Source organism: Mucilaginibacter dorajii (genome assembly GCF_024808255.1).
Lineage (GTDB): Bacteria > Bacteroidota > Bacteroidia > Sphingobacteriales > Sphingobacteriaceae > Mucilaginibacter > Mucilaginibacter dorajii.
In genome coordinates this window covers 1-57671 of sequence record NZ_JANTYS010000012.1, presented here as the reverse complement: position 1 = coordinate 57671, position 57671 = coordinate 1, and the positions used below count along the sequence as shown (strand labels likewise).

The following is a 57671-nucleotide window of genomic DNA, read 5'->3' as shown; positions in this document are numbered from 1 at the left end:
TTGCGTAACGATGGCGGCGGTAAGTTTACGGTAATACCGCTACCTATTGATGCGCAAATGTCTGAACTATGCGGCATTACTGTGGATGACTTTGATGGCGATGGCAACCTGGATGTTGCACTTAATGGCAATGATTATGGTACCGAAGTGACTACCGGTCGTTATGACGCTTTTAATGGTTTAATACTTCAAGGCGACGGCAAAGGTGGGTTTAAACCGTTAAGTATTTTACAGAGCGGTTTGTTTATCCCCGGCGATGGTAAGGCGTTAGTAAAGCTGAGGGGAGCCAAAGGTAACTACCTGTTGGCTGCTACCCAAAATCGTGATGCCATGAAGTTATTTGAGCTAAGACGCGCTGTGAAAACGGTTAGTTTACAACCTTTAGATGCTTTTGCCACCATAAAATATAAAGACGGAAGATCAACAAAGCAGGAGTTTTATAATGGAAGTTCTTTCTTGTCGCAATCAGGTAGATTTTTTAATATTGAAAATAATATGGCTTCGGTAACTATTACTGATAGCTTTGGCCACCAACGAACCGTGCAGCTTAACTAATTATTTGTATATGAGATATTTCAGGATATTTATAGCCCTTCCGTGTTTATTGCTTTTGCATAGCTGTACACCTAAAAATAAAATCGCTTTACCTAAAGATACTGACGTACTGCATGAAAATGTTGATCAGCTAACCCAGGTAATTATATATGACGTGTTTACACCGCCGGTGGCCAGTCGTATTTATGGTTATACCGCGCTGGCGCAATACGAAGCCATCCGTTATAACAATCCTGATTATAATTCTATTGCGGTGCAATTAAAAGGTTTTGGCAAACCGCCCGAGCCTAAAAAAGGAATCAAATACAACTTTACCCTGGCTGCTACTAAAGCGTTTTTCACGGTGGCACACAAGGTTACTTTTTCTGTAGATACTTTACAGAAGTATGAAGATAAAGTATATGCTGCATATAAGGATAACCTGGACGATTCTACCTATGCACGTTCCATAGCTTTTGGTACACAGATAGGTAAGTTTATACTGAAACGTGCCATGGTTGATAATTATCCGCAAACGCGTGGTAAGCCTCGTTTTTTGGGTAATGACGAACCCGGTCAATGGCGCCCAACGGCTCCGGATTACCTGGATGGGGTTGAGTTTTGCTGGGGCACCATGCACACCTTCGCGGTTGATACATCAACCCAGTTTAAATTGCCGCCGCCTATACCTTACAGTGAAGACAAAAACAGCGAGTTTTTTAAACAAAACCAGGCTGTATATGATCTGAGCAAGCATATTACGCCGGAGCAGGTAACCATTGCCCGCTTTTGGGACGATAACCCCTTTGTTATTCAACATAGCGGTCACCTGATGTTTGCCAACAAAAAAATAACCCCCGGTGGCCACTGGATTGGTATTGCCGCTATTGCCTGTAAACAAACCCATGCCGATGTGATAAAAACCGCTCAGGCTTATGCTTTAACATCCATTGCGCTGTTTGATGCCTTTATTTGCGGCTGGCAGGTTAAGTACGAAACCAATTATATCAGGCCTGTTACGGTGATCAACGATAAAATTGATCACGATTGGTTGCCTATGCTGCAAACACCACCGTTCCCCGAGTATCCAAGCGGGCACAGTGATATCAGCGCGGCATCAGCAGTAATACTAACCCATTTATTTGGTGATAATTTTGCTTACCAGGATACCAGCGATTTAAAATATATAGGCATGCAACGTCATTTCGATTCATTTTTGAAGGCATCTGATGAAACCTCTATAAGCAGGTTTTACGGCGGTATTCACTATTTAAACAGCGTAAACCAAGGGGCTGTTCAGGGCCGGGAGGTTGGCGAATACATCTGGAAGAAACTAAAACTTAAAAAATAACGGCTGTCGGTTGTATGAATTTTAAAAAGAGTTATCTTGTTGCTACCTACCTGCTTTTATTTACCGGCTCAATATCAGTTGTTACCTTAATGAATGGCTGCAAGCCTAAACCCAAGCCCTATGTATTAACAGGGGATGTCAAGGTAGATGGCGAAAACCTGGTAAAGCTAAAGTGTACACGTTGCCATGAGTTAGCACCGCTTAACACGTTAACTAAGGATGTTTGGGAAAAACATGCATTGGTTGATATGGCACCTATGGTGCATATTTCTACCTATGGTGGGTCTTATTTCAAGAATAACCCGGCTGATACCACGGGCGCAACAATTGCTGAGTGGGCTGCCATTGTTGATTATTACAAAAAGCTGGCGCCCGATACCCTGCTGCCTGCCAAAAAGCCAAGCCCATTGATTGAAGATTGGGCCGGTTTTACGCTTAAAAAACCTGCACCGGTTAACTATACCAGTTTTACAACATTGCTGGCTTTTAACCCTGTTAATCATAAATTATACAGCGCCGATGCCGAGAATGAGAAACTTGTAGGCTGGGATGCTAATTTAAAAGCCGATTCGTTGGGAACATTCCCTTCTGCTGCTTTTAGTGTGAATTTTGATAAGGACGAGCAAGGCCATAACCTGGGCTTTTTTGCCAACATCGGGCGTATAGATAGGGTTGATTTTCCGAATGGAAAAATAGTTAAAGTTGACCTGGATGCTAAAGATATCAACGCTTCGCAAACCTACATCGCATCTGATTTGCAGCGGCCGGTGCAAACTGTACTTGCCGATTTTAATAAGGATAAACTGAATGATGTAGTAGTTTGCAGCGATGGTATTAAAAAAGGTGGTGTTTACCTGCTCAAACAAAACAAAGATCACACTTATGAGCAGTCGACCATTTTAAATAAGCACGGTGCTGTACAAGTTGTTACCGGCGATTTTAATAAAGATGGCTGGCCCGATGTAATGGTTTTAACCGGCAGCGGCGATGAGGGGCTGTGGCTGTTGACTAACGACCAAAAAGGTGGTTTTGCTACCCGTAAATTACTAAGCTTTCCGCCAACTAACAGTTCCACCAGTTTTCAACTGGCAGATATGGACCATGACGGCAACCTCGATTTGGTGTACACTTGTGGTTATAATTACCACGATTCGCGTATTTTAAAACCATATCACGGGCTTTATATTTATACCAACACCAGCGACTGGAACTTTAAACAAAAATGGTTTTACCCTATAAACGGCGCTACCAAAGCAATCGCTGCCGATTTTGATGGTGATGGCGACCTTGATATTGCTACCATAGCCTTTTTTGCCGATATGCAGCACACTCCGCAGGAGGAGTTTATTTATTTTGAACACACTAAAGGTCTTGATTTTAAAGCGCACGCTGTGCCGGTAAGTCAATATGGTAGGTGGATGTGTATGGAAGTCGCGGATATTAACAACGACGGGCAGTTGGATATTGTATTAGGTAATTATGCAAATGGGTTTAAATTTATTCACAACTTTAAACCGCAGTGGGATTTGCATTTGCCTTTGATCGTGCTGGAGAATCATATGAAGAAATAGTGTAAGAACTATCCTCTACCCTGTCATTCTGAGGCACGAAGAATCTATTAGCAAACTTTACAGGGCGAATAGGGATGGCGTAGAATAGATCCTTCAAGCGTTCAGGATGTAAAAGACGTCATGGGTAGGAACGAAGCAATCGCATACTTTACAGGGCGGACTTGCACCGTTCGCGATTGCTTCGTTCCTCGCAATGACATGATGGAGTTTTGCATCAGAACAAATCGAAAAGCCTTAAAAACGGACAGGTGTACATGATAAAAAAACAAAGGCTTTCATCAAATAAGGTTTGCTTATTAATTGTACTGGTGTTTACCGTAGCGGTAGCGTTCAATAGCTGCGGTGGCAGCGGCCTATCATCAGACGATGAAAAATACCTTGCCGATGGCCAGACCTTAGCAAAAAAGCATTGTTCAAGCTGCCACGAAGCCCCGGATCCTTCTTTACTTGATAAAACTACCTGGGATAAAAACATCCTGCCAGCCATGGCACCTAAGTTTAACATCAGGCCATTTATGGGCGATTATATCGCACGTCGGGGATCGGTCATGACTTTGGATGAATGGTACAAAATTGTGGTGTATTACAAATACTACGCACCCGATAAATTAACCATTCCCAAACCTGAAGCGGTTAAAGACTGGGCAATTTTTAGCGTAAAACGCCCGCAGCATGTTGACCGTAGCGGAATGCCCTCTATGACCACCATGGTGGCCTACAATCCCAATGATAAACACATTTATAGTGGCAGTGGTAAAAGCGGGCTGTACCGGTGGGACAATGAGCTTAATTCAACCCTGGTTAAAAAATTCCCTTCGGCCATTGTTGATGCCAACTTTTTTAAAACGGGGGGCAATCCAAACGGCGCTACAATTACATGCATTGGTGTATTGCCTCCTAATGATTTGCTGAAGGGAAAGCTGATTAATATTAACCTGAATAGTAAATCAAAAAGTAAAGATTCGGTGTTGGTTACCGATAGTTTGCCCCGCCCGGTTAAAAGCGCCTTCGCCGATTTCAATAAGGATGGGTTGATGGATTATGTGAGTTGTGGTTTTGGTAATAACCGGGGTGGTTTGTTCCTGGTGCAGCAGCAGGCCAATCATAAATTCATCAAAAAAAATATCAGGGCTATTCCTGGTCCAACACAAGTGTATATTGATGATTATAACCACGACGGGTGGCCCGATATCATGTGCTTATTTGCCCAGGCCGATGAAGGCGTTTGGCTTTTTTTGAACGATAAAAAGGGCGGCTTTAATGCCCAAAATATCCTGCATTTTCCGCCGGTGTATGGTACCAGCAGTTTCCAGGTGGTTGATTTTAACCACGATGGAAAGCCCGATATTTTATATACCTGCGGAGATAATGACGATTACTCACCCATATTTAAACCCTACCATGGCGTTTACATTTTTACCAACCAGGGTAACTGGAAATTTAAGCAGACTTATTTTTACCATATCAACGGCTGCTCAAAAGCCATAGCTGCCGATTTTGATCACGATGGCGACCTTGACCTGGCGGTGATCGCTTTCTTCCCCGATTTTAAAAACCACCCTACAGAAGGTTTTACCTACCATGAGCAAACAAGCCCTGGCAAATTCAAAGTACATGAAATTCCGGTAAACCAATACGGGCGCTGGATCTCGATGGATGTAGCCGATGTTGACCAGGATGGCAATCTTGATATTATCTTAGGCAACTTTTCTGTAGGTGGTAAAGGGCTCATCAACCAAAAAGATTATAAACCCGATTGGGATTTCTTTGAGCCCATCATCGTGTTAAAAAATACAAGCTCAAAACGCCCTTAAATGCATGTTTTGTAACATTTGTATAACGAAATGATAAATTAGTACAGTATCATTTGCCCCTTTGTTAAGTAGTTTTACTCCTGTTATTTATTGCCGGATGATGCGTATGTCCCCGCCGACGAGGCATGCCCGCAATTATCCGGCTAAACAATCCTTTTGATGAAAAAAACTATTTACAGTGTATTAAGCGCTTGTGCCATTTATCTCCTGCCTGCCTCTTTAATGGCGCAACCGGGTACGGTAAAACAGGTTAAGCTTACTAATTTTGATTTGCAATCCTCATCGCTGGTAACTGCTACCGGAGCCGAATTGTCTTCTAATAAATACCATTCGCCGGTTTACTGGTTTCCTGTTAAAGTACCGTCAACGGTATTAACAGGTTTGGTAGCCAATAAGATCTACCCCGATCCGTACCAGGGTTTGAACAATATGCTTATTCCCGATGCATCAGACCAGTTTAATAAGGAGTACAACCTGGAGCAATACAGTCATTTACCTAATGACCCAAATCCATGGAAAAAGCCTTACTGGTACCGCACTACTTTTAAAGTAGCGGCAGCAGATAAAGGCAAACAATTTCAATTGATATTTAAGGGGATTAACTACCGCGCAGCCGTCTATCTAAATGGTAAACAAATTGCCGATAGCACCCAAATGGCAGGCATGTTTGCCGAGCATAACCTTGATGTAAGCAATGCCATTAATGCCGGTGGTGAAAATGCGTTAGCTGTTAAGATCTATCCTTTGGATTACCCCGGTTACCCGGCAAAAGAACAATTGAAGGCTTTAGGTCCGTTTTACGAAAATGGTGGCCCTACCGGTGATATTGGTAAAAACGTGACCATGCTTTGTTCTGCAGGTTGGGATTGGATCCCCCCGGTGAGGGACAGGAATATGGGGATCTGGCAGCCTGTATTTTTACGTACTACAGGAGCGGTAACTATAGGCAGGCCAAAACTGGTAACCAATTTACCAAACCTGCCCGATACAAGCATGGCCAAACTATCTTTAAAACTTACTTTATCAAACAATACTTCGGTTGCCAACACGGGTAAGCTAACCATTAGCATAAAGCCTGAGAACTTTGCAGGTTTGCCCGTGCAGTTTACGCAAGCTGTTTCGGTTGCAGCAAACTCCGGTAAAGCAGTTGATTTAAATGCCGATCAGGTTAGTCAATTAGTTATTCATCAGCCTAAATTATGGTGGCCAAACAGTTACGGTAAGGCCAATTTATACCGCATCCGTTTGCAATATGCCGATGCCAGGGGTATCAGCGATGATACTACTTTTGTTTTTGGTGTTCGCACGGTATCATCAAAAGCCGAAAAGGTGAATGGATTTGTACGCCGCCAGTTTTATGTGAATGGCAAGCTGGTGCATTTAGTAGGCGGTGCCTGGGTGCCGGATATGATGGTAAATCGTGATTCGGCCCGGTATGATTACGAGATGCATTTGTGCCGCAATGCCAACGTAAACCTGGTGCGTATTTGGGGTGGGGGCGTAACTGAGCCAGACGCGTTTTGGAATGCTGCTGATAAATACGGGCAGATGGTATGGTCGGACTTTTGGATCACCGGCGATACCCAGGGTGAGTTCAAAGGCTCGCCGGATTGGCCTTTAGAAGGCAACGTGTTTGTAAAAAACGTAGAGAGCACCATTTACCGCATCCGTAACCACCCAAGTTTATTGGTTTGGACTGGTGGTAACGAAGGTCATGCACGTAAGGAATTATACGATAAAATGCGCAATGATATTATTGAGTTAGATGGTACACGCCCGTTTATTCCAAGTTCATCGGGCTTTGCTAAACTGCCTGAAGGATGGAAAGGCTCATGGCCGGATGATATGCCATCGGGCGTATACAGCGGTGGTCCATATGCCTGGAAAGATCCGAAGGAATACTACAAACTGGCCGATTTGGCGCAGGACTGGGTATTTAAAGACGAAACCGGTTTGCCATCGCAGCCGCCATATACCACGCTGCCTAAGATTATCCCTAACCTTACCTGGGACAAAAGGTTGCCTTTCCCGCTTAATAATAGCTGGGGATATCATGATGCCGCGACAGGTGCCGGTCAGTATGATAAATACTATGACGAAATGGTAAAACGCTATGGTGCGCCAACCAGCATTGTCAATTTTTCGGATAAGATGCAATTCCTCAATTATATTGGCTACCAGGGAATATTTGAGGCCGATGGGCACAAATTAAACGAAACTGGTGGGGTAATGCTTTGGAAATTGAATGCCGCGCTGCCAAGTGTGATCTGGCAAATCTACGATTGGTACCTGGAACCAAATGCGGGTTACTACAGTATGCAAAATGCCTGCGAGCCGGTGCATATTCAATATAACTACGATAACTCAAGTGTGGCTATTATTAACCGTACGCACCATGCCACAGGAAGTTTAACGGCTACTGCCGATGTTTTCGATATCGATAGCAAGCTCATCAAATCAATCAGGTTAGATCATGTTGGTTTGGCTACTAATGGTGTTCAGGAGATCATACAGTTAAAGGATGTGTTGGCTGCTACCCAAGGCGTAAGCTTTGTAATACTTAATCTTAAAACGTCAACTGGTAAAACGGTATCGCACAATGCTTACTGGCTATCTGCAAATGACGAATTTAAAACGCTGAACGACATGAAGCATGCCCAGGTAAGCGCCAAAATTATCAAAACAGAAAAAGGCGCGGTAGAAAGCAAATGGACTGTTCAGTTCACCAACACATCAAACAAGGTGGCATTTTTTGTACGCCCGCAACTGATGAAAAACGGCGAAGAGATTATGCCAAGCTACTGGACAGGCAATTATTTTACCCTGGCCCCGCACGAAAGCACAACCGTATCTGTAACCGCCCCGGCAGCCAAATTAGGTAACGTAACCCCAACCATATTATTGGAAGGCTGGAACCTGGATAAACAAGTGATTGCGTTAGCTGCAAAGTAAATATTGGATCCCTTCTATAACAGAAAAGCCCTTGAAAAAGGGCTTTTCTGTTATAGAAGTAGTGCCTCAGAAGCTGTTTAAGAACAATTTCGTAAAAATATCATAGTACAAATAGAACCGTCATTGCGAGTAGTAAAATCCGCGGACTGTGAAGGTGGAATGACAACATAAAGCTATGTCATTGCGAGGAACGAAGCAATCGCGAACTATGCAGATCCGCCCTGTATAGCATGCGATTGCTTCGTTCCTCGCAATGACATGGTGGACTTGTCATGGGTAGGTACGAAGCAATCCCCAATTATGCAGATCCGCTCTGTAAGTAGGGATTCGTCGTTCCTGCTACCCATGACAAGTTATAAAAACGGAAGTCATCCTGAACTTGTTTCAGGATCCCACAGGATAGGTTTCCCGCATGATGGTTACTTAGCGCGTGGGGTGCTGAAACAAGTTCAGCATGACATTGTGGTTCAAGTTGCTTTGTCATTTCCCTTTCACAGTCCATAGATTTTAACACCCGCAATGACGATTGTTTTTGTTTTTAAGCAGCTTCTCTGTTTGAAATTTGAATAATGAACCCAAAAGCGGAAAGTACTTACACAGGAAATAAAAGAAATGAATTATATTGTATTACTAAAATAGTTCGAGACTTGAAAAGCCGATTGCGCAACCCATAATTCAATATTTCATATGAACGTACAGGAACAAATTGAAACGTATATTACCAGCCAACCTGAGCCCAAACGTAGCGACATGCAAACTTTACATATGCTTATACTTCAAGCCTTGCCAGGATGTAAATTATGGTTTGATGATGGTAAAAACAGCGAAAATAAAACGGTTAGTAACCCTACTGTAGGATATGGATTTCAAATAATGAAATATGCTGATGGAAAAACCAGGGAGTTTTTTCAAATTGGTTTGAGTGCAAACAAAACCGGGATCTCTGTCTATATCCTTGGCATCAAGGATAAAACTTACTTAGCCCAAACCTACGCAACAGAAATAGGCAAGGCGAGCGTGACCGGGTATTGTGTCAGGTTCAATAAGCTAAAAGATATAAATACTGATATACTTGAAGCGGCAATACGATATGGGGTTGAAGTTTCAAGTAAAAATTGAATTTTAAACCGCGGCACTGCCACCACAAGTTATACTTGTTGCGGTTTTGTTGCGCTTTGTAAAATATGATAATTCTTAATGTATTGATTAAGAGTGATATGTGTTTTTATGGTATTTCACTTGTTGCGCAACACAACAGTTTTTAATTTGCATATCAAAAACTCCCCCTTTAGGGGGCCGGGGGGCCAGGTTCCTGCTGGCTTAAGCAATGGAAGCTTCCCAATCCCCAGATAATATCTGTCGAATCGATCCCCACCACCTCACGATCAGGAAAGCACTGTTGAATGATCTGTAAGGCTTTATCATCATTTATTGAACGATACGTAGGAACCACAACCGCCGAATTGGCAATATAAAAGTTGGCGTAAGATGCTGGTAAGCGTGTATCCTCGTAAATCACCGCTTCGGGCATGGGCAGTTCAACAACGTTGAGTTGTTTGCCGTTAAGCAGGCGCATGGTTTTAAGGGTTTCAAGGTTCTCTTGCAGCAGGTGGTAGTTATCGTCGTTTTTGTTTTTTTCAACCACGGTAACCACGGTATCCTCGTTTACAAAACGGGTAATATCATCAATATGGCCGTCGGTATCATCACCTACAATGCCATCGCCCAACCATAAAATTTGCTCGGCACCGTAAAAATTACGCAGATAGCCTTCAATCTGGTCCTGGTTAAGGTGCGGGTTGCGGTTTTTGTTGAGCAGGCAGGCGGTAGTAGTTAAAATAGTTCCCTTACCATTAAAATCGACAGAACCACCCTCCATCACAATTCCCGGGTTAAAAACAGGTAAACCAAAATGGTTACCAATTTTGGTTGGGATCACATCATCCAGGTCGAACGGTGGATATTTACCTCCCCAGGCATTATAGCCCCAATCAACAATAGCCTTTTGTTTGGTATCTGGGTTAATCAAAAACGCCGGCCCATGATCACGACACCAGGCATCATTGGTAGCAAATTCAAAGATCTCTATCTTATTCAGATCAACCCCTGCATTTTGCAGTTGGAAAGCGACCGAGGCTTTCATGCTTTCATCAACCACGTTAATACGCACTAATTCGCCTTTGGTTAATATTTTGATGAACTCGATGTAAGCAGGATAGATCAGATCTATCTTACCCGGCCATGAAGCTTCCTTGTGCGGCCAGCTTAACCAGGTTGCAGTATGTGGTGCCCACTCGGCAGGGAAAAAAAATCCTTGCGAAGCAGGGGTTTGTATAGTAGAAATGTTTTGGCTCATAATTGGTAATGGCAAATATATTGGTTTCCCATTTGTCATTGCGAGGAGGTACGAAGAAGCAATCCCGTAGCTATGCGTAACCGCCCTGTATACTACGGGATTGCCGCGCTACGCTCGCAATGACATAGGGGACTAAATTAGTCTTCGTCTAAAAGGCGTTTCGTTATCGGCTGATAGCTGTCAATCCTCCTGTCCCTCAAAAACGGCCAGTGACTTCTGTAATAATCAGACTTATCTAAATCCAACTCCTGTACAACAACTTCTTCCTCATCATGTGAAGTCTGCTGAATAATAGCACCAAACGGGTTGGCAAAGAATGATCCGCCCCAGAATTTAACACCGGCTTCTTCGCCCACGCGGTTAACGCTCACTACGTGTACACCATTGGCAACCGCGTGCGAACGCTGAATGGTTTGCCAGGCGTTGTATTGTTCAATATTGGTAGCTTCATCCTGGGTAGTAGCCCAGCCAATTGCAGTTGGATAAAACAGGATATCGGCACCCATTAACGCGGTAATGCGGGCTGCTTCAGGGTACCATTGATCCCAACAGATCAACACGCCTAAACGGCCGTATTTGGTATTGAAAACCTTGTAGCCCAGGTCGCCGGGGGTGAAGTAGAATTTTTCGTAAAAACCCGGGTCATCGGGGATATGCATTTTGCGGTACTTACCAAGGTAGCTGCCATCGGCATCTAAAACCGCGGTAGTATTGTGGTAAAGGCCCTGCGCGCGTTTCTCAAATAACGAAGCGATGATCACCACGTTTAATTCGGCAGCAACCTTCGATAGTTCATCTGTTGATGGGCCAGGGATGGCTTCGGCAAGTTTAAAATTGTCGTAGTCTTCCACATCGCAAAAATAAAGCGAGGTAAATAGTTCCTGTAAACAAACTACCTGCGCGCCTTTGGCTGCCGCTTCCCTTACTTTAACAATAGCCTTTTGCAGGTTCTGCTGCTTATTTGCAGTACAGGTCATTTGCACAATGCCAACTTTTACTTTACTCATACCATTTAAATTTGCGCAAAAATAATAATTAAGATTTTATGATTGCACCGATAATTATATGATTACACTGATTTGATTTATGGGTTACACCAACTTCATTTTGGTAGCTTATCTTGCAGCTTATGGTAGGTGTTTTCACCGCACCGTGCCACGTGTTAAACCTATGTGGGGCTAAATTGTCGCTATTTAAACAATGTTACACGGCTGTTGTTGTGGTTTTTAAAAATCAATTGATGTGTGCCATCAAATAATTAGCTTTGCGGCCAAATGACAGAAGACGAAATAATTGACGAAGGCACCGAACATAAAACCTGGAAAGGCAAACTTTGGAGCGTAGTTAAAATCATCCTGATAATTGTAGTTACCGGCGGTTTATTATATTGGGTTTTTAGTAAAGTACCTTTTGTAAAGTTTAAAGACCGCCTGGTACACGCCAATAAAGCCTGGGTTGCAGCAGCTGTGCTATGTTATTTTGGGTCGATGTTGTTTTCGGCCTGGCGGTTGTTGAGCTTCTTTAAATCTATAGGGTTAAAGCTGGATTATCGCTTTAACCTGCGCCTTTACTTTTTAGGCTTGTGCTATAACGTGCTGCTACCCGGCGGTATCGGTGGCGATGGGTATAAGATTTACCTGTTGCATAAAAACTATAAATTGCCAACCAAAAAAGTATTCTGGGCTATTTTGTTCGATAGGTTAAGTGGCTTTTGGGCCATTGGTATGATCACCGTGATCCTTATTATCCTCATCCCGCATATCTCGGATTTGGTTGGTTTGCGCGTTCCGGTGAGTTTACTTGTAGTAGGTTCTATCGTTTATTATGTGGTTGCCCGTAAGTTTTTCAGGGAGTACACCCATAATTTTTTTGCGGCTCATTTAAAAGCTATCGGTGTACAATCTATGCAGTTGCTTTGTATTGTGTGTTTACTGCTGGCGCAGGATTTTACAGGCAAATTTGCCCCATACCTGTTATCATTCCTGATATCGGCCTTAGCCTCCATTATACCATTTAGTTTAGGTGGTGGTGGGGTGAGGGACGCCATTTTTGTAAACCTGGCAAAACCATTTCACCTCACGGCAGATATGGCCGTGTACCTTAGTTTTACCTTTTACCTGATCTCTATAGTAGTGGCCTTATTGGGTGTTTACTATGTTTTTAGGACTGATAGGCTACAGGCCGGCTTACCTGCTATAGAGGAAACTTCCGAAAATTAAAATTTGCCGGTAAACCGAATTGGCTAATTTTACGTTGTGTTTTAAACCAATTAAACGTAAATGAGCTTTAATGATTTTAATAATCCGCAGGTTGCGGCCTTGCCCGGTCATTTAAAACAATTTATAGTCGACCAGCATTACGAGCATTATACACCCATAGACCATGCGGTTTGGCGCTACGTAATGCGCCAGAATTATAGTTACCTTAAGGATGTAGCCTACTACCCATACATTCCCGGTTTAACCAAAGCGGGACTGACTATTGAGCGAATCCCCAATTTACAGGAAATGAACGATGCCCTGGCTAAAATTGGCTGGGGTGCGGTTACTGTTGATGGTTTTATACCACCAGCCGCTTTTATGGAATATCAGGCTTACAGGGTGCTGGTTATTGCTGCCGATATCAGGCAGTCGCGCCATATTGAATACACGCCTGCGCCGGATATTATCCATGAGTCGGCAGGACACGCGCCCATCATTGCCGATAAAGATTACCACGAGTATTTGAGTTATTTTGGCTCGATAGGCGCTAAGGCCATGTTTTCGGCACAGGATTTTGAATTGTATGAGGCCATCAGGGCATTATCAATATTAAAAGAAATGCCCGATGCCGATGTTGAAGAGATTAAAAAAGCTGATGAATTGGTAACCTATCGCCAGGAAAATATGGGGCAGCCTTCGGAAATGGCCCTGTTAAGCCGCCTGCACTGGTGGACGGTGGAATATGGCTTAATCGGTACTTTAGATAATCCTAAAATTTACGGCGCAGGTTTGCTTTCATCTATTGGCGAAAGCGCCAGTTGTATGATGGCCGAGGTTAAAAAGCTTTTGTACACCATTGATGCCGTAAATTACAGCTACGATATCACCAAAACCCAACCCCAGCTTTTTGTAACGCCAACCTTTCAAAACCTGATAGATGTACTGGAAGAGTTTGCCAATACCATGTCGTTCCGCAGGGGCGGGGCTTATGGTTTGGGTAAAGCTTTGGAGAGTAAAAATACCTGTACGGTGGTTTATAGTTCAGGCATACAGGTTTCGGGTACTGTTGCTGATTTTGAGCTTGATGGAGCCGGGAGTCCGTACTTTATTAAAACTGCGGGCTGCACTGCTTTGGCCGTAAACAACAAGCAACTAAAAGGGCACGGTAAAAACTATCATAAGGATGGCTTTAGCTCGCCGGTAGGCCGGTTGAAAGGTAATGTCGTTTTGGAAGAACTCAGTACCGATGAGCTTGCCGTTATCGGGATCACTATTGGCAACAATGCCGAATTGGATTTTGAAAGCGGCATCGCCGTCAAAGGAAAAGTGAAGAGCATCCTTACCTCCGAAGGAAAAACGCAGCTGATTACTTTTGTTGATTGTACTGTTACCGATAAAGGCGGCAGCATGTTATTTGACCCCACCTGGGGCGTTTACGATATGGCGGTGGGCGAGAGCATCGCCTCGGTATTTTGTGGCGCGGCAGATAAAGAGGCCTTTGAAGAAGTTGTTTATAAATCAAAAACAGCCACCCATCATGTAGAGTATAGTGCTAAAAACAGAGAACTACACAAACTATACCGCCAGGTGCGCGATTGCCGCCAAAAACAAGGCGACTACGGCTTTTTAGGTAATGTTTGGCTCCGCCTGCAAAGAGACCACCAGGACGACTGGCTTTGTGCCCTCGAAATATTGGAACTGCTGGAGCACGAAGAAATTGAGCCCGCGCTATCTGCCGAGATCCGGAACTTTCTCCAACAAAAAGCAAAAGGCCAACCCGAGCTCAAAAAACTCATTGCCGATGGTTTTTACCTGATAGCACACCCGGTTGAGCAAAAATTGGTATTTTAGTCACCGTGAAGAAACGTACGTCATTGTATGTGGTGAGATACACAAGCTCTGAAAGCGGGAATGACAAAGCGATGAGAGACTTACGAAGTTTTTAAAACTTCGTAAGTCTGGATCTGCAATTTGTGATGGGTGGGAACGCACTAAGCTCATCGCCGGTCTGTTCTCTCTATAAGGCTACGAGATTGCCACGCTACGCTCGCAATGACATAGTCTATAAAATATTTATCCCTTTTAAGGGGGCTCTCAACTTATGAACATCATTATAACAGGCGCCAGCAGCGGCGTAGGATTTGAAGCTGTAATTGAACTGATATTGTCGGGTGCCCACAAGGTTATCGCATTGGCACGCTCACAGGATAAACTGGAGCGCTTGCTTGAAATTGCCAACGGCTTAAATCCCGATTGCCAACTATACGCACTTACTTTTGATATTGTACACGATGATTATGAAGGCCTGCTTCAGTTTATAGATGCAAACTTTGATAACCAGGTTGATATTTTGATCAATAACGCCGGCGTATTGATCAACAAACCTTTCGTGGAACTGTTAGAAGCAGATTTTGTGGAGATGCTACAAAGCAACTTCATTGGGCATGTGCGCATCATTCAGGCCTTGTTGCCTTTAATCCCTGCCGGTGGGCATATTTTAAATATTGGCAGCATGGGGGGGGTCCAGGGCAGCGCCAAATTTCCGGGATTGGCGGCTTATTCGGCAAGTAAAGCGGCATTGCATACCTTAACTGAATGTTTGGCGCAGGAGCTTGTAGAACAAAACATCAAGGTAAACTGCCTTGCTTTAGGATCGGCGCAAACAGAAATGCTGGAGAAGGCTTTCCCGGGGTATGAGTCGCCGGTATTGGCTTTTGAAATGGGAAAATATGTGGCCGATTTCGCGCTTACAGGGTATAAATTCTTTAATGGTAAGGTGTTACCTGTAGCGGTGAGTACGCCGTAAAATAATATTAGGTTATTGTAAATATTTTATAACTTAGATAAGGTAAAATATGCCATAATAACCTGATATGGATACCAGATTCACTTCGCTTTTTACACATTCAAAGGACATATTTTTTGTGATGGATATGAACGGGGTGATTTTACACACCAACTCCTCGTTCCAAAATCTGTTTAACTATGCCGAAGCAGAACTGGCCGGCATTAATATTGCCGATATCTGCCACCCGGCCGATAAGGAACGCCGCGAAGAATCCATTGGTAGCCTTATGGCAAACAAAAAGCTGGTTGGCTATCAAAGCAGGGTAAAAGCAAAGGACGGCTGCTATTACAGCGTAACCTGGTCAATCATTTTAAATGGCGATAACCTCATTTATTCTACCGGTAACCCGCGCATGGATATGCCAGCACAAGCATCATCGGCAAGTGACGAAATTGTGCAGCATACCATTCAAAGCCTCAACGAGGGGTTTATAGTGTTGGATGAAAACTGGCAGATCAAGGCTTTTAATCCGGCTTTCCAGGCGCTCACAAATTTAAACGCTGATGCTATTGCCAGTATCGGGTTTGATAACATTGAAAGCCTTGGTTTGATACCCGAAGTTACGAGCGAGTTTCAGAGATCGCTCAAAGCAAAAAAATCTACCCAGGTACAATATTTAAATACCCGGTCAAATTCGTGGTTACGTATCAATGTATATCCGTACCATAACCAATTAGCAGTTTTTATAAGGGATATCACCGAAATTAAGATCCAGGAGTGGGTTTTAGGACTGGAGAAAAAGGTATTGGAACTAAATGCCACCACCCAATATTCTTTAGCCCAAACTACAAGCGAACTGCTGAAGGGGATAGAGGAGATTTTCCCCGATATGATCTGCTCGGTTTTGGAGGTTGATGATGCCCAGGAAGAATTACGTAATCTTGCAGCTCCCCGTTTGCCCAAAGCATATTGCGACCAATTGGAAGGTTTAAAAGTTGGCCCCAATCATGGTTCATGTGGTAATGCTGTTTATCACCGTGAGCAGGTTATAGCAAGTGATATTGAGCACGATCCGGCTTGGGCTATGTATGCAGATATGGTAAAGCCATTTGGATTAAAAGCTTGCTGGTCGACACCCGTTATCAGTTCGAAAGGGAATAAGGTTTTGGCGGTTTTCGGCATTTATTATACCACTAAACGCGAACCCACCAACGATGAATTGCATATGATAAATCGTACCGTAAATATTTTACGGGTTTTAATTGAAAGTAAGCGTTACGAAGAAAATATACTCGAACAAAATAACCGCCTGCACTCCATCGCCAATATCAGTTCGCATGAACTCAGGCGACCGGTAGCCACCATCCTTGGCCTGGTAAATTTGTTTGACAGGGACGATATGCTGAACCCCCTTAATCACGAGATTATTACCCACCTGGATACCTCGGCACTGGAATTAGACGTTGTGATCCACAACATTGTGGAGAAAACGGTTTATATGAAAGCCAATACGGTGACGGAGGAAGAGTTGAAAGATTGAAACAGATGTGCAAATATGCAGATTATCTCTTAGCACGTGAATGCCTAAAATAAGTTCGGGATGACTTCGCTTTTTATGATTAAATCAGGGATTTACCGGTATTGTAAACCAAAAACTACTCCCTTTTCCTAATTCACTATTAACTCCTATTTGCCCTTCATGTTGTTTGATGATCTCCGCGCTGATATATAAACCCAAACCAAGCCCCGATGCCTGGAAATCCGATGCTTCTACACGGTAGTAGCGTTCAAACAAATGATCCAACTGGTTTGCCGGAATGCCGGGGCCTTTGTCTGTAACGGTTACTTTAGCCATATTGCCGGTTTTTTCTACAGAAACCAATATCTCTTTCGAAAGCGGAGCGTATTTAACAGCATTGTTTACAAAGTTGACCAAAACCTGGTTAATCTGATGTTCATCGGCAAATACCTGTATGTTTTCGTCGCCTTGTATAATTACTTTAAATTGATCGGCCAATCGCATTTCATTACTATATGCAACTAAAGCGCTTTTAAGGTTAAAAGCAGACTTGTTTAGTTTTAGTCGATTTTGACTGATTCGGCTAAGGTTGAGCAGATCTTCAACAAGGGCACTAATTTTATACATGCTCCTGCTTGACTGTTTGATAAGCTTAGGTATCAGCGGTGATGCAGGCTCATTGATTAGCCGTTCAAGCAATTGTAATGAGCCCTTTAAACTGGTTATCGGTGTTTTTAACTCATGGCTGGCAATGCTGATAAAATCATCTTTTTGCTGTTGCAGTTCTTTTAACTGGTTAATCTCGGTGGCGGTACCAATCCACATTTCTATTTCGCCTGCATCGTTTTTTACAGGTACAATCCTGGTTAAATGCCAGCGGTACTCACCGTCGATGCTTTTAAACCTGTTTTCAATACCGCCGCCCTCTTTCAGTCCGGTTTGCACATCCCTGAATTTATTGGTTGTGGCGTCAAGGTCGTCGGGGTGTAATGCCTCTTTCCATCCGTGGCCTTTACTTTGGTCAAAGCTAAAGCCGGTATAGTCGTGCCATCTTTTATTAAAAAACGTAGCTTCTGCATTATTATTAACCGTCCAGGCCATGTGCGATATGGTTTCAAACATGGTGCGGAAACGGGTTTCGCTATCTGCCAAAGCTTTGGTGCGGGTTAGAATTCTATCTTCCAGTTCGGCATTCAGGTCCTGCAGGCTTTCCCGCGATTGTTCAAGCAGGCTGTTGCTTAAGGAAAGGTGCTCATTGGTAACAGCCAGTTCTTCGTTTGTACATGCCAGTTCTTCGTTCACCGTTTGCAGTTCATCGTTTGAGGTTTTTAACTCCTCGTTCATGCTCTCCAGCTCCTCATTCATAGCTGCCAGTTCTTCACTCATGGCCAATTCCTTTTCCCTCGATTCTGCTAAAGCCAGCCGGTTTAATTCGCGTTCGGTTACATCACGGGCCATACTCAACAGGTACTCTACCTTGCCTGCTTTATCAAAAATAGGAGTGATCTCGGTTTGTGCCCAGCCGCGTATAGGCGGCGCGTCTTTAACCGGGAACTCAAAGTACAGCAGCGGCAATTTAACCTGCCTTTTCTCTTTTATAACTGCCATGAGCCCTTTTCTTAAAAGCTCCAGCTGCTCCTCGCTGTTTTTATCCCATGATTTGAAAGCATCAAATGTGTCTTTTCCTATCAATTGATCTGCCGGTGTTGGCGACGCTTTTTTGCGTTGCTCATTCATGGCTATAATAGTAAAACGGGGAGCATTCGGTTTAATAATTGTGATTGGAAAAGCCACCTGGTTAAAGACAGCTTCAAACATGTGCATCTGTTCGGGTTCCATAGGTAGGTATTGGTAGATTTTGCTTTCAAATATACCATTTGTATTGGCAAGTGAAACCCGTCGGGGCATTGTTGAAGGGAAGAAGCGTAGTAGCTTATTAAATGCCATCGCCCATCGACTCCGCAATGTTATGATGCTTTAATTTCAATGTCACAAATCACTGATGATTAAAAGTTAACTTGACATCTCCACTTAGATTTTCTTAATTTTAAGGATAAACTTATGAACGCTATAAATTATGGAAAACCACACAGATCACAGCAAACTAAGTGATGTTAACAGCCCCAGTGCCGCAAAATGTCCTTTTTTAAATGGTTCATTAAAGCAAAGTGCGGGCGAAGGCACCCGTAATCGCGATTGGTGGCCAAACCAGTTAAAATTGAACATTCTTCGCCAAAACTCTTCGCTCTCAAACCCCATGGATGAAGGCTTCAATTATGCCGAAGAGTTCAAAAGCCTTGACCTTGCTGCCGTAAAAAAAGATCTTTTTGAGCTAATGACCGACTCGCAGGAATGGTGGCCGGCCGATTATGGTCATTACGGTCCTTTCTTTATCCGCATGGCCTGGCATAGCGCCGGTACTTACCGGGTATCTGATGGCCGTGGCGGCGCGGGGTTTGGTACCCAGCGTTTTGCACCGTTAAACAGCTGGCCCGATAATGCTAATCTGGATAAGGCTCGTTTACTGCTATGGCCGATTAAACAAAAATATGGTAAAAAAATATCCTGGGCCGATCTGATGATCCTTACCGGCAACTGCGCCCTCGAATCAATGGGTTTACAGCCTTTTGGCTTTGGTGGTGGCCGTGCTGATGTTTGGGAGCCAGCCGAAGACGTATACTGGGGTTCTGAAAAAGAGTGGCTGGCCGATAGCCGCTATACGCCCGAACGTGAACTGGAAAACCCCCTTGCCGCAGTACAAATGGGTTTAATTTATGTAAACCCCGAAGGCCCTAACGGCAATCCCGATCCGCTGGCATCTGCCCGCGATATCAGGGAGACTTTTGGCCGTATGGCGATGAACGACGAAGAAACCGTTGCGCTTATTGCAGGCGGCCACACGTTTGGCAAAACACATGGCGCTGCCGATCCTGGTCAATATGTGGGTAAAGAACCTGCCGGTGCGGCTATTGAAGAGCAAAGCCTTGGCTGGAAAAATTCATATGGAACCGGCAATGCAGGCTACACCATTACCAGTGGTTTGGAAGGTGCATGGACATCTACCCCCGCGCAATGGAGCAATAGCTTTTTTAATAACCTGTTTGGTTACGAATGGGAATTGACCAAAGGATCGGGCGGTGCACATCAATGGAAACCTAAGGGTGGTGCCGGTGCCGGTACTATTCCAGATGCTCATGATCCTGAAAAATCACACGCGCCGTTTATGCTCACCTCAGATATTGCTTTGCGCGTTGATCCAGCTTACGAAAAGGTGTCAAGGCATTTCCATGAAAACCCTGCCGAATTTGCGGATGCCTTTTCACGTGCATGGTTTAAGCTTACGCATCGTGATATGGGCCCGCGTGCCCGTTACCTTGGCCAGGATGTGCCGGCCGAAGTATTGATTTGGCAGGATCCTATTCCGGCTGTTACCTATCAATTGATTGATGATAGTGATATTGCAGCATTGAAAGGCAAAATATTGGATTCGGGACTTACCGTATCTCAATTGGTGTCTGCAGCATGGGCATCGGCATCAACCTTCCGTGGTTCTGATAAACGTGGCGGTGCCAACGGTGCACGTGTTCGTTTAGCGCCTCAAAAAGATTGGGAGGTGAATAACCCAACGCAGCTTGCCAAAGTATTATCAACGTTAGAAGGTATTCAGCAGGAATTTAACAGCGCCCAAACCGGCGGCAAAAGCGTTTCTATTGCCGACCTGATTGTTTTAGGAGGATCTGCAGCCATTGAAAAAGCCGCGAAAAATGCCGGTTATGATGTTACAGTGCCGTTTACCCCCGGCCGTGGCGATGCTACCCAGGAGCAAACCGATGTAGAATCATTTGAATATATGGAGCCTGCCGCTGATGGTTTCCGTAACTATGTTAACGCTGCCCACGTTTCACCTGCCGAAGCTTTGCTGATTGATAAAGCACAACTGTTAACACTTACCGCACCCGAAATGACAGTTTTAGTAGGTGGCCTGCGTGTGCTGAACACCAATTTCGATGGTTCGCAACATGGGGTGTTCACCAAACGCCCGGAAGCCTTAACCAATGACTTTTTCGTAAATCAACTTGACCTATCAACCACCTGGAAGGCTACGTCAGACGCCGCGAAAGTGTTCACCGGATCGGATAGATCAACCGGCGAGATCAAATGGACAGGCACCCGTGTCGATCTCATCTTCGGCTCCAACTCCGAGCTTCGTGCGATAGGCGAAGTTTACGCCAGCGCCGATGCCAAAGACAAATTTGTACACGATTTTGTTGCCGTATGGACCAAAGTAATGAACCTTGATAGGTTTGACCTGGTTTAAGCGATTTGTTTTATTTGAATAGGAAGAGGTGGTCGGGAAAGGCTGCCTCTTTTTGTTATATGATAACTATCCCCAAAGTCATGCTGAACTTGTTTCAGCACCCCACAGGATAAGTAGCCCAGCTGTTGCACACGGCGGTTAATTCGCTGGCTAACGAATATCACAACTTTAGCTTCTTCCACCCAAAGTCATGCTGAACTCGTTTCAGCATGACTTCTGCTTTTATATATTTATAGCTCCAATTCCCCTTTCAAATCCCTCATGTCTTCATTTACTGACTTTATTAAGTTCACTTTCCAGTCATGATGCCATCTTTTTAACTGCTTTTCTCTGTCGATAGCATCGATAATCCGCTCAAAGTATTCGTAATATACAAGATCATATAGTTTATACTTTTTTACAAAAACAGATCCCTCGCGATTCAAATGCTGCCATACCCTTGTTCTCAGATCACTGGTTACACCGATGTGAAATGTTGTGCGATAAGTATTGGACATTATATAAATATGACCTTGTTTGTAGAGCATAGTGGAACTGTTTTAATCAAATTATAAAGTAAAAAGTCATCCCGAACTTGTTTTGGGACCCCAGGATATTCAGCATGGTGTACACTTAGCATGTGGGGTGCTGAAACAAGTTCAGCATGACTTCGGTTTTGGGTCGACATAGATGTATGGCCCATCTATTTCTCATCCTCCTTATTCACCGGCGCTACAAACCACCTACCCGAAACCTTTTTTACTTCTTTAGCCTTGTCTTCATCAATGCTTGCATCAATAACCTCAGGTGCATCTGCCGCAGCCGCTTTTGCTCTTCAGCCTTTGGTGCCTACTTTTAAAAAGTCGTTCACTACAATTTCGGATACGTAGCGTTTGATGCCTTCTTTATCGGTATAGCTGCGGTTGGTGAGCTTGCCTTCTACGGCTACTTCGTCGCCTTTTTTGAGCAGGTCTTCGGCAAGTTTGGCGGTGGTGTTCCACATGATGAGGTTGTGCCAGGTGGTATCGGTTATTTTTTCGCCCTTGTCGTTCTTGTAGCTTTCGTTAGTGGCTATGGAAAGGCGCACCATTTTTTTGTTGGTGTCAAATACTTTTACTTCCGGGTCCATACCTAAGTTGCCTACCAGGCGCACACTGTTTCTTAATGAGTTCATGTTTTTATTTTTTAATGTTTGTTATTTGTTTGAGTTAACAATACAAAGGTGTGGCTAAGCCGGAAAATTAATCGGGTAATAACCGTTTACAGTCGATAGTATCCATTTGTAAGCGTTTGCAAGCGGATAAATAATTGCCTAACTTTAGCACATGAACCCGGAAAGAAACTGTTTGGACTGTGGCGAACCGTTACACGGTAGGGCCGATAAAAAATTCTGTAATGACCTGTGCCGCAATAATTACAACAACCAGCTTAACAGCAATAGCTATAACCTGGTGCGGAATATAAATAACATCCTGCGCCGTAACCGCCGCGTATTGGAAGAGCTAAACCCAACCGGTAAAACCAAAACCACCCGCAAAAAGTTGGCAGCAAAAGGGTTCGACTTTGACCATATCACCAGCATCTATCAAACCAAAACCGGGTCGACATATATGTTTTGCTATGAATATGGGTATTTGTTGCTGGATGGGGATGAGGTTTTGTTGGTAAAAAGGGAAGAGAATAAGGGAGTAACAAGTAGTTAGTATCAGGTATCAAGATTTTTTAGTTTGTCTGAACCGGGATTAAGCAGATTTATCAGATTTTTGGATTTTGATTTGCATGAGGCAGTCGGGAATCGTGTTAATCCTTTAATCCTATAAATCAAGGTTCAGACAAATGCGTTAGGGATTGGCGCGGATACCGGCCGGGTGAGGGGAAGAGGGTGGGCCGCGGTTAAGGCCTGTGCAGTATGAGCAAAAAGCCCGGGCCGCAGGCAACGCCCTAATAATTCAAAATTCAAAAGTAAAAATTCAAAAAGCCTGGTTAACGCAGGGAACAATATTATAACCACGTCCCATATACCCCTTTTCCACTACCTTTATTCAATTTTAAAAACCATCAAAATGAAGAAGCAATACTTTATTTTAATATTTCTGCTAATTTCGGGCATGGCATCGGCACAAAATTTAACTCCTGAGCTTTTATTGAAAATTGGTCGCGTGAGCGGTAAGGGTATTTCTAAAGATGGTAAGTATGTGATATTTTCGGTAGGCATGCCCAACGTGGCCGAAAATAAGATTGATACCAAAACCTACCGCATTGCCATTACCGGTGGGCGGGCCACGGCCATCACCAATGCCGATGAGCTGCTGGCCGATACCAAAATATCGCCGGACGGAAAATATAAGATCAGCAGTAAGGAAGTTAAGGTTAAAAAGGTAGCCGGGAGCGATTTTTACCCGCTCCTTAAAAAAAGTGAGGCCGTGATATATGATAGCCTGAACTACCGCCACTGGGATACCTGGGAGGATGGCAAGTTTGGTCACGTGATGTTATCGCACATGCTTAAAGGCAAGCCCGGTAAACCTAAAGATTTGATGCCCGATGAGCCATATGATTGTCCGCTAAAGCCGGATGGCGGCGATGAGGGTTATGTTTGGAGCAGCGATAGTAAAAGGGTGATTTATACCTGTAAAAAGAAATTTGGCACGGCCTACGCCATTAGTACCAATACCAATATTTACGCTTATGATATTGCTACCGGTGTAACTACCAATTTAACTGCCGATAATGAGGGTTACGATTTGCAGCCCACTTTTAACCAGCACAACCAAATGGCCTGGCTGCAAATGAAGCGCGATGGCTACGAAAGCGATAAACAGGATTTGGTAGTTGCCAACGGCGATGTTAAAATGAACCTTACCGCGCAGCGCGATGATATCCACGTTGCTGGTTATAAATGGGCAGCGGACGGTAAAGGTTTGTTTTTTACCGCGCCCATAAATGGTACCGAGCAATTGTTTCACGTTACCTATCCTGGCCTTGCCAAAATGATGCCATTGATAACGCAGGTTACCAATGGCGATTTTGACATCAACGATATTATTGGCCAAAAGGGCAACACGCTGATTGTAACCCGTGGCGACTTTAACCACGCTAATGAACTATACACCGTTGACATTACCAACGGTAACATGAAGCAACTTAGTCATGTAAATGATGCCCTATATGCCAAAACCGGGATGTGCACCAGCGAACGCCGCATGGTAAAAACGGTTGATGGTAAGGATATGCTGGTATGGGTGGTATACCCGCCCGGTTTTGATAAAACCAAAAAGTATCCGGCGCTATTGTTTTGCGAGGGAGGCCCGCAAAGTGCTTTAACCCAGTTTTATTCCTTTAGATGGAATTTGCACCTGATGGCATCAAACGGATACATTGTTGTAGCGCCAAATCGTCGCGGCATGCCCGGCCATGGCACACAGTGGAACGAGGAGATCAGCAAAGATCATGGCGGCCTGGCCATGCAGGATTATTTGAGTGCGATTGATAACATTAGCCAGGAATCTTTTGTTGATAAAGCCCGCCTGGGTTGTGTAGGTGCAAGTTATGGCGGCTACTCAGTATACATGTTGGCGGGCATGCACCAAAAGCGTTTCAAAACCTTTATAGCGCACGATGGTATTTTTGATTTCAGGAGTATGTATGGCACTACCGAAGAGGTGTGGTTCCCTAACTGGGATTACGGCGGCCCGTACTGGGATAAAAACAATGCCGCGGCCCAAAAATCATACAAAGAGTTTTCGCCAGGTAATTTTGTAGCCAATTGGGATACCCCGATTTTGATATACCATGGCGAAAAAGATTTCAGGGTGCCATTAGAGCAAGGCTTGCAAGCTTTCCAGGCTGCCCAGCTGCGAGGCATCAAAAGCCGCCTCATAGTAATGCACGACGAAAATCACTGGGTACTACACCCTCAAAACGCGCTGGTTTGGCAGCATGAGTTTTTTAAATGGCTAAAGGAAACGATGTGATTAGTAGTAAGTATCAAGTAGTAAGTAGTAAGATTTTTTGATGTGCAGATGTGGGATAATTTGAGGATTTGATAATTTGAAGATTTGAAAATGATTTTTATCTGAACCGGGATTAAGTTGATTCGTTAGATTTTATTGGATTTTGCTTTGCATGTGGGATGCCACGCAAGTCAAAATTCTGTCAATCCAGATAATCTGCTTAATCCCGGTTCATACAACAAAAAAAATCCGAAATCCCAATTCCCAAACCCGAAATCAAAAATCTCACATCTCATATCTCACATCTCATATCTAAATCCTATCTTTGCCCATGCAAGAAAAAATCCTCATTCTTGACTTTGGCTCGCAATTCACCCAACTTATAGCGCGCCGCGTCAGGGAGCTCAATATTTACTGTGAGATCCACCCCTTCAATCATTATCCCGAAATTGACAGCACTGTAAAAGGTATCATCCTTTCCGGCAGTCCTTATTCTGTGAGGCAGGAAGATGCGCCGCGGTTTGATTTCGAAAAGTTTCATACCACCCGCCCTATTTTAGGGGTTTGTTATGGTGCGCAGTATGTAGCCCATTTTCACGGTGGCGAGGTTTTGGCATCAAGCACCCGCGAATACGGTCGTGCCAATTTAGATTTTATTAACCGCGCAAACCCGCTGTTTAAAAATATCCCCGAAAACTCGCAGGTGTGGATGTCGCACGGTGATACCATTGCCAGTATAGGCGATAACTTCGAGATCATAGCCAGTACAGATAGCGTTAAAGTTGCGGCTTACCAGGTAACGGGTACCCAAACTTATGGCATTCAGTTTCACCCCGAAGTAACCCACAGTATTGATGGCAAGCAATTGTTGGAAAACTTTTTGGTTGACATTTGTGGCTGCAGCCAGGACTGGACGCCAGATTCGTTCATCGAAACTACTATTGCCGCTTTAAAAGAAAAATTGGGCGATGATAAAGTAGTGTTAGGCTTGTCGGGCGGTGTTGATTCGTCGGTAGCTGCCGTATTGTTGCACCATGCTATTGGCGCCAACCTGCATTGTATTTTTGTTGATAACGGTCTTTTGCGTAAAGACGAATATGAGCAGGTGCTCGATTCGTATAAACACATGGGCTTAAATATAAAAGGTATCGACGCTAAAGCACGTTTTTATGATGCATTAGCTGGCTTAAGCGATCCTGAAAAGAAACGTAAGGCTATCGGCCGTGTATTTATTGAAGTATTTGATGATGCCGCGCACGAGGTGCAGGATGTAAAATGGCTTGGCCAGGGTACTATTTACCCGGATATTATCGAGTCGGTTTCTGTTAAAGGACCATCGGCTACCATCAAATCGCACCATAACGTTGGCGGTTTGCCCGATTTTATGAAACTTAAAGTTGTTGAACCGCTAAACACTTTGTTTAAAGACGAAGTTAGGCGTGTGGGCAAAGCTTTAGGCATCGATCCTAATATTTTAGGTCGTCATCCTTTTCCGGGTCCTGGTCTGGCTATCAGGATATTAGGTGATGTAACTCCGCAAAAAGTTGCGATATTGCAGGAAGCCGATGCGATTTATATCAACAATTTACGGTCATATGGTGTTTACGATAAGGTTTGGCAGGCCGGCGCTATATTTTTACCGGTACAATCGGTAGGGGTAATGGGCGATGAGCGTACTTACGAGAACGTGATTTGCTTACGTGCGGTAGAATCATTAGACGGAATGACCGCCGATTGGTGCCATTTACCGTATGATTTGCTTGCTAAGATCAGTAATGAGATCATCAACAACGTAAAAGGAATTAACCGGGTAGTATATGATATCAGCTCAAAACCGCCTGCTACCATTGAGTGGGAATAAATGGTTATGGTTTTTTATAACGGCATTGGTACTGGCTGCATGTTCTCCAAAACTGCGGCCGGTAGCACCCGTAAAAAAGCCCGCTGAAAACGTACCCGAAAAACCAAAGGTTGCCGATAGGCCGGTAAAACCTGTTGAAGTAAAACCCTTAACTATTGCCATGATCTTGCCTTTGGGGCTTGATCACCTCAGGCCGGGTTCAAAATATACTTCGCCGGGCTTAAACAAGGCTAACATGAGCGTGGAGTATTACCAGGGCTTTAAACTGGCGCTCGACTCATTGACGGCCGAAGGGGCAAACTTTAAACTTCGTTTGTACGATTCAAAGGATGATGCCTCGCAAGCACATAGTCTTGCCCTTAATCCTAATGTTAAAAGCAGCGAACTGATTATTGGTCCTGTTTTTCCCGACGGGATGAAGGTATTTACTACCGGACTGAATACCAAATCTCCTGTATTATCGCCCCTTTCGCCGGCATCGCCTACAACTATTAACAGTGGCAACCTGATTACGGTGATGCCTCCGTTAGAGTATCATGGCTGGGGCGCGGCTCAGTACATCAACGATAAATTAAAACCTAAAAAGATTTTTATACTGAGATCGGGCTTTAGCCAGGAGCAGGATTATGTGCGCGGGTTTAAAAACGCTACAGATAGCTTAAGCAAAAAGAAAACAAAGCTAATTATTGCTACCATTACCAAAGGACAACTCGCTGGCTTGTTACCTCAGTTATCCAAAACAGACCGGAATGTGTTTGTGGTAGCCGCTACCGACCAGGCTTTTTTGAATGTGATTTTAAAATCATTAGATACCCTGAACCGGCATTACCCGGTTGTATTGTTTGGACACCCAAGCTGGGAAAAATTCAGTTTTTTAAAGATCGATATTTTACAGCGCCTGAAAACCCACATCACATCTGCCGACCAGATTGATTACAAGTCTGACGCCAGTATGGAGTTTGTGCGGGTATATCACCGCGTTTACCACATTGAGCCAACAGATTTTGCTTTTAAGGGGTTTGATGAAGGAATGTATTTTGGCAAACAATTAATGGATGCTAATTTTGCGTCGTTAGATAAGGCAGATTTTACCGGTTTACACAACAACTTCCATTTTATTAAAAAAGCGGGCTTAGGTTGGGTAAATACGCATGTAAATGTGCTTATGTATAGTAACTTTGAGTTAAAACCCGTAGAATGAAGGCTATAAACCAGCTTAAAACGTTTCAGCGAATAATAGGAGAATACCCGGTTGATACGCCCTTAAGCAAATTTTTACCTGGCTTTTACAGGCAAAATAAACAAATGGGATCAACCGACAGGCGGGTTGCCAACCGGTTAATATACAGTTACTTTCGCCTTGGGCAGGCACTGCCAAACCTGGCTACTGATGAACGCCTGAATGTTGCCGAATTTTTATGCAATACCAATACCAACTCGTTTTTACAACACTTTAAACCCGAATGGGCCGCCTGTATTCATTTTAATATTGATGATAAACTGGCGCTGGTAAAAACGGCTTACCCCACGTTTAAGTTAGAGGATGTTTTTCCATGGACGGGCCAGATATCGGAAGGTATCGATAAAGGCGCGTTCTTAAAATCGTTTTTTTGCCAGCCCGATCTGTTTATCCGCGTACGCAATGGCTACGATCATTTAGTGAAAGCCGAACTGAATAAAGCCGAAGTTATATTTAAGGACGAGGGTAACGGCTGTTACTCGTTACCTAACGGCACCCGGTTAGAAACCATTTTTCCTAAACAAAACTGGTTCGAGATACAGGATTTGTCATCGCAGCAAACCGGCGATTTTTTCCGGCCGCAGCGCTGGGATAGTTGGTGGGATGCCTGTGCGGCATCGGGCGGTAAATCGTTGCTGCTGCATGAGGATGAGCCTAATATCAAGCTGGTGGTGTCTGATATCCGTGAATCGGTATTGGTTAATTTAGACGAACGCTTTCAATTAGCCGGTCTCACCAAATACCAGAAAAAAGTACTCGACCTGACTACCAACGTAGATCAAACCCTGCACGATTACCAGTTCGATGGCATTATCCTTGACGCTCCCTGCAGCGGATCTGGCACCTGGGGCCGCACCCCGGAAATGATAGCCCAGTTTATGCCCGCCAAAATTGAGTTTTTTCAGCGCCTGCAAAAAAACATAGCACAAAACGTGGTCAAATATCTAAAACCCGGCAAGCCACTTATCTATATCACCTGCTCGGCCTTTAAAGGCGAGAATGAAGATGTGGTTGATTACCTGGTAAAAGAACTGGGTTTAAAGCTTGAAGAAAGCAAAGTGCTTAAAGGGTATGAGCATAAGGCGGATACGATGTTTGTGGCGAGGTTGAGCCCCCGGCCTCCTAAATAACTATGTCATTGCGAGGAACGAAGCAATCTCGTAGCAGTACAGAGAAACCATACAAATCCGATCTGCATAGCTACGAGATTGCCGTACTGCGCTCGCAATGACGTCTTTTAAAACGACTGTCATCCTGAGTAAGTTTTATTTGCGCAGAAATAATGGCATTGCAGATGACACTAAAAATAGCTCTAATAATCAGTAAGTTATAAATGTGTCAATGGCAGGAACGAAGGATCTATTCTACACCATGCTCGTTCGCTCTGTATGTTCACGAATAGATTCTTCGTTCCTCAGAATGACAGGGTGGAGAGGACAGTTTTTACGTCATTTTCCTCTTCAGAGGCCCCTGATTTTAAAACTCGCAATGACATGGTTTATATTATCATTCCCTCTCGGTAACCTGAACACCCGCGAGGTTTTAACTCGTGACAAACGCTGGCTTCAGCTTTCAGCTGAACTTCGTAAGCTATAAGCTTATACCAGTTTTACCAGCGGGTTACGCTACGCTAACCTCGCGGGAGTGATGCAACCTTTCTCATAACTTTCTGCCTCCTTTAAAGAAAGCCGCCGCCGCGATTCCCCCGACAATTAAACCGATAGGAATATAAACCTGCCCCGGAATTAATATAGCTGATGCAATAGCTAAAAATACGCCGATGCCAATTTTTAGCATGGCAAGGTTATAAAACGGTTGCTGCTCCTTATTGACCTCAACTATTTGCTGGATGGATAGGTTTGTTAGCACCTGCTTAATCAATTCTTCCGGGATACCTTGCTTGTCCAGCCGGGCGCGAATGACTTCGTTATCATAACCCTCGCGCTTAAGCTTTGACGCGATTGAATAGGCTTTGTTTTTAAGTTCGTCGCTCATAAAATACTCTCGATATGCTTTTTTATGTATTTGAGAGCGGTTGCTTTGCTTTCAAAGGTATCTACAATGGTAATGTTTTGAATCAGTTGCATGAATAGTTCCTCGCCTAAATAACCAGCCAGGGCCAAATCAATAGCGTCGTAGCGAGTGGCTTCATTACCATCAACTTCATCAATTTTGACGTCGATATCAAAACTGCCATCATCAAACTGATAAAGTACATACTCCCAGTTGGCGCTGTTAACCCTGATTCTTTTACCGCTTTCATTTTTCATATCCAAAATGCCCTCCCAACCCTTCGCTGGTTTAAATGCAAGAAAATGCCATCCGGCGCATACCGGGGCTAAGTCAACTACTTGTTGGGTTAATGGAAGATGATTAATGTTGAAGCCTGGCGAAATAGCAAGAAAGTAGTCATCGTTCTCCCACGGACCAATTTCCCATGCAGTTATTCCCAAATCGGTAATACGTGCGTCTAAAAGAGAAATTAAGTTTTGGTTAGATGGATACTCTAATAAGTCGGCGGCTACAGACTGGAACCAAATCCAAAATGAATGTACTTTATCGATATTAATGTCCATTATAAAAAAGGTTTCATTGGACGAAAGTATAGATTTGTTAATTATATGCCAGTTCTTAAAACTTTTTAAATATCCCAATCAAACTCTTCGCAATAACAGCATCACCATCATCGGACGGATGCAGGCCGTCGTACGTTAACGCCATGGCTTCTTTGGGGTAAGGGTGCTCATCAGTCGCGGGGTTAAAGGGAATATCTATAAACTTAGGGTATTGATAATTTACATATTGGCCGGTAGCCGGATCTTTTACCCGTTTAAATTTTACCAATTTATCTAAGGTCAGCGCACGGTTATGATACAGGTTATCAACCGGGATGTGTTCATATTGGCCGATGGAATCTATCGCTCCGCAAACCGCTTCTAATGTTTGCCCGTTTTTGGGCTTGTATGATCCGTAAGCGGTGTTGTTTTTATCAAACAGGTACACAAAATCAACACGCTGCATGGGGGCTATCAGCACAATCTTAGCTTCAGGGTTTAAAGTGCGCAGTTTGTTGATAATAATGCGAAACGAACCATAGATGGTATTATTACCCGCGTTATTCTTATAGTCGTTAAAGGTGCCTATCGGGCGACCTTGCCACCAGTCGTTTGTGCCTAAAAAAACAGTGTAAATATCGGCATTGGTGAGGCCCAAGCTGTCTATCCGGTTGGCTATCCCGCCGGATGTCCATCCGTTGTAGCCTTTGTTTATGTAATGTATGTATGGCAGTTTTTCAGTTACCTGGGTTAGGTATCCCCTGGTCAGCCGGTTGTCGGTTTCATTAAGGTGATCATTAAGATAGGAGATGGAATCGCCAATGGCTACCCAGGTTAAATCCTTGTGTTTAAAGGAACTTAGCAGGCAAATTGCCAGTAAAAGAAGCGGGATTTTTTTCATTGATTTGGTAGGCATACTCATTTGTTATCCAAAAGTAATTTTACAGTTAAAAAGTTACACTTTTTAGTAATAATAAATGTGTTAAAATACGGTTAATTCATCTATAACCACTTTTAAGTAAGTGGGTTATAGTTTTTTAAATTAGTGTTTAAACACATTGTATTAACAATTTTACTATGAAAGTAGCTGTATACCACGTTAAACCGCTTGACAAGTGCGCTATTTTTTTTGAGTTTTGTTGATTAGTTAGTGTTTATTTTACACAGCATTAACGTAGTGTAATAGATGACCGATCTTTCCATGTTTTCTGATCCGGAATTACTTGTATCGCTAAAACAAGATAAGCTTGGTGCGTTTAAGGAGATTTACAACAGGCATTGGGGCAAGTTGTTTGGCGATGCTTATAAACGCCTCAACAGCAGGGAACTGGCCGAAGAAGTTGTACAGGAGATCTTCACCAACTTTTGGACCAAACGTCAATCATTACAGCCCAATGTCAATATCGCCGCCTACCTGCATCTTGCTGTTCAAAACTCGGTTATTGACCAATACCGCAAGAAACTTGTTAAAGAAAAATATAAAGAAGCCTTTAAAATTGTACATTCCGAAGCTGATAATTCTACCGAGGATGCCATTTTAATGAAAGAACTTACCTATACCATCCAGACAGAGGTTAGTCATTTGCCCGATAAATGTCGTTCTGTTTACGAATTGAGCCGTAACGAACACAAAACCAACCGCGAGATTGCCGCCTACCTTGGCATTTCTGAAAAAACGGTTGAAAATCATTTAACCAAGGCGCTTTCCCGATTGCGCTTAAGTCTCTCACACTATTTGGTGCTTGTTTTGGCTATCCTTTTAAAATAATTGTAATTTTTCTCTTATAGCGGCACATTTCTTCCGCTTATGATGGCACATGTTTGTTAAGGTGATCCGATCTTGTAGGATTATACCCAAAGTGTTTTTTGAAAGCAAAGGAAAAATGAGAAAGGTTCTCAAAGCCTGTATCGAGATAAACTTCAGATGGTTTTCTTTGCTGTTCCATGATCTGGTAATGAGCCAGATCTAAGCGTTTTTTTGTCAGCCAGCGGCCTGGTGTTTGACCAAAAACATGCTTGAAATCTTTTTTAAAGGTCGTCAGGCTCCGGCCGGTCAGGTAGCCGAATTTCTCCAGCGGCAGATTAAACCTAAAGTTCTGCTCCATAAAGGAGACCAGGTCGAGTTTGCCCGGCGCTTCAAAATGACCGAGCAGCCCGTCCGTTGCGGGGTCGACGGCACGCAGCACGCGAATGGCCTCTTCCACCTTGAACGCGGCGATATCGGCAGGCAGCGCATCGGCCAGCTCAAAATAGGGTTGCAACGAATTGAACAAACTTTGGAGCAAGGGATGATCGCCGAACAATATCGGTTCAGTGCTGCGCGGTGCTAAAGGCACGATGTTCTGATAATATTGTTTCAGGCGGTCATCACGAAAAATAACGGAGATCGCCAGGCAGGGTTCTCCGTTGAGCGGCAGCTTACTCATGCGCCCCAACTGGTGGCGCGGAAACAGGATAGTATCACCTGCAAAAAAACGAAAACTCCGGTCGGTCGCCGCAATCCAGACCTCGCCCGAGATGACACGGACCAGCGCCGGCCACTGAAGCATGAGCTCCCGGCTGTAATGAATTTCCTTTTTGCAGGAGACAAATACTTCGGCGACTTCCATAACGCAATTTACAATAAATTCAAACGGATCAGGCTTTCCGCGGTGGCCAGTATCGCCTCCGGGATCGAACGGGGCGACCAGCCCAGCAAATGGATCGCTTTAGCACTTGTCGTATTCATCGGAATACCGAGTAAGGGAACCATGCTTTTGACCATCGGGTCTTTTAAGGCGGCAATGCGCAGCAGCGTATTCGGCAGTTGCCGCGCTTTAACCTTTTCAGCGGCAGCCCCCAGGTTTTCTTTCAGTATTTTAGCGACTTCCACCAGCCAGATGCTTTCGCCGCCTGTAGCAATAAAACGTTCGCCCCTGGCAGCAGGATCAACCATGGCCCGCAGGTGCAGGGCAGCTACATCGCGGACATCCACAAAACCGGCATTGATCTTCGGACAGCCGGCCATTTTGCCGGTCAGGAGATTTTTGATCAAATAAATAGAGTGCGAATAGTCAGCCCCTAATACCGGACCCATCACGGCCACCGGGTTAATGGAGGCCAATTCCATCCCCTGGCCTTCCTGCGCAATAAATTCCCAGGCTGCCTTTTCTGCCAGCGTTTTAGACTTTTGATAAGCCGGCGCATGGGTGGTATCGGTCCAATCCGTTTCATCATAAGGCGCCGTTTGCTTAGGATGACCGTAAACTACCGCGCCGATCGCCGAGGTTAATACCACCCGTTGAACTCCTGTATCCCGCGCAGCCCGCAACACCCGCAGTACACCTTCCCGTGCAGGGGTGATCATTTCGTCTTCGTGCTTAAAATCCAGCTTAGGCGTTGGTGAAGCGACATGCAGCACGTAAGTGCAACCCCTCACCGCTTCGCTCCAGTAGTCATCAGCCGACAGGTCGGCTTGAATGAAGTCCAACCTCTCGCCTGCTTCCACACCACCTTCCCGCAGCATGGCCCGCACTTCCAATTCCCGGTCTAACGAGCGCAACGTCGCCCTCACCTGGTAGCCTTGATTTAACAATTGGATAATACAATGCATGGCAATAAAGCCCGACCCGCCTGTCACCAGAACTAATTTTTCGTTATTTGAATTTGTGTTCATCATTTTATTTTTTGATGAAACAAAATTGGCTTTAAAAGCAACTCGTCGTTTTGTTTAAAGGGCGCAATGTACTTTGTTTAAAAGACAGCGAAAAAACTTTGCTGTGCAACTTGAAGTGGAAAAACTGTGCCACTAAAAGAGAAAACCCACAATAATTCAACTTTTTTCATTTCAGAGTAGGGGATGTGCCTGGGCTGCACGTTATGTATATTATAAACCCAATTATTTTTTCTTTTCATGGAGAAACCTCAACCCGTTGGATTACTGGAAAAGTACCTTGCAGGCAACTGTACCAAAGAAGAAGCAACTTTGGTGAAAAATTGGTACGAGTCATTTGAGTATGAGGACGATCTTTTTTCGGGCCTTAATGAGGATGAAAAGCAAAAACTGCGTGACCATATCTTTGGGCAAATCCTGGTTAACATTGGCGAAATGGATGCTGACGGTAACCTGGTGAAAAAATCCAATATCAAAAAACTATACAAATGGTATTCAGTTGCTGCCGCCGCAGTTATACTGGTGGTTAGCGGCATCTTGTTTTATCCGCATAGCAAACCGGCCAATGTTCAGGTGGCTAATACCGTTCAACAATATCAAAATATAAGTAATACTACGGGGAAAATTTATAAAGTGACCCTGCCCGATAGCAGCTCAGTTTGGATGAGCCCGGGGGCTGTGCTCCGGTATCCTAAAACATTCGCGGCTGCCACACGCAATGTATCCATGACCGGTAAATGCTTTTTTGAGGTTACCAAAAATCCGCGGCGCCCATTTATCATCAACAGTAATGCCATCATTACCAAGGTATGGGGTACAAGTTTTTTGGTAAGGGATGATGGGCAAAGTGATATAGCCGATGTATCTGTACTTACCGGTAAGGTTTCGGTAAGCATTCGCACCCAAAAAAGCGTCGCCAATACACAGCTTAAAATGGATAGAGGCGATGTAATGATCTACCCGCACCAAAAAGCCGTTTATAAAGTTGGCGAGCATGTGTTGGAGGCCGAGCAACAGGTAACCGAACCCGCTTTACAATTATGGAACCGTGTAAACCTCAGCTTTGATAATAAGCTTTTAAAAGATATTATCCCGGTGCTTAACAAAAAGTTTGGGGTACATATTGTGGTAGCCAGCGAAGAATTGAACCGCTATATGTTTAATGCCGATTTGAACGGATTTAACCTGCCTGATGTGCTTACGGCACTCAAAAAGTCTCTGAATATCGACTACCAGATAGCCGATAACAATATAACGCTACAACAAACCAATTAATCAACTAAAAGCAAAAACTCACACAAAATATGATGAAGAAACGAACGTAAACAACCAATTATGACCACCTAAGGTCAATCCCTATAAAAAAGCCCGGAAGTATTGCGAGTACTGCCAGGCCTAAATTCAAGCCCGATTGGAAACGACACCATTTGCATGGTGACTGGGCATTAATTGTCTCATTTTTAATAACGAAACATAACAAATATAATGAAATTTCAGTTACGAACACCCATTCCCTGGTATCAAATCATGAGGATAACATTTATACAAATACTGGTGTCGGCAACCCTTACTACAGTTGCATATTCAAATACACTAAAAGCGCAGGATGTACTTAAAAAAAAGGTAAGCATATCCCTTACCAACACAACGCTTAGCGATGTGTTAAGTTACCTGCAAAAAAACGATAATATTAAATTTATATACAGCAATGATGCTATTGATGGCAGCCAGAAAGTATCTGTAAACGCTAACAACCGCTCTGTAAAAAACGTGCTTGACCAGGTTTTAAAAAATACCGATATCAGCTACGAGGTAATGCAGGACAGGATCATCATTTACAAAAAGAAAGCTGATGCAGCCCTTGCCGCAACCGAGCCGGTAATAACCCAAACAACAGCAACGGGTCAGGAGATAGCCGCTTTAACCATTACCGGTAAAGTAGTTGATAAAACCGGCCAAACGGTAATTGGTGCAAGCGTGCAGGAAAAAGGTACAACCAATGGCGTATCAACAGATATCAATGGTAATTTTAAACTAAATGTATCTGGCCCTAACGCCGTATTAGTAGTGGCATACATTGGTTACTTAAAAAAGGAAGTACCTGTAGGTAACCAAACCGAAATCACCATCACTTTAGAAGAGGATGTTAAAAACCTTACCGAAGTTGTGGTTGTAGGTTACGGTGTACAAAAGAAAGCTACCGTTACCGGTGCCATCAGCAGTGTTAAGGCGAGCGATTTGCAGGATCAGCAGGTGACCCGTATTGATGATGCTTTGCGTGGCAGAACATCGGGTGTAAACGTTGTACAAAGTTCTGGCGCGCCGGGTTCGGCCCCTACAGTAAGGGTGCGTGGTGTTACGTCTATCAATAACAGCGATCCATTATACGTAATTGACGGTGTGGTTATTGATAACGGTGGTATTGATAACATCAACCCTAATGATATTGAATCTATTGATGTATTAAAAGATGCCTCGGCAGCTATTTACGGTTCGCGTTCATCAAATGGTGTAATTTTGGTTACTACCAAAAAAGGTAAAAGCGGCGCGCCACAAATTACCTACAATGGTTACGTAGGTTTCCAGGGCCCGGTTAGCAAAGTGAAATTAGCTAACGCCTCACAATACGCTACCTTAAGGAATGAAGCTGTTACCAACGATGGCGGCACAGCTCCATTTGCAGACCCGGCTTCGTTTGGCACAGGTACCAACTGGCAGGACCAGATCTTTAGCAACAACGCTTTGATCCAAAACCACAACTTAAGTATCAGTGGTGCTAATGATAAAGCTAACTACTACACTTCGTTTGGTTACCTTGATCAGCAGGGTATTGTTGAACCATCAATTTCAAACTACAAAAAGTTCAACTTTACGGTTAACACCAGCTACAAGCTTAAAAAATGGTTAACTGTAGGCGAAAACTTTACTTACACTTATACCCGTAACCAAAACAACCTGAATACCAACAGTGTATTTGGTGGTCCGCTAAGTTCGGCTTTAAACCTTGATCCGCTTACACCAACTGTGGTGTCTGACGTTAATGCGCAGCCAAATGCTAACGTGTATACTTCAAATGCCAACTATATTGTGCGCAACGGCGCTGGTTTACCATATGGTATATCAAACTATGTATCGCAGGAAATCACTAACCCGCTGGCTTATGTACAAACGAGAATTGGTAATTACAACTACGCTACCAATTTATTAGGAAGCGCTTTTGCCGAAGTTAGCCCTATTGCCGGTTTAAAAATCAGATCGCAGATCAGTGCTAAACAGGCGTATTATGGTAATGATTCTTTCACGCCGCTTTACTACTTAAACTCAAGTACTACCAATTTAACCAGCACATCTCAATATACCGAGAACGACAGAAACCTGTCGTGGAACATTGATAACACTGCCACATACACCCGTTCTATCGGAAAAAATAACTTTTCGGTATTGATTGGTCAAAGCGCGCAAAAAGAAAGTGGTTCTGGCATTGGCGGTACCTTTATTGGCGAACCGGTTAACACTTTCGACCAGGCATCACCAAACTATACCCTGGCCAACATTAACAAAATTGCCTATGGTTTTGATAACCAGCCACACACGTTGGCTTCATTATTTAGCCGTGTAACTTATGATTACGATTCAAAATACCTGTTCACCGGTATTATCCGCAGGGATGGTTCGTCAAAATTTGGTGCTAACAACGCTTATGGTACCTTCCCATCTGCCGAAGTAGGTTACGTGCTTTCAAAAGAAGATTTCTTCCCTAAAAATACTTTTGTTGATGTATTTAAATTACGTGGTTCATACGGTGTGGTTGGTAACGAAATGTCATTATCGCCTTTCCAGTATACCGCAACCATAGGTAGCGGCCGTAACTATATTTACGGTAGTGGTTCTGATGAGAACATCATCATTGGTTACAGCCCTAACGCGCCATCAAACCCCGATTTGAAATGGGAAGAAACCCGCAGTGCCGATATTGGTTTCGACGCGATATTGTTTAACAACCTTACGGTTACGTTTGATGCTTACCGCAAGTTAACCAAAGGCATGCTGCAAACCGTGCAGCTGCCGGCGTACGCGGGCTTCAGCGCCCAGCCATCGGCCAATATTGGCGATATGGAAAACAAAGGTTTGGAGCTTGATTTAGGCTACCGCAATAAAGTAGGGCAGGTTAACTATAGTGTTGGTGGTAACATTTCTTACAACCATAATGAAATTACTTCACTGGGCAGCCAGATCAATTACTTTACGGTAGGTACTGTACAAAGTACCACTTATGAAATTGGCCGCAGCGCGGTTGGTCACCCGGTTGGCGCTTTTTATGGCTTTGAAGAGCAAGGCGTATTCCACTCACAGGCCGAGATCAATGCTTACACCAACAGCAGTGGCGCGCTTATCCAGCCAAACGCTAAACCTGGCGATTTTAAATGGACAGATGTTAATGGTGATGGTAAAATTGACGCCAGCGATCGTAAATTCCTGGGCAACCCACTGCCAACCTTTACTTACGGTATCAACTTTAGCGTAAACTACAAAAACTTTGATATGAAGTTATTTGGCCAGGGTGTTTGGGGTAACAAAATTTACCAGGCTTACCGCAGGTTAGATATCAATGCAGCTAACTACCCGCTGGCCGCGCTTGATGCATGGACAACTTCAAATTCAGGCAGTAACTATCCACGCTTAACCGATAGCGACCCTAACAACAACTTCAGGAACCCATCAAACTTTTACCTGCAAAATGGTGCTTACTTCCGCATCAAAACATTGCAGTTTGGTTATACTTTACCTGCACAATGGCTTAAAGCTGCCGATGTACACCGCGTAAGGATTTTTGTGAGCAGCAATAACCTGGCTACCATTACCGGTTACAAAGGGTACGACCCGGAAATTAGCGGTGGTATTGATATGGGGATCTATCCGCAGGCCCGCACATTTATGGCCGGTTTAGATGTTAGTTTATAATAACAAATTTTAAGATCATGAAAACAAGATATTTTATATATACCGGGGTGGTTTTGTTAGGAGTTGGCAGTATCGTTGCTTCCTGCAAAAAATCATTCCTTGAGCTTACTCCGCAAGGCGAGTTTTTAGAAGCCAACTATTATTCAACACCTGCACAGGCACTTACCGCCGTAGTTGCAGCTTATGATCCATTGGTTACCGAAACCGGTGGTTTGGATAATACTTATTCAGATCCGCTGGGCGCGTTAAACGCCGGCTCTGACGATTGTTATGCAGGTGGCGGCTCTTCATCAGATATGAGCACCTGGCAAGCTATGAATAACTACACCATGACTTCGGCCACAGGTCCCCAGGGCGAGTTTTGGTCAATCAACTTCCAGGGTGTTAACCGTGCCGACGTATTGTTAGAGAAATTACCGGGAGTGCCGGGATTAAGCGCCGATGTGCTAAAAAGGTACACTGCCGAAGGTCATTTTTTACGTGCCCACTATTACTTTGATTTGGTGCGCTTGTTTAAAAATGTTCCTTTGATATTAACTACGTTACAAATCAATGATGTGTACAAACAGCCACAGGCATCGCCCGATTCTGTTTACGCCCATGTTGAGGCTGATTTAACCGCAGCTATCGCCGGCTTGCCTACAACGGTAGCATCTACCGAAAATGGCCGTGTTACCAAAGGTGCAGCTATCGCCTTATTAGGTAAAGTTTACCTGTACGAAAAGAAATGGGCTTTGGCCGCATCAACTTTAGCGCAGGTTAACGGTACACCAGGTGGCACCAGCACCTATGGCTACAAACTACAAGCCAGCTATGGCGATATTTTTAGCCCCAAAAACAAATTCAACAGCGAATCGATCTTTGAATTGGTGCACTCTGGCAACCAAAACTACACCTGGAACAACTGGGATCAGTTTAAGTCAAACATCTATGTACAAATGGTTGGTCCGCGTAGCTATAAAGGTCCAATTTATTATGGCGCGGGTTATGGTTTTAACCCGATAACACCAAACCTGGTTGCCGCCATGAAAGGAGATCCACGTTATCCGTATACCATTGCCAACATAGATAGCATCGCGAAAGCAAACAACGTTACCTATGAGCAAAGCTACCAGGGAAGCGGTTATTACATTGAAAAATTTGCACCCAAAGTAGCTAACATTGTAACTACAGGCTCCACAGATTTGAACTGGCCAAATGATTACATCGAGATCCGTTTGGCAGATACCTACCTGATGGAAGCCGAAGCGTTGGTAAATGCCGGTGGCGATATCGGCCGTGCTACAAGTTTGCTCAATGCTGTGCGCAGCCGCGTTGGCTTAGCTGCCGAAACCGCTTCTTTGGATAATATTTACAAAGAACGTCGTTTAGAGCTGGCAACAGAAGGTCACCGCTGGTTTGATTTGGTTAGATGGGGACAGGCACCAACCGCCCTTGCATTTAAAGGCTTTAAATCTGGTGTGAACGAGATTTTACCAATCCCTTTAACCGAGACATTGAACGGTACCCAAATAAAACAAAACCCTGGTTATTAATTAAAAACCAAACAAAGCGGCCGAACAATTGGCCGCTTTGTTTGATTAATATAATTGAGCCTATACTACCCATGGCTGGTACACAAACACCGCATGCAAACTAAAAGAACATCTATCATCTTATTAGTTGCCCTTATTCCCTTAAGTTTCATTTTAACCCAATGTTTTACTAAGGATAAAAAGGACGATGCGCGCGGCCAGGTTTTTGCCGGCTCGGCAAGTTGCGTTAAATGCCACCAAAAAATTTACGATAGTTACCTGCAAACCGCACATTACCAATCCTCGCGCCCTGCTTTGGAGCAATCTATCCACGGTAGTTTCGCGCATGGAGCCAACGTGTACCAATATGGTAACGGACTAAGTGTTGTAATGAAAAAGGGTAAAGATGGCCTTTACCAGGTGGGCTACAATCACGGCAAACAAACCCAGGCCGAAAAGTTTGGTATTACTATAGGCGGCGTAAAGGCCGAAACCTATTTGTATTGGAAGGGCAATGAATTGTTTGAGCTGCCGATGTCGTATTTCAGCGCCTTAAACAGTTGGACCAACAGCCCCGGTTACGATACCTCAAGGATTGATTTTACCAGGCCTATATTAAGGCGTTGTATGGAATGCCATAGCTCATACATTAAAGAAATTCCGCAGCAACAAATAGATTTGGCGCATAGGCTGGTTGAATTTGATAAAGCCTCACTGATATACGGTATTGATTGCGAGCGTTGCCATGGCCCGGCAGCCAATCATGTGAATTACCACACCGAGTACCCCGAAGAAAAGAAGGCTAAGTATATTACCACTTATAAAACCCTCAGCAGGGCGCAAAAGTTAGATGCCTGCGCAGTTTGTCATTCGGGGAACAAGGGGGTATTTCAGCGGTCGGCTTTTGTTTTTAAAATGGGCGATACGCTGAGTAAATTTAAAGAAGCCGATTTTTTACACCAAACAACCGATCCTAAAACATTGGATGTACATGGTAATCAAAACAGCCTGTTGGCCGCCAGCAAATGTTTTATGATGAGCAATATGGATTGTAATACCTGCCATAACGTACACAAAAACGAAAGTGCCAACCTGTTGGCCTACTCGCAAAAATGTATGCAATGCCACAGCGAAGCCAATCATAATTTTTGCAAAATGGGTACAGCTTTGGGTGTTACCATTAAAAGTAATTGTATTGATTGCCACATGCCGTTAAAACCATCCAACGTGATATCGGTGGCGGCATCGGGCGGTAAAAAGGAAATCCCTTATTTGGTACGTACGCACCGGATTGCCATTTATCCCGAAGAATCAAAAAAGATCATGGCCTTTATGAACACACAAAAGGTTAATTGATCAGCAAAAAAATATTAAAAACCTTCCGGCGCGTGAGATCCGCCGGGGAAAGGATCAGGTGAGATTGATCCGGATTTAGTTGATGGCGCTTCGGGGTGAGATCCGAAGCGCTTTTTTTGTGAGATTTACCTGGATAAAATATCATAAAAAAAGAGCCCCGGTATTTACCAGAGCTCTTGATTCTTAGACTTGATTACGTTTTTATTTCTAAAAAGAGGCTTGATCAAGCATTACCCAGCTTTCGAAGTCCCTTAGTTCGAACGATTATGAAAGAATTTTAGAAGATAGATAAACAAAACTAATTATAAAGTAATTTCGTTACTGGCCATATATTTCAAAAAATCATCAAATATCTTCTCGCACTCTATGAAGTTTTTTTCTTGAGCTATTCTTATAATTCGTTCGTCTAAAATTCCATCATAACGGGAGTCTCGTGAATATTTAAAAAGACGCGAATACTTTCTCCAAGCCCAATCTGGGAATGGAGTTACCTGCATTCCTCGCGATGGGTTTAAAGCTCGTTCAATATCATAATGAGTACTTCCAATATTCACACCTCTCTTATATGCCAAGCATTTTATTAAATGGATAGATATATAAAACAAGATTGTTATTTTCCAGTCAAAGAATTGTTCTGGGTAGTTAGCCTTAACACATCCAAGGAAATCTAAATTATGTTTTGCTTGATTGTAGAAAATATTCATCCTTACTAATCAAGCAATAATAAATTATTTTCGGACATAATTTCGCTCGCTTCATTTGGTAAGAAACTAAAGTCTATGGGTATACGAGAGTCAATTCCTAAAAGCTCATAGTTATCAAGAAATTCAAAAAATACTTCCCTGTTTTCTGATGTGTCTTCTTTTAGGATAATGTAGTATTTTAAAGGCGTAGATTTTGACGATGTATAAATGCGGTTTATATATTCCTTGTTTAATGCTAAAAAATGCTTAACTACATCAAACAAGGTGTCTATAAGGTTTTTATGAACTGAATTATAAGTATTAACTAAACCCACCATTGGATTTGTGATATAATCGGATATAGCTTTTGCTAATTGGGTATGCGCACCGAGTTGAGCCAATTCATGGCTTTCATTGGCATCTTTTTCAATAAATTTTAAAAAATGCAATAGCTTTTCAGGATTACTCTGAATAGCATCTTGTGGTGTTTCAAATACAGCTGACATAATATTTGCCTCCCGGCAATAAATTTTAATTTACAACCCGTAAAATTTATATTAACGGGTTGTATGTATACCGATATTGGACGTCGATATATGAAATTAGTTTAATAAATGTTGTGTAATTAACTATTACCAAGGGAATGAACAGTGAGATACGCTGCACGCTCAATTTTGATTAAGTTAGTTAACGAAGTAACGAAGATTTTGGATTTACACGGCTCCGCAGATTGGAATTGTGTATTGGTAAAAATCCAATAGTTTACGTTGCTTTTAAAGTATACAAATTTACGTAATAATAAGTAAAAGTTTAAAAAGGTTTAAATTTATTACAAAAATCTATTTTTTAGTACGACTGCTATATAGTTGCCAACATTTTGCGTTCCCCCGCTGTTTAAAGCTCTGATTTCGAATCGTTATGCTTGTAGTCTCTTCGGGGTGAGATCCGAAGCGCTTTTTTGTGTCTTGTTTTCTGTAGAGACGCAATATTTTGGTAACTACATATCAGTTTACATCAATAAAACTTGAATCGCAGTTTGTTTTTTTATTTGTCTACCATTTTAATCCGTTTGGTTGAAGATTTAGATTGACCGCAAAAACAAAATTTAAAAACACAAACAGTATTATTATGCCAGTTACCGAAACCCCTACTTTATTTTTCCATTTTGGCAATTCGTTAAATTCTTTAACATAGTTTTCCCATTTATCTTTTCTTTCAAAAACAGACCATTTTACTATTGACAAAATTATCAGAGGAGCTAAAATAGGGACACTAAAAAAGGGGATATGCTCATAAATATGAAAAAAGCGTCTACAATAAATCCCCAAGGAGAACACTAACAATATTTCTACTTGTAACATGCATATCAATGCTTTGGTGCTTGTTTGAAACAACCCACTTGCACCAAAGGCATTATCAATATTCCACCAAGCCTTATATAGAGTATAAAAAAAATAACAGTATAGTTGCTTAACGTTCATTCTTTTTTATAAAAAAGCCACTTGTTTGGTGGCTTAAATATATGAATAAGTTGTAATTGTTACTCCTTGTTTTTGGGCTTGTAATTTAAAGCCGTTTTTAGCTTATTGTTAAAATCAGATAATTGGGTGAGGGGAATCTGCAATTCGCCGTGTATAGCCTACTTGTGCGCACTAAATAAAAACGTTGTCATTTCGCATCCCACCTCCGCTCTATCGAAATGACATTTTTATTTTTTGAGAAAGATGTGTACACATAATAGCTGTATAGCAAGAGACACATGTGATGTGTCTCTACATAAAAAAGATTACACTGCTATTTGAAAGGTGGGTTGCTAAACCGATAATCGTGTTGATAATTAGCACTATAACTAAAAAAAAGATATTGTGAATTTGTAACAAAACCCGCTATCATTTAAATTTTAACAGCGGGGTTCACTTTTGTGTATTATTTTTATATAAATTTAGCATTAAATTTAAAAAGTTGTGAATGCTGTAGCAGTAGATGATAACGGATTAACCTCGCTATTGAAGAATGGCGACGCTACCGCATTTACAGAAATTTACAACGGCTACTGGGATAAGCTGTATTATATTGCTTATAAACTACTTAAAGATACCAATGCCGCCGAAGAAATTGTGCAGGATGTGTTTTTAAACCTTTGGAAAAATAAAGAGGGTTTAGAAATTGTATCATTGGCCGGCTACCTGGCCGCCATGACGCGTTACAGTGTTTATCATTATCTATCCAAAGAAAAAAAGAGCAGGGTTAAGGAAGAAAAACTGGGCCAGATTAATGAAGGTGCCGTTGCCGAATTTAATGTAGACCATAAGATACTGCTGCAGATAGTTACCGAACTATCAAACAAACTACCCGAAAAATGCCGCCTGGTTTTTCAATACAATAAACTGCACGACCAGCCACTGGCCGAAGTTGCCCGCAATTTAAACATCTCCCAAAAAACCGCCGAAGGTCATTTGACCAAAGCCCTCCGTGTAATCCGCGACAGTTTGGGCGCCACTCCGGGAGAGTTTTTGCTGCTGATGATAGCGATGATGCTGTCGCAAAAGTAAAGCGCAGAAGACTCACCCGGCTACGCTACGCTGGCCACCCTCTCTTCGCTTCGCGGAAAGAGGGTTTGAACATTTATTAACTTTCTTCTATATACAATATTTATCGCCCTTCGTTCGAACTCTCTGACTTGGATAATCGATTCGATTTGCATGCGTGAAAGAGATGTGATCCCTGTCTGCAATAGAAAAGCTTGACTATGTTTTAATAACGGTCTGTTTATCAGTTTTTTTAATGGAATTGAAGCTTTTCAAACCCCTCTTTCCGGCGAAGCCGAAGAGGGGGCCGGGCGCAGCCTCGCCGGGTGAGTCTTGTACTTCCTACAACCGTCAACCATACATTATTCTGTATAAAATAAATTTTACAATTTATTTTAATTACCACCAAGGGTAATTGCCCATAAGTATACTCTATACTTATAAATACACGAAATTATATCCATATGGATAAGGACCAGGTAAAGTTATTGGCAAAAAAGTACATGAATGGCACTGCTTCGCCCGATGAAAAAGCATTATTGAACCAATGGTATGATGCTGTTCATCAAAATGAAGAGGAGCCCCTGCATGTCGACAACCATGAATCGGCAGAAGAAGTAAAACAACGCATTTTTAATAGCCTGCAACAAAAGTTGCAAGTAGCGCCCCCTACGTCGGGTACCCATAAAACTAAGTATGTTGTACTTAAACGTTTAACTCAGGTAGCCGCGGCCGCCGCCGTATTGGCTATCGGCTTTTTTGTTTTTAAACCTGCCGATAAACCGGCAGTTATTAAGGTGGCCGAAAATCAGGTAGTTAAGGTGGCCGAAAACCGGGTGTTGCACATCACCTTGCCCGATGGATCAAGGGTGTGGCTTAAGGCCGGATCTGTTTTCAGGTATCCCAAAAGCTTTGCCGGTAAAACCCGCCAGGTGGAATTGGTTGAAGGGCGCGCGTTTTTTGATATTAAACACCTGAGCGATCATCCCTTCATCGTAAAAACAAAAAATCTGGATGTAAATGTGTTGGGTACCTCTTTTGATGTAAGCAGCTATAAAAAAGAAGGCAAAACCCGTGTAAGCGTGGTTACCGGCAAAGTTGGCATCACTATGCCTAACAGTACCGATAAAAAAGCCATTTTTCTGCTACCCAGGCAAGCTATTGTGCTAAACTACGCTACCCATCACGTAGTAAAGGAAATTGTTAACCAGCCCGTTACCGCCTGGTGTAAAAACAATACCGTATTTGAGCAGGAGAAGCTGGAAAACGTATTTAAAGCCCTGGAGAAGGAGTATAACACAACCATTACCATTGAAAACAAAAAATTACTGGACGAACGCATATCAATTGTTGTGGGCAGCCAGCATTTAGACTCCATAATACAAGTACTGAGTTACGCTAAACATTTTAAATATCAAATTGCCAATGATAGTACAGTAGTAATTAAATAACCACCACCATTTCCCTTTTTAGTAGCTAAGGAGGAAAAAAACCGGAGACACAGAATGCCCCCGGAATTTTGTTAGCCACTGCATACATGCTTGAGACCCATAGGCAGCCGGCTTTAGTTTAACTCATTAAACCATACACAAATATGATAAATTTTTACGGCAAACCATTGCCCATACTTAGAAAATGCATGCGCATTTCAACAATTATAATCGGCATCCAGGTGTGTTGCTCTTCTATCCTGATGGCTACGGGCATTAAAGCCCAGGAGATGAACCTTAACCTTGTAAACGCGAGCGTTAAACAGGTTTTTAAACGGATTGAACAACAGGCAAAAGTATCGTTCGTTTATGACGATCAGATACTTAACAATTTGCCGGCACTTACCCTTAATGTAAAAAATGTACAATTACCCCTGGTTTTAAAACAACTGCAGGATAAAACCCAGTTGCAGTTTAAAATTGTAGGTAATTATATTGGCGTTGCCCAAAACCTGGCACAAATCCCCCAGCTTGCACCAGGCCAGACCCCCAATAATGCTGTAAGCATAAAAATTGGTGGTACTGTGCGCGATGCTACAGGCCAGCCTATTGTTGGCGCTAACGTTATCGTAAAAGGCAGCAAAAGTGGCACCCAAACCAATGTGAACGGTAAATTTGCCATTGATGCCAATATTGGCGATGTTTTGGTGTTTAACTATTTGGGTTATGTACGCAAAGAGGTAACCATCAACTCGCCCGAGGCTTTATCGGTTGTATTATCTGAAGACTCACAGCAATTGGGCGAAGTGGTGGTAACAGCCCTTGGCATCAAAAAAGAACGTAAAGCTTTAGGTTACTCGGTAACAGAAGTTAAAGGCGACGAGCTTACCCAGGCCCGTGAGCCAAACGTGATCAACTCGCTTGAAGGTAAAGTAGCCGGTTTAAATGTAAACCCTACAGCTGGTGGACCAGGATCATCCTCAAACGTGATCATCCGCGGCGTATCCAGTCTATCGCAAACTACCCAGCCATTATATGTGATTAACGGTGTGCCTATGGAAAACTCGCCAAACTCGGCAATGGGCAGCCAGTATGATAATCAGCCCGATCTGGGCGATGCGGTGGGCAACCTTAATCCCGATGATATTGAAACCATATCTGTACTAAAGGGCGCCGCGGCATCGGCATTGTACGGCTACCGTGGTAAAGCAGGCGTAATATTAATTACCACCAAAAGCGGTAAAGACAGCGGTATCGAGTTTAACTCCAACTTTGTTACCGAAAATGTTATCAACCCAACTAACTGGCAATATGTTTATGGTAACGGTGCAAACGGTGTAAAACCGGCAACCAAAAATGATGCTTTCCAGGCGGGCCAGTCAAGCTGGGGTGGTAAGTTAGATGGTTCAAGCGTAATTCAGTTTGATGGTGTATCGCGTCCGTACAGCGCGTATAAGGATAACCTTAAAAACTTTTTCCGCACCGGTACTACAGCAACCAACACCATCGCTTTTAACAAAAGCTTTACCGGTGGCTCGGTACGTTTTTCGGCAAGTGATTTGCATAACGATGCCATCACCCCAAATTCGGGCTTAAACAGGCAAACTTTTAACTTAACCGGTAACTATAACATTACCAAAAATTTAAGCTTAGATGTACGCAACAACTATATTTTAGAGCAGGCAAATAACAGGCCCTTCCTGAGCGACGGACCAGGTAACTCCAACTATAACGTAACCTTTTTGCCAACCAGCTTAGATGTGCGAACCCTTAAAAAAGCTACTAATGCTGATGGCACAGAATACGGTTACTCGGCAAATGCTTATGCCACCAACCCATACTTCGCGGCCGAAAAATTCATCAACAATACTACCCGCGAGCGTTTAATATCATCAGCAAGCTTGCGCTACAATTTTGATAGCGGTTATTTCATTCAAGGCCGTGCAGGCAGGGATGCTTATAATGATAGGTATACCGGTGTAGTGCCAACGGGTACAGCATACCGCCCAACTGGCTCAATCACCGAAAATACGACCAATTTTTACGACATCAACGCCGACGTATTATTGGGCAAAACTTTTAAAATAAAAGATTTTACCATTGCTCCTAATATTGGCGGCAGCTACAGGCATACCAAATCAGAACTTTTTGGTCTTAATGGCAGCAACTTCGCAATACCTTACGTATATGTGATCACCAATGCGCAGCAACAATCAACGCCAACCTATACCCCGTCTGATCAAAAAGTACAATCCGTTTATGGTACTTTGGAGTTGGATTATAAAACTTACCTGTACATCACCGGATCGGTACGTAATGACTGGTTCAGTACTTTGGCTACCCCAGGTATCAACAACCCGCTTAATAAGGTATATCCATCGGTTACGGGTTCATTTGTATTCTCAGAATTATGGCAGCCAAGCTGGTTAAGCTTTGGTAAGTTACGTGCAGGCTACGCCAAAGTTGGCCAGGCTACATTACCTTATCAAACACAATTGGCATATGGCTTTAACAGCGCGTCGCTTAATGGCAACCAGTTGGGTATTATTTCAAATTTAAGCATTCCAAACAGCGGCCTGGTTGCATCCATAGCCACTGAGCTTGAAATTGGTACCGAATTGCGTTTGTTTAAAGACAGGTTAAGTTTAGATGTAACCTGGTATAACAAAAACTCAAAGGACGAGATTGTAAACGCCCCTGCCTCGGTAACATCTGGTTATGGTGGCGCAATTTTAAACTATGGCCAGCTACGTAACCGTGGCGTTGAAGCTTTGATAGGCGGCTATCCTGTTAAACTGAAAGATTTTAGCTGGAACACTTCACTTAACGGCTCAATTAATAATAATACCGTGGTATCATTAGCCGCCGGCCAAACCTCTGTACCTGTATCTACATCACGCAGCGGTGTTGGTTTTACTCAAAATATAGTAGGTAAACCAATAGACCAGATCATGGCTTTTGATTATAAACGTGATGCTACCGGCGCTATTGTTAAAGATGCTTCGGGAGTACCTGTCCAGGGCGATCTGAAATCCTACGGATCTGCTTACGGCAAATGGACCGCGGGTTTTACCAATACATTTACCTACAAAAGGTTAAACTTTTCATTCCTGATTGATGGCAAATTTGGCGGCAAAATATTCTCGGCTACCGATTATTATGGTTACGTATTAGGCTTACACCAGGCAACCCTGGTTAACCGCGATGCGCTGGGCAACCAGGCTTCAGCTTACTACGGTACCCTGGCTAATAATGTATCGAGCCTGTTTGTGCAGGATGCCAGCTTTATCAAATTTCGCCAGGCAACGCTTGGGTATTCATTCCCGGGTAAAATGTTTAACAACGTAATTAAAGGTGCCACACTTAGCTTAGTTGGCCGCAACCTGTTTTACATTCACAAGAAAACAGACAACATCGACCCCGAATCTACCTACAGCTTAAATGCTGCCGGTTTGGAGTTAGGTGGCGTGCCGCCAACCCGTACGTTTGGTTTAAATCTGAGTGTTAAATTATAATCAACAACCACTAATCTTATTAAGATGAAAAAAATATTTAAATACCCCGCAGTAATGCTTGCGGCACTGTTGATTTGTTCGGCAGGGTGCAGAAAGGATTTCGAAAAAACCAATACCAACCCCGCTACATACAACCAAAGTACTTTTAACCCTAATTATGTATTAACCAGCGCGCAATTAGGCTATACCGGCAGTACCGATTTTAGCTACGATACCTGGAGAGGAAATTTGATCTATTGCTCAACCATGATGCAGGGCTTTAGTACGGTTATTGGCTACTGGGCTGGTGATAAATATATGCTTAACGCGGGTTATACCGCGGCTTACTGGGGCTTTTCGGCCGGTACACCTACCGGCGGCGATGGCGCTTACCCGGAGCAGGTAAGGCCTATTGTTGATGTGGTACAATCAACAGATGGCAAACCGGCTTACGCCAACCTGCACCAGATTGCCCGCATTATGCGCGCCCTGATATTTGAACGCATTACCGATTTATATGGTGATGTACCTTATTCACAAGCAGGTTTAGGTTATTACGATAAAAACTATTTTCCTAAATACGATTCGCAGCAATCAATTTATGCCGATATGCTGAAGGAAGTAACCGCGGCTACCGCGGCCTTAAACCCGAGCGGTGATATCCCAACCGGCGATGTAATGTACCATGGCGATATTGCCAAATGGCAACGTTTTGGCAATACTTTAATATTGCGCTTAGCCATGCGTTTAAGCAAAGTTGATCCGGCTACCGCCAAAACTTACGTTACCCAGGTAATTGGCAAAACCATGGCCGGTAATGCCGATAACGCCTTTATTTTAGGCGATGCATCGGGAGGTCGTACAACTATTAACCGCAACAGCCAGATTCTGTTGGGCGATGGCGGCCAGGAAAACTTTTATGTACGCTGGTCAAAAACTTTTATCGACCTGCTTAAAAACAGCAACGACCCGCGTTTAAGCGCCGTAGCGGTAACCAACCTGTATGTTGATGATGCTACCAAAGCGCAAAACCCAAATGCCAACTCAAGCGCGGCCGTGCAAAAAGGTATGCCAAATGGTAAAGATCTGAGTGCATCGCCAACGTTGGCTATCTATTCTGATCCAAGCTTCAGCGGTTTTACCAATTATTCGTCGCCAGCCCCCGGTTTAATCAAAAGAAACGGACCAACATTTGTGTTAACTTATGCCGAATCTGAATTGTTATTGGCTGATGCGGCCGAGCGTTTTGGCATAGCAGGTAGCGCGGCTACCCATTATCATGATGGTGTTAAAGCGGCAATCACCTACCTAAGCCAGTACGATGCCGCTGCGACCGTAAGCGATGCCGCTGCAGAAACTTACCTTACCGCGCACCCGTACAACCAGGCCGATGGTTTAAACCAGATTAATACCCAATACTGGTTGTTAAGCAATACCATGCTTGATTTTTATGAATCATGGGCCAACTGGCGCAGGTCGGGCTTCCCGGTATTAACACCGGTTAACTACCCCGGTAACGCAACAGGTGCTACCATACCACGCCGTTTCCCTTACCCGGTTATTGAGGCTGGCACCAACACCATCAACTACAACGCGGCACATAATGCTGTACCTGGTGGCGATTTGTTAACCTCACGTGTTTGGTGGGATAAGCAATAACAACATATTGATGATAAAAGTAAAGGCAGCCCCAACAAAGGGCCGCCTTTTGCTTTTTAGGGATTTATTAAAAGTGGACGTGATTTTATTTGTGGGATGTGGAGCTCTAAAATGGTCGGTAAATTTGTATATTTACATATATCAAAATAGCCCTGCCATCTGCAAAAGATGGCGGGGCTATTTGGCTAATAAGGGGTAAAAACCGTTTGGTGCGACTTTTTATTTACCTGGCTGATGTGCAATTAGTTAAATACTTCTTAACGGTAGCAGGCAAGGGGGGTGCAGGTGACGGTAGAGTAGTTGGGAGGATATTGAAAGGAGCACAAAGGTTATAGTTAAGGTATCGGCAGGTGATAGTTTGGTATAAAACAGAAACTTTAAAAAGTATTGGTTATAAGTAGGTTATGGAGCTAAACAAAAAGCCTTCCGGCGATAACCGGAAGGCTTGAAACAGCTATGGACGCGGAGGCGTTGGCAAGTGCAACGGGTTTGGCGGAGCCGGCGGTCTTGGCGGTAATTTGATATGGAACCGTCTGTGCCTGCGCACTCTTCTATGACGCCTTCTGAACGGGTTGGGTGGTGCAGGTGGGCGCGGCGGCGGTGGCGGAAGCCTGATCTGTAAAACAGAGGCAGGGGCAACAACCAATTCTTCGGCATCGGCTTGTATACCCTCAAAGCTAAATAAAGCTAAGGTGGCAATAGTGATGATCCTGGTTAATTTCATGATATGTAGTTCGTTTTAAGTAATTCACATTCAATAACTTTTAAATCCGGTAATTGTTTACTCCGTTTTCTTAAATAATGTTTCATAATAAAAATCGGCCGCAAATTGAGCGGCTTGCAGCCAGCGTTTTTGGGTTGGTTTACCCGCCCCAAAAAACGGGTTAAAGTGGCGTTGCAGTTCGTGCCCAAAGCCGTCAAAAACCTTAATTGAATTTGGAATGTGCAGTGAATCAGTTGTTTTGTGAATGGTGATGCTGCCATACATCCCCGTATCAACCCTGATGGGGTTTAATATACGATCATGCGAGCCATAGGCGCTTACAATAGGCACCCTGGCGTTTTTGAGCCAGCGGGTATCTAAAATGCCGCCCCAAAAGTTAATGATGCCGGCAACCTTTGCTTTATCATCGGGCTTTAATAGCGCGGTAGAATCAACCACACCTGTTCGGCGCGAAAGTTCGGAGTTGCTGCTATAGGCTGCCTGCAAGGCAATAATGCTGCCGGCAGAATTGCCCGCTAATATGATTTTATTCGGGTCGATGTTATATTCGGCGTGGTGTTCTTTGAAATAAGCAACGGCCATTTTGGCGTCCTGCACGGCATAATAACAACTTTTTTGCAGCTCATCAAAGTGAAATACCGGGTTCTTTTTGCTAAGGCGATAATTAATGGCCGCGCAAACGTAGCCCCGTTGGGCAAAGTCATTGCTCCAGATCTTGATGCCTTTGGCTGTTTTTGAACCGTATTTAAAACCACCACCATGCATCCAGATGATTAATGGCCGTGCAGTTGCATGATCGCCTCTGGGTTGGTATAGGTCAAAAAGATAGGATTCTTTGTCGTTTGCTGTTGCCCTGGGGTTATATGTCAGATTGGATTTAACATCTACATTAGGAAAAATATGGTCTTTATATTGGTGGGCTGCCGGGCTTTGGGCCTTCGCAGAAAGCATGCTAAACAGGGATAAAAGTATAATAGCGGGTAATTTATACATCGGTGGTGTTTGTTGTATATACGTTACAACTGATATTGATGGATGTTTGGGGGGATGGTTAAACCGGGATGCGTGTTATCGACATAAACAAATGTCATAAGTTGTTATTTAATTAGTGCAACAAAGCGCAGGGTATTGCCATCAGGATCCTTAACATAAAATTCCCGTCGGCCCCAGGTTTGATCAAATGGCCCTTGCTCTACCGGTGAATTTTGTTTGCCCGATGTATTAAGTCCGCGGGCCTTATATTTAGCAAATTGCGCGTCTACATCATCTACCCAAACATTGGCTACTGAGCCGAAAAGCTTTTCACTTTCGTGAGTGGTGATCTGAAAGGCCGCGTCGCCATTGCCCAGATCAATCACCGGCGAATCTACCGTATCGTCGGGATCGGTCATCACAAAGTCCAGCACCTCGGTATAATGTCTGAGTGCAATATGCATATCCCGCACTTTAAAAATGGGTATCAATTTCATAACCGCCGGTGTTTTAGTAAAAATAAATAAAAAGAAATACATAGGTATTGTCGGGCTGTTTTATCCAGTCGAAAAAAACATAATATATCAATAGATGTGTGTTGTTAATGGGCTTCCTATTTACCGCGGTAGTAAGTAAAATTATAGCGAGGCTAAAATTATCATTTAGGCAGGATATTGAAAATTATTTGCGGTTAAGCATCCTGAATTTGGAGGGTGGCATCCCCGATGCTTTACGAAAAGAGCGAATGAAATAGGAGTGATCTGTATAGCCCAATTCATGGGCAATTTGCTTTACATCGGCATCGCTATGATATAGCAGGCGCTTGGCTTCGCTAAAAATTTCCTGTTGAATCCAATAACTTACAGTTGAACCCGTAACTTTTTTTATAGCCTCATTTAAATACCCCGGCGTAACATTAAGTTTTGAGGCATACGCTGCCGGACTTTTAATGGTATGACTATGAATGGTAAGCAGGCTTTTAAATTGATGGGCAATTTCCGCGGATCTGCTATGTGTATTTTGCGTGGTGTTTAAAAGATCATATGTACTGGCAGCCATTGCCAAAAATGACTGACCAAGGGTACGCACAATAGCCCGATGATATTCATCGCCCCGTTGTTCAGCAAATTCGTTCAGTAACAGGTTTAACAGGGTCGAATACTGTTTTAATTCATGATCGGTAAGCTTGCAGGGGATTTGTAAATCTAACGGGCGTTCAAAGACATCTCTTAAATAAGGCGGAATTAAGGCAGTATCAACCGCTATAAACCAGCCTTCGGCGCGTTCTGCCTTTATATGGGAATGAACTTGTGATGGTAATATATAGTAAAGCTGGCCGGCAGTAACAACAATGTCCTGCAAATCAACCTTTAAAGTGCCCGAACCGTTTGTAAGCAGGAAAAAAATATAATGATCATCCCGATGGGCGTCGGATATTTCCTTTTTATTTTGATGCTGATCATCGGGCCGGAAAACCTTGATCTGTAAACCAATGCTTGTTTTCTGCTGTAACAGATCTACCGGGATACTTTTCATTACTGTACTACATTTAAATTCAATAGTTTGTCGGCATTGCCGTGAGCTATTTTCGCTATTTGCTCTTGCGGGAGGTCAATCGCGTTTAAAAACTCGATGCCCATTTCGTTTGTACTAAACGGATAATCAACAGAAAACATAATGTTATCGACACCAAAGGTATCTAAAGCAATTTTCAACGGCGGTTGTGTAAAGAAACCGCTTGTAGTGATATGGACCTGCTGATGGAAAGTATCGCTAAGGGTACGCTGGTTGGCGCCTCCGTTCCCGGGTTTAAATGCCCTTTCAGATCGGGCCATCATCATGGGCAGCATTTCGCCCATATGGCCTATAATTAGTTTTAGTTTGGGGTATTTATCGAAAATCCCTGCATAAAGCAGGCGTAAAACATGCAGGGCCGTTTCTGAATGCCATCCCCAACCGTAACAAGCCAAAGCTTCGGCCATCCCCGAATGGGTGGGCAACCCATTATAGTAAATATCAGCTATCCCTTTGGGTGGCAAACCCGGGTGGATATATATAGGTACATTCAGCTTTTCGGCACGCTCAAATATCGGTACAAATTCTGGTTGATCTAAAAATTTATCCTGTGTAAGTCCGCGGATCATGGCACCGCGAAAATGGTATTCTTTTACGGTACGCTCCAATTCGTCGGCCGCGGCCATTGGGGCGGTCATTGGCAGATGGGCAAAAGCCGTAAATCTATCCTCGAAGCCTGTGATCCTCTGCGCGATCAGATCGTTATATTGCATAGCAAAAGCCGGCCCCTCCTGCGGGTTTAACAAATTAGCGCCCGAGCTATCCACAGAAAGTACCTGTATTGAAATGCCGTTATCATCCATTGATTTTAGCCGCTCACCGGTAATGTCGGCCAGCTTAGGCTTAAGCTGTTGCATCCTTTCTGATTGGCCAAAGCCACCCAAAGCATCTTTGGGTATCAGATCAGTCATTTCGGGCAAGGAAATATGTTCTTCAAGTGTTACTATACGCATACAAAGTGTTGTTTAAATGTGTGTTATGTAAATACAACCGTTGTCATAAATACACAGCGCAAAGAAACACACTCAACTTTTATACCGCAATGAACTACTTGCGGTAGTAATAGGATTATTCGTGGATAAACGTTAAGCTAATCAAATAAAGCATCATCCTTTTCAGGCATTAGAAAGGGACGTAAATGAAGGTATGGGGGACTGGAAAAATGCAGAAAATGAGGTTAAGCAGGATTCTGGTTTAATCGTTTTTTCCAATGATCATTAAAAGTTCTTGTGCCGAACGATGGTCGTCATCGGCGTTGGCGAGTTTCAAAAAAGCGCGTGCTTTAACAATAGACTTTTCTACTATCTCTCCTTCTAAATATATTCTCCCCAAAAAGTAGTTTGCCTCATCAATGTGATATTGATAGTTTGCAGATTCCGCTTTTGAAATATTATTGAATATTTCAAAAGCCATGTTTAAATTTCTTTCGGTTCCAATACCAAAATAGTAACACAATGCTAACGGCAATGAATCTGAGCTATCAAGATGTTGTGCAAGTTTGTAAAGTTCAAACGCCTTTTTATAATCTTGCTTATCTCTATAAAATACAGCTAAATTATTTGCAGCTATACCATAGCGATTATCAATTCCTTTTTGATAAAGTTCAATAGCTAATTCTATATTTTGCTCACAATAAAGCCCTTCAATTAAAAAATCGGCAATGCGGGTAACCACTGTAATATTGCCATTTTCATAGGCGCTATAGTACCATTTAAAAGCCATTGACTGATCTTCTTCCACAATCTCAGTGCCCTTTAATATTAACCCCGAATCGTAGTGTAAAGCAACTTCACCTTGAGCTACATTATCGCCAGCTTCAGCAAGTTCTAACAGGTGGATCCAGTCCTCATAAGTTGTTAATTCCAAGGTCGTTTATAATTTTGTTTGCGTGATTTTAAGAAGCACATTAGTTTATGAACTAATAAATAGTTAAAAGACCAAGGTAAATACTTTGATTTAAAATTCTGCTTGATCCTAAAAAAACAGGTGAGGTTGGTTAATTAGGGCCAGGCGGAGTAAAAAATGCAATAAAACTAAACGAGGCCGTATCATAATTCAAATGATGCGGCCTCTATGTTTGCAACGTATTGGCTCCATGTTTATCTGTTTTCGTTGAATTTCTCAGCAAGG

The 57671-nt window shown here is 43.3% G+C and carries 44 protein-coding genes (1 of these 44 running past the window's edge); 25 read left to right on the top strand and 19 right to left on the bottom strand.

What is annotated here, in order from left to right; all coding sequences use genetic code 11:
* The 6 genes from FHS10_RS16925 to FHS10_RS16900 form a co-directional block, all read left to right on the top strand.
* A protein-coding gene (locus FHS10_RS16925; RefSeq protein WP_259092701.1) for a VCBS repeat-containing protein crosses the window boundary here: on the top strand, positions 1-555 show its 3' portion. Its footprint begins 3063 nt before the window's first position; 555 of the gene's 3618 nt are visible here — the last part of the coding sequence; its start codon lies beyond the left edge, outside the window; the stop codon is at positions 553-555.
* Between the two features lie 10 nt (positions 556-565).
* Positions 566-1885, top strand: a complete 1320-nt coding sequence (locus tag FHS10_RS16920) for a vanadium-dependent haloperoxidase (protein WP_259092700.1) — start codon at positions 566-568, stop codon at positions 1883-1885.
* A gap of 14 nt (positions 1886-1899) precedes the next feature.
* Positions 1900-3456: an FG-GAP repeat domain-containing protein gene (locus FHS10_RS16915; protein ID WP_259092697.1), complete on the top strand. Its 1557-nt coding sequence runs from the start codon at positions 1900-1902 to the stop codon at positions 3454-3456.
* A 254-nt stretch (positions 3457-3710) separates the two neighbouring features.
* Positions 3711-5270 carry an FG-GAP repeat domain-containing protein gene (locus FHS10_RS16910; RefSeq protein WP_259092695.1) on the top strand — a complete coding sequence of 520 codons (1560 nt, stop codon included), beginning with the start codon at positions 3711-3713 and terminating at the stop codon, positions 5268-5270.
* A 159-nt stretch (positions 5271-5429) separates the two neighbouring features.
* Entirely contained in the window at positions 5430-8222 is a 2793-nt protein-coding gene (locus tag FHS10_RS16905; RefSeq protein WP_259092694.1) for a glycoside hydrolase family 2 protein, read from the top strand.
* A gap of 687 nt (positions 8223-8909) precedes the next feature.
* Entirely contained in the window at positions 8910-9341 is a 432-nt protein-coding gene (locus FHS10_RS16900; protein WP_259092692.1) for a DUF1801 domain-containing protein, read from the top strand.
* A 169-nt stretch (positions 9342-9510) separates the two neighbouring features.
* Here FHS10_RS16900 and FHS10_RS16895 read toward each other — a convergent pair whose 3' ends face one another.
* Both FHS10_RS16895 and FHS10_RS16890 read right to left on the bottom strand, forming a co-directional pair.
* On the bottom strand, positions 9511-10578 hold the full coding sequence (locus tag FHS10_RS16895; protein ID WP_259092691.1) for an agmatine deiminase family protein: 1068 nt from the start codon (positions 10576-10578) through the stop codon (positions 9511-9513).
* A 137-nt stretch (positions 10579-10715) separates the two neighbouring features.
* Positions 10716-11585, bottom strand: a complete 870-nt coding sequence (locus FHS10_RS16890; RefSeq protein ID WP_259092689.1) for a carbon-nitrogen hydrolase — start codon at positions 11583-11585, stop codon at positions 10716-10718.
* Between the two features lie 267 nt (positions 11586-11852).
* On the opposite strand from FHS10_RS16890, the gene FHS10_RS16885 reads away from it, so the two are divergent.
* From FHS10_RS16885 to FHS10_RS16870, 4 genes are all read left to right on the top strand, one after another.
* Positions 11853-12797 (top strand): lysylphosphatidylglycerol synthase transmembrane domain-containing protein, encoded by a 945-nt coding sequence (locus tag FHS10_RS16885; RefSeq protein WP_259092688.1) that lies wholly within the window; start codon positions 11853-11855, stop codon positions 12795-12797.
* A gap of 60 nt (positions 12798-12857) precedes the next feature.
* A complete protein-coding gene (locus tag FHS10_RS16880) occupies positions 12858-14630 on the top strand; it encodes an aromatic amino acid hydroxylase (RefSeq protein ID WP_259092686.1) in 1773 nt (590 codons plus the stop codon).
* 250 nt (positions 14631-14880) lie between these two features.
* Positions 14881-15585 (top strand): SDR family NAD(P)-dependent oxidoreductase, encoded by a 705-nt coding sequence (locus tag FHS10_RS16875; protein ID WP_259092685.1) that lies wholly within the window; start codon positions 14881-14883, stop codon positions 15583-15585.
* 67 nt (positions 15586-15652) lie between these two features.
* Positions 15653-17107, top strand: coding sequence for a PAS domain S-box protein (locus tag FHS10_RS16870; RefSeq protein WP_259092683.1), 1455 nt, complete (start codon positions 15653-15655; stop codon positions 17105-17107).
* Positions 17108-17191: 84 nt separating this feature from the next.
* Here FHS10_RS16870 and FHS10_RS16865 read toward each other — a convergent pair whose 3' ends face one another.
* Complete coding sequence (locus FHS10_RS16865; RefSeq protein WP_259092682.1) at positions 17192-18925, bottom strand: ATP-binding protein; 1734 nt, start codon at positions 18923-18925, stop codon at positions 17192-17194.
* Between the two features lie 238 nt (positions 18926-19163).
* Between FHS10_RS16865 and katG the strand changes: the two genes are divergently transcribed.
* On the top strand, positions 19164-21404 hold the full coding sequence (gene katG, locus FHS10_RS16860) for a catalase/peroxidase HPI (protein WP_259092680.1): 2241 nt from the start codon (positions 19164-19166) through the stop codon (positions 21402-21404).
* Positions 21405-21634: 230 nt separating this feature from the next.
* On the opposite strand, the gene FHS10_RS16855 is transcribed toward katG, so the two are convergent.
* Positions 21635-21931, bottom strand: coding sequence for a GIY-YIG nuclease family protein (locus FHS10_RS16855; protein ID WP_259092679.1), 297 nt, complete (start codon positions 21929-21931; stop codon positions 21635-21637).
* Positions 21932-22218: 287 nt separating this feature from the next.
* The gene (locus tag FHS10_RS16850) at positions 22219-22557 is read right to left on the bottom strand and encodes a single-stranded DNA-binding protein (RefSeq protein WP_259092677.1); all 339 of its coding nucleotides are present in this window, start codon (positions 22555-22557) and stop codon (positions 22219-22221) included.
* A gap of 151 nt (positions 22558-22708) precedes the next feature.
* On the opposite strand from FHS10_RS16850, the gene FHS10_RS16845 reads away from it, so the two are divergent.
* From FHS10_RS16845 to FHS10_RS16825, 5 genes are all read left to right on the top strand, one after another.
* A complete protein-coding gene (locus tag FHS10_RS16845) occupies positions 22709-23086 on the top strand; it encodes a hypothetical protein (RefSeq protein WP_259092675.1) in 378 nt (125 codons plus the stop codon).
* A gap of 360 nt (positions 23087-23446) precedes the next feature.
* Complete coding sequence (locus tag FHS10_RS16840; RefSeq protein WP_259092672.1) at positions 23447-25357, top strand: S9 family peptidase; 1911 nt, start codon at positions 23447-23449, stop codon at positions 25355-25357.
* 310 nt (positions 25358-25667) lie between these two features.
* Positions 25668-27197, top strand: a complete 1530-nt coding sequence (gene guaA, locus FHS10_RS16835) for a glutamine-hydrolyzing GMP synthase (protein ID WP_259092671.1) — start codon at positions 25668-25670, stop codon at positions 27195-27197.
* The gene (locus tag FHS10_RS16830) at positions 27154-28398 is read left to right on the top strand and encodes an ABC transporter substrate-binding protein (RefSeq protein ID WP_259092668.1); all 1245 of its coding nucleotides are present in this window, start codon (positions 27154-27156) and stop codon (positions 28396-28398) included. Before guaA ends, FHS10_RS16830 begins: the two co-directional genes overlap by 44 nt.
* On the top strand, positions 28395-29567 hold the full coding sequence (locus tag FHS10_RS16825) for an RsmB/NOP family class I SAM-dependent RNA methyltransferase (RefSeq protein WP_259092666.1): 1173 nt from the start codon (positions 28395-28397) through the stop codon (positions 29565-29567). The genes FHS10_RS16830 and FHS10_RS16825 overlap by 4 nt, the downstream gene beginning before the upstream one ends.
* 529 nt (positions 29568-30096) lie before the next feature.
* On the opposite strand, the gene FHS10_RS16820 is transcribed toward FHS10_RS16825, so the two are convergent.
* From FHS10_RS16820 to FHS10_RS16810, 3 genes are read right to left on the bottom strand one after another with little or no spacing between them, the layout of a single operon-like run.
* Positions 30097-30432: a hypothetical protein gene (locus FHS10_RS16820; protein ID WP_259092663.1), complete on the bottom strand. Its 336-nt coding sequence runs from the start codon at positions 30430-30432 to the stop codon at positions 30097-30099.
* Complete coding sequence (locus FHS10_RS16815; RefSeq protein ID WP_259092660.1) at positions 30429-31013, bottom strand: hypothetical protein; 585 nt, start codon at positions 31011-31013, stop codon at positions 30429-30431. Before FHS10_RS16815 ends, FHS10_RS16820 begins: the two co-directional genes overlap by 4 nt.
* Positions 31014-31068: 55 nt before the next feature.
* Positions 31069-31893 carry an SGNH/GDSL hydrolase family protein gene (locus FHS10_RS16810; protein WP_259092658.1) on the bottom strand — a complete coding sequence of 275 codons (825 nt, stop codon included), beginning with the start codon at positions 31891-31893 and terminating at the stop codon, positions 31069-31071.
* A 285-nt stretch (positions 31894-32178) separates the two neighbouring features.
* Here FHS10_RS16810 and FHS10_RS16805 point away from each other — a divergent pair, with 285 nt between their 5' ends.
* On the top strand, positions 32179-32760 hold the full coding sequence (locus FHS10_RS16805; RefSeq protein WP_259092657.1) for an RNA polymerase sigma-70 factor: 582 nt from the start codon (positions 32179-32181) through the stop codon (positions 32758-32760).
* Between the two features lie 37 nt (positions 32761-32797).
* On the opposite strand, the gene FHS10_RS16800 is transcribed toward FHS10_RS16805, so the two are convergent.
* Positions 32798-33601, bottom strand: coding sequence for a helix-turn-helix domain-containing protein (locus FHS10_RS16800; protein WP_259092655.1), 804 nt, complete (start codon positions 33599-33601; stop codon positions 32798-32800).
* Positions 33602-33609: 8 nt separating this feature from the next.
* Complete coding sequence (locus FHS10_RS16795; RefSeq protein ID WP_259092654.1) at positions 33610-34650, bottom strand: SDR family oxidoreductase; 1041 nt, start codon at positions 34648-34650, stop codon at positions 33610-33612.
* Positions 34651-34884: 234 nt separating this feature from the next.
* On the opposite strand from FHS10_RS16795, the gene FHS10_RS16790 reads away from it, so the two are divergent.
* From FHS10_RS16790 to FHS10_RS16775, 4 genes are all read left to right on the top strand, one after another.
* On the top strand, positions 34885-35919 hold the full coding sequence (locus FHS10_RS16790; protein WP_259092652.1) for a FecR family protein: 1035 nt from the start codon (positions 34885-34887) through the stop codon (positions 35917-35919).
* A 252-nt stretch (positions 35920-36171) separates the two neighbouring features.
* Positions 36172-39606 carry a TonB-dependent receptor gene (locus tag FHS10_RS16785; protein WP_259092650.1) on the top strand — a complete coding sequence of 1145 codons (3435 nt, stop codon included), beginning with the start codon at positions 36172-36174 and terminating at the stop codon, positions 39604-39606.
* Between the two features lie 17 nt (positions 39607-39623).
* Positions 39624-41141 (top strand): RagB/SusD family nutrient uptake outer membrane protein, encoded by a 1518-nt coding sequence (locus FHS10_RS16780; protein ID WP_259092647.1) that lies wholly within the window; start codon positions 39624-39626, stop codon positions 41139-41141.
* Positions 41142-41195: 54 nt separating this feature from the next.
* Positions 41196-42476: a cytochrome c3 family protein gene (locus FHS10_RS16775; RefSeq protein WP_259092644.1), complete on the top strand. Its 1281-nt coding sequence runs from the start codon at positions 41196-41198 to the stop codon at positions 42474-42476.
* A gap of 302 nt (positions 42477-42778) precedes the next feature.
* On the opposite strand, the gene FHS10_RS16770 is transcribed toward FHS10_RS16775, so the two are convergent.
* The 3 genes from FHS10_RS16770 to FHS10_RS16760 form a co-directional block, all read right to left on the bottom strand.
* Positions 42779-43180: a hypothetical protein gene (locus FHS10_RS16770; RefSeq protein WP_259092642.1), complete on the bottom strand. Its 402-nt coding sequence runs from the start codon at positions 43178-43180 to the stop codon at positions 42779-42781.
* Positions 43181-43185: 5 nt separating this feature from the next.
* Complete coding sequence (locus FHS10_RS16765; protein WP_259092639.1) at positions 43186-43665, bottom strand: hypothetical protein; 480 nt, start codon at positions 43663-43665, stop codon at positions 43186-43188.
* Positions 43666-44211: 546 nt separating this feature from the next.
* A complete protein-coding gene (locus tag FHS10_RS16760) occupies positions 44212-44640 on the bottom strand; it encodes a hypothetical protein (RefSeq protein WP_259092637.1) in 429 nt (142 codons plus the stop codon).
* Positions 44641-45123: 483 nt separating this feature from the next.
* Here FHS10_RS16760 and FHS10_RS16755 point away from each other — a divergent pair, with 483 nt between their 5' ends.
* From FHS10_RS16755 to FHS10_RS16740, 4 genes are all read left to right on the top strand, one after another.
* On the top strand, positions 45124-45711 hold the full coding sequence (locus FHS10_RS16755; protein WP_259092635.1) for a sigma-70 family RNA polymerase sigma factor: 588 nt from the start codon (positions 45124-45126) through the stop codon (positions 45709-45711).
* A 440-nt stretch (positions 45712-46151) separates the two neighbouring features.
* Positions 46152-47138 (top strand): FecR family protein, encoded by a 987-nt coding sequence (locus FHS10_RS16750; RefSeq protein ID WP_259092631.1) that lies wholly within the window; start codon positions 46152-46154, stop codon positions 47136-47138.
* A 143-nt stretch (positions 47139-47281) separates the two neighbouring features.
* Entirely contained in the window at positions 47282-50632 is a 3351-nt protein-coding gene (locus FHS10_RS16745; protein WP_259092629.1) for a SusC/RagA family TonB-linked outer membrane protein, read from the top strand.
* Between the two features lie 24 nt (positions 50633-50656).
* On the top strand, positions 50657-52270 hold the full coding sequence (locus FHS10_RS16740) for a SusD/RagB family nutrient-binding outer membrane lipoprotein (RefSeq protein ID WP_259092627.1): 1614 nt from the start codon (positions 50657-50659) through the stop codon (positions 52268-52270).
* Between the two features lie 454 nt (positions 52271-52724).
* Here FHS10_RS16740 and FHS10_RS16735 read toward each other — a convergent pair whose 3' ends face one another.
* The 6 genes from FHS10_RS16735 to FHS10_RS16710 all read right to left on the bottom strand — a co-directional run bounded on the left by FHS10_RS16735 (position 52725) and on the right by FHS10_RS16710 (position 57407).
* Positions 52725-52994: a hypothetical protein gene (locus FHS10_RS16735; RefSeq protein ID WP_259092626.1), complete on the bottom strand. Its 270-nt coding sequence runs from the start codon at positions 52992-52994 to the stop codon at positions 52725-52727.
* 57 nt (positions 52995-53051) lie between these two features.
* Positions 53052-53987 (bottom strand): alpha/beta hydrolase, encoded by a 936-nt coding sequence (locus FHS10_RS16730; RefSeq protein WP_259092624.1) that lies wholly within the window; start codon positions 53985-53987, stop codon positions 53052-53054.
* A gap of 104 nt (positions 53988-54091) precedes the next feature.
* Complete coding sequence (locus FHS10_RS16725; RefSeq protein ID WP_259092623.1) at positions 54092-54463, bottom strand: VOC family protein; 372 nt, start codon at positions 54461-54463, stop codon at positions 54092-54094.
* A 184-nt stretch (positions 54464-54647) separates the two neighbouring features.
* On the bottom strand, positions 54648-55502 hold the full coding sequence (locus FHS10_RS16720) for a helix-turn-helix domain-containing protein (RefSeq protein ID WP_259092621.1): 855 nt from the start codon (positions 55500-55502) through the stop codon (positions 54648-54650).
* Entirely contained in the window at positions 55502-56494 is a 993-nt protein-coding gene (locus FHS10_RS16715; RefSeq protein ID WP_259092618.1) for an amidohydrolase family protein, read from the bottom strand. Before FHS10_RS16715 ends, FHS10_RS16720 begins: the two co-directional genes overlap by 1 nt.
* 241 nt (positions 56495-56735) lie before the next feature.
* Positions 56736-57407, bottom strand: coding sequence for a tetratricopeptide repeat protein (locus FHS10_RS16710; RefSeq protein WP_259092616.1), 672 nt, complete (start codon positions 57405-57407; stop codon positions 56736-56738).
* Between the last annotated feature and the right edge of the window lie 264 nt (positions 57408-57671).

Coding starts and splice junctions, on each gene's coding strand:
- FHS10_RS16920 (WP_259092700.1), top strand. CDS start 566: ATGAGATATTTCAGGATATTTATAGCCCTTCCGTGTTTATTGCTTTTG.
- FHS10_RS16915 (WP_259092697.1), top strand. CDS start 1,900: ATGAATTTTAAAAAGAGTTATCTTGTTGCTACCTACCTGCTTTTATTT.
- FHS10_RS16910 (WP_259092695.1), top strand. CDS start 3,711: ATGATAAAAAAACAAAGGCTTTCATCAAATAAGGTTTGCTTATTAATT.
- FHS10_RS16905 (WP_259092694.1), top strand. CDS start 5,430: ATGAAAAAAACTATTTACAGTGTATTAAGCGCTTGTGCCATTTATCTC.
- FHS10_RS16900 (WP_259092692.1), top strand. CDS start 8,910: ATGAACGTACAGGAACAAATTGAAACGTATATTACCAGCCAACCTGAG.
- FHS10_RS16895 (WP_259092691.1), bottom strand. CDS start 10,578: ATGAGCCAAAACATTTCTACTATACAAACCCCTGCTTCGCAAGGATTT.
- FHS10_RS16890 (WP_259092689.1), bottom strand. CDS start 11,585: ATGAGTAAAGTAAAAGTTGGCATTGTGCAAATGACCTGTACTGCAAAT.
- FHS10_RS16885 (WP_259092688.1), top strand. CDS start 11,853: ATGACAGAAGACGAAATAATTGACGAAGGCACCGAACATAAAACCTGG.
- FHS10_RS16880 (WP_259092686.1), top strand. CDS start 12,858: ATGAGCTTTAATGATTTTAATAATCCGCAGGTTGCGGCCTTGCCCGGT.
- FHS10_RS16875 (WP_259092685.1), top strand. CDS start 14,881: ATGAACATCATTATAACAGGCGCCAGCAGCGGCGTAGGATTTGAAGCT.
- FHS10_RS16870 (WP_259092683.1), top strand. CDS start 15,653: ATGGATACCAGATTCACTTCGCTTTTTACACATTCAAAGGACATATTT.
- FHS10_RS16865 (WP_259092682.1), bottom strand. CDS start 18,925: ATGGAACCCGAACAGATGCACATGTTTGAAGCTGTCTTTAACCAGGTG.
- katG (WP_259092680.1), top strand. CDS start 19,164: ATGGAAAACCACACAGATCACAGCAAACTAAGTGATGTTAACAGCCCC.
- FHS10_RS16855 (WP_259092679.1), bottom strand. CDS start 21,931: ATGCTCTACAAACAAGGTCATATTTATATAATGTCCAATACTTATCGC.
- FHS10_RS16850 (WP_259092677.1), bottom strand. CDS start 22,557: ATGAACTCATTAAGAAACAGTGTGCGCCTGGTAGGCAACTTAGGTATG.
- FHS10_RS16845 (WP_259092675.1), top strand. CDS start 22,709: ATGAACCCGGAAAGAAACTGTTTGGACTGTGGCGAACCGTTACACGGT.
- FHS10_RS16840 (WP_259092672.1), top strand. CDS start 23,447: ATGAAGAAGCAATACTTTATTTTAATATTTCTGCTAATTTCGGGCATG.
- guaA (WP_259092671.1), top strand. CDS start 25,668: ATGCAAGAAAAAATCCTCATTCTTGACTTTGGCTCGCAATTCACCCAA.
- FHS10_RS16830 (WP_259092668.1), top strand. CDS start 27,154: ATGATATCAGCTCAAAACCGCCTGCTACCATTGAGTGGGAATAAATGG.
- FHS10_RS16825 (WP_259092666.1), top strand. CDS start 28,395: ATGAAGGCTATAAACCAGCTTAAAACGTTTCAGCGAATAATAGGAGAA.
- FHS10_RS16820 (WP_259092663.1), bottom strand. CDS start 30,432: ATGAGCGACGAACTTAAAAACAAAGCCTATTCAATCGCGTCAAAGCTT.
- FHS10_RS16815 (WP_259092660.1), bottom strand. CDS start 31,013: ATGGACATTAATATCGATAAAGTACATTCATTTTGGATTTGGTTCCAG.
- FHS10_RS16810 (WP_259092658.1), bottom strand. CDS start 31,893: ATGAAAAAAATCCCGCTTCTTTTACTGGCAATTTGCCTGCTAAGTTCC.
- FHS10_RS16805 (WP_259092657.1), top strand. CDS start 32,179: ATGACCGATCTTTCCATGTTTTCTGATCCGGAATTACTTGTATCGCTA.
- FHS10_RS16800 (WP_259092655.1), bottom strand. CDS start 33,601: ATGGAAGTCGCCGAAGTATTTGTCTCCTGCAAAAAGGAAATTCATTAC.
- FHS10_RS16795 (WP_259092654.1), bottom strand. CDS start 34,650: ATGATGAACACAAATTCAAATAACGAAAAATTAGTTCTGGTGACAGGC.
- FHS10_RS16790 (WP_259092652.1), top strand. CDS start 34,885: ATGGAGAAACCTCAACCCGTTGGATTACTGGAAAAGTACCTTGCAGGC.
- FHS10_RS16785 (WP_259092650.1), top strand. CDS start 36,172: ATGAGGATAACATTTATACAAATACTGGTGTCGGCAACCCTTACTACA.
- FHS10_RS16780 (WP_259092647.1), top strand. CDS start 39,624: ATGAAAACAAGATATTTTATATATACCGGGGTGGTTTTGTTAGGAGTT.
- FHS10_RS16770 (WP_259092642.1), bottom strand. CDS start 43,180: ATGAATATTTTCTACAATCAAGCAAAACATAATTTAGATTTCCTTGGA.
- FHS10_RS16765 (WP_259092639.1), bottom strand. CDS start 43,665: ATGTCAGCTGTATTTGAAACACCACAAGATGCTATTCAGAGTAATCCT.
- FHS10_RS16760 (WP_259092637.1), bottom strand. CDS start 44,640: ATGAACGTTAAGCAACTATACTGTTATTTTTTTTATACTCTATATAAG.
- FHS10_RS16750 (WP_259092631.1), top strand. CDS start 46,152: ATGGATAAGGACCAGGTAAAGTTATTGGCAAAAAAGTACATGAATGGC.
- FHS10_RS16745 (WP_259092629.1), top strand. CDS start 47,282: ATGATAAATTTTTACGGCAAACCATTGCCCATACTTAGAAAATGCATG.
- FHS10_RS16740 (WP_259092627.1), top strand. CDS start 50,657: ATGAAAAAAATATTTAAATACCCCGCAGTAATGCTTGCGGCACTGTTG.
- FHS10_RS16735 (WP_259092626.1), bottom strand. CDS start 52,994: ATGAAATTAACCAGGATCATCACTATTGCCACCTTAGCTTTATTTAGC.
- FHS10_RS16730 (WP_259092624.1), bottom strand. CDS start 53,987: ATGTATAAATTACCCGCTATTATACTTTTATCCCTGTTTAGCATGCTT.
- FHS10_RS16725 (WP_259092623.1), bottom strand. CDS start 54,463: ATGAAATTGATACCCATTTTTAAAGTGCGGGATATGCATATTGCACTC.
- FHS10_RS16720 (WP_259092621.1), bottom strand. CDS start 55,502: ATGAAAAGTATCCCGGTAGATCTGTTACAGCAGAAAACAAGCATTGGT.
- FHS10_RS16715 (WP_259092618.1), bottom strand. CDS start 56,494: ATGCGTATAGTAACACTTGAAGAACATATTTCCTTGCCCGAAATGACT.